Source organism: Aminobacter aganoensis (genome assembly GCF_014206975.1).
Classification (GTDB): Bacteria; Pseudomonadota; Alphaproteobacteria; order Rhizobiales; family Rhizobiaceae; genus Aminobacter; species Aminobacter aganoensis.
The window spans coordinates 335,427-392,201 of the sequence record NZ_JACHOU010000003.1 but is presented as its reverse complement, the minus strand read 5'-3'; the positions used below and the strand labels follow the sequence as shown (position 1 = coordinate 392,201).

At 64.5% G+C, this 56,775-nt stretch carries 53 protein-coding genes (1 of these 53 cut by a window edge); 27 read left to right on the top strand and 26 right to left on the bottom strand.

The genetic code is table 11. The features are described 5' to 3' along the window. Positions 1 to 84: 84 nt before the first annotated feature. Genes GGR00_RS09490 through GGR00_RS09465 form a run of 6 tightly spaced genes read left to right on the top strand, consistent with a single transcriptional unit; the run spans position 85 to position 8,715 of the window. A complete protein-coding gene (locus GGR00_RS09490; RefSeq protein WP_184699314.1) occupies positions 85 to 1,968 on the top strand; it encodes an extracellular solute-binding protein in 1,884 nt (627 codons plus the stop codon). Then, positions 1,965 to 3,836 carry an extracellular solute-binding protein gene (locus tag GGR00_RS09485; protein WP_184699313.1) on the top strand — a complete coding sequence of 624 codons (1,872 nt, stop codon included), beginning with the start codon at positions 1,965 to 1,967 and terminating at the stop codon, positions 3,834 to 3,836. The genes GGR00_RS09490 and GGR00_RS09485 overlap by 4 nt, the downstream gene beginning before the upstream one ends. A 45-nt stretch (positions 3,837 to 3,881) precedes the next feature. Next, positions 3,882 to 4,985 carry a microcin C ABC transporter permease YejB gene (locus GGR00_RS09480; protein ID WP_055980714.1) on the top strand — a complete coding sequence of 368 codons (1,104 nt, stop codon included), beginning with the start codon at positions 3,882 to 3,884 and terminating at the stop codon, positions 4,983 to 4,985. Then, positions 4,985 to 6,127: an ABC transporter permease gene (locus GGR00_RS09475; RefSeq protein WP_184699312.1), complete on the top strand. Its 1,143-nt coding sequence runs from the start codon at positions 4,985 to 4,987 to the stop codon at positions 6,125 to 6,127. Before GGR00_RS09480 ends, GGR00_RS09475 begins: the two co-directional genes overlap by 1 nt. Beyond that, a complete protein-coding gene (locus GGR00_RS09470) occupies positions 6,124 to 7,755 on the top strand; it encodes an ABC transporter ATP-binding protein (protein ID WP_055980720.1) in 1,632 nt (543 codons plus the stop codon). The genes GGR00_RS09475 and GGR00_RS09470 overlap by 4 nt, the downstream gene beginning before the upstream one ends. A gap of 15 nt (positions 7,756 to 7,770) precedes the next feature. Continuing rightward, positions 7,771 to 8,715 carry a 2-hydroxyacid dehydrogenase gene (locus GGR00_RS09465; RefSeq protein ID WP_184699311.1) on the top strand — a complete coding sequence of 315 codons (945 nt, stop codon included), beginning with the start codon at positions 7,771 to 7,773 and terminating at the stop codon, positions 8,713 to 8,715. 13 nt (positions 8,716 to 8,728) lie between these two features. Here the strand turns inward: GGR00_RS09465 and GGR00_RS09460 are convergent, their stop codons facing one another. From GGR00_RS09460 to GGR00_RS09450, 3 genes are all read right to left on the bottom strand, one after another. Then, positions 8,729 to 9,589, bottom strand: coding sequence for a C40 family peptidase (locus tag GGR00_RS09460; RefSeq protein WP_184699310.1), 861 nt, complete (start codon positions 9,587 to 9,589; stop codon positions 8,729 to 8,731). Next, positions 9,586 to 9,936 (bottom strand): MarR family winged helix-turn-helix transcriptional regulator, encoded by a 351-nt coding sequence (locus tag GGR00_RS09455; RefSeq protein ID WP_183264149.1) that lies wholly within the window; start codon positions 9,934 to 9,936, stop codon positions 9,586 to 9,588. Before GGR00_RS09455 ends, GGR00_RS09460 begins: the two co-directional genes overlap by 4 nt. A 223-nt stretch (positions 9,937 to 10,159) precedes the next feature. Beyond that, positions 10,160 to 11,524, bottom strand: a complete 1,365-nt coding sequence (locus tag GGR00_RS09450; RefSeq protein WP_184699309.1) for a leucyl aminopeptidase family protein — start codon at positions 11,522 to 11,524, stop codon at positions 10,160 to 10,162. A 132-nt stretch (positions 11,525 to 11,656) separates the two neighbouring features. Here GGR00_RS09450 and GGR00_RS09445 point away from each other — a divergent pair, with 132 nt between their 5' ends. Then, complete coding sequence (locus GGR00_RS09445) at positions 11,657 to 12,466, top strand: tetratricopeptide repeat protein (RefSeq protein ID WP_184699308.1); 810 nt, start codon at positions 11,657 to 11,659, stop codon at positions 12,464 to 12,466. Positions 12,467 to 12,540: 74 nt separating this feature from the next. Here the strand turns inward: GGR00_RS09445 and GGR00_RS09440 are convergent, their stop codons facing one another. From GGR00_RS09440 to GGR00_RS09400, 9 genes are all read right to left on the bottom strand, one after another. Continuing rightward, positions 12,541 to 13,557, bottom strand: coding sequence for a type II secretion system F family protein (locus tag GGR00_RS09440; protein WP_055980740.1), 1,017 nt, complete (start codon positions 13,555 to 13,557; stop codon positions 12,541 to 12,543). A gap of 7 nt (positions 13,558 to 13,564) precedes the next feature. Beyond that, positions 13,565 to 14,578 carry a type II secretion system F family protein gene (locus GGR00_RS09435; protein ID WP_184699307.1) on the bottom strand — a complete coding sequence of 338 codons (1,014 nt, stop codon included), beginning with the start codon at positions 14,576 to 14,578 and terminating at the stop codon, positions 13,565 to 13,567. Between the two features lie 43 nt (positions 14,579 to 14,621). After that, positions 14,622 to 16,127 carry a TadA family conjugal transfer-associated ATPase gene (locus GGR00_RS09430; protein ID WP_184699306.1) on the bottom strand — a complete coding sequence of 502 codons (1,506 nt, stop codon included), beginning with the start codon at positions 16,125 to 16,127 and terminating at the stop codon, positions 14,622 to 14,624. Positions 16,128 to 16,156: 29 nt separating this feature from the next. Next, complete coding sequence (locus GGR00_RS09425) at positions 16,157 to 17,440, bottom strand: CpaE/TadZ family protein (protein WP_055980748.1); 1,284 nt, start codon at positions 17,438 to 17,440, stop codon at positions 16,157 to 16,159. Positions 17,441 to 17,466: 26 nt separating this feature from the next. Further along, positions 17,467 to 18,198 carry a CpaD family pilus assembly protein gene (locus GGR00_RS09420; RefSeq protein WP_246441325.1) on the bottom strand — a complete coding sequence of 244 codons (732 nt, stop codon included), beginning with the start codon at positions 18,196 to 18,198 and terminating at the stop codon, positions 17,467 to 17,469. Positions 18,199 to 18,212: 14 nt separating this feature from the next. Then, positions 18,213 to 19,727: a type II and III secretion system protein family protein gene (locus GGR00_RS09415; protein ID WP_055980754.1), complete on the bottom strand. Its 1,515-nt coding sequence runs from the start codon at positions 19,725 to 19,727 to the stop codon at positions 18,213 to 18,215. Beyond that, positions 19,724 to 20,539 (bottom strand): Flp pilus assembly protein CpaB, encoded by an 816-nt coding sequence (gene cpaB / locus GGR00_RS09410; protein ID WP_055980757.1) that lies wholly within the window; start codon positions 20,537 to 20,539, stop codon positions 19,724 to 19,726. Before cpaB ends, GGR00_RS09415 begins: the two co-directional genes overlap by 4 nt. 126 nt (positions 20,540 to 20,665) lie before the next feature. After that, positions 20,666 to 21,187, bottom strand: a complete 522-nt coding sequence (locus GGR00_RS09405; protein ID WP_184699304.1) for an A24 family peptidase — start codon at positions 21,185 to 21,187, stop codon at positions 20,666 to 20,668. A gap of 157 nt (positions 21,188 to 21,344) precedes the next feature. Continuing rightward, entirely contained in the window at positions 21,345 to 21,521 is a 177-nt protein-coding gene (locus tag GGR00_RS09400) for a Flp family type IVb pilin (protein ID WP_055980763.1), read from the bottom strand. Positions 21,522 to 21,922: 401 nt separating this feature from the next. Between GGR00_RS09400 and GGR00_RS09395 the strand changes: the two genes are divergently transcribed. From GGR00_RS09395 to GGR00_RS09330, 14 genes are all read left to right on the top strand, one after another. Continuing rightward, positions 21,923 to 22,297: a pilus assembly protein N-terminal domain-containing protein gene (locus tag GGR00_RS09395; protein ID WP_156381361.1), complete on the top strand. Its 375-nt coding sequence runs from the start codon at positions 21,923 to 21,925 to the stop codon at positions 22,295 to 22,297. Positions 22,298 to 22,429: 132 nt separating this feature from the next. Further along, on the top strand, positions 22,430 to 23,002 hold the full coding sequence (locus GGR00_RS09390) for a TadE/TadG family type IV pilus assembly protein (protein ID WP_184699302.1): 573 nt from the start codon (positions 22,430 to 22,432) through the stop codon (positions 23,000 to 23,002). Between the two features lie 113 nt (positions 23,003 to 23,115). Continuing rightward, positions 23,116 to 23,682 (top strand): TadE/TadG family type IV pilus assembly protein, encoded by a 567-nt coding sequence (locus GGR00_RS09385; RefSeq protein WP_244487914.1) that lies wholly within the window; start codon positions 23,116 to 23,118, stop codon positions 23,680 to 23,682. A gap of 116 nt (positions 23,683 to 23,798) precedes the next feature. Continuing rightward, on the top strand, positions 23,799 to 25,037 hold the full coding sequence (locus tag GGR00_RS09380; RefSeq protein ID WP_184699301.1) for a phosphopentomutase: 1,239 nt from the start codon (positions 23,799 to 23,801) through the stop codon (positions 25,035 to 25,037). Next, on the top strand, positions 25,030 to 25,920 hold the full coding sequence (mutM, locus tag GGR00_RS09375; protein ID WP_184699300.1) for a bifunctional DNA-formamidopyrimidine glycosylase/DNA-(apurinic or apyrimidinic site) lyase: 891 nt from the start codon (positions 25,030 to 25,032) through the stop codon (positions 25,918 to 25,920). Before GGR00_RS09380 ends, mutM begins: the two co-directional genes overlap by 8 nt. 48 nt (positions 25,921 to 25,968) lie before the next feature. Continuing rightward, positions 25,969 to 26,742 (top strand): enoyl-CoA hydratase, encoded by a 774-nt coding sequence (locus GGR00_RS09370; RefSeq protein ID WP_184699299.1) that lies wholly within the window; start codon positions 25,969 to 25,971, stop codon positions 26,740 to 26,742. 133 nt (positions 26,743 to 26,875) lie between these two features. Beyond that, on the top strand, positions 26,876 to 27,142 hold the full coding sequence (gene rpsT / locus GGR00_RS09365) for a 30S ribosomal protein S20 (RefSeq protein WP_055980783.1): 267 nt from the start codon (positions 26,876 to 26,878) through the stop codon (positions 27,140 to 27,142). 831 nt (positions 27,143 to 27,973) lie between these two features. Continuing rightward, positions 27,974 to 29,506, top strand: coding sequence for a chromosomal replication initiator protein DnaA (gene dnaA / locus GGR00_RS09360; protein WP_055980786.1), 1,533 nt, complete (start codon positions 27,974 to 27,976; stop codon positions 29,504 to 29,506). A 202-nt stretch (positions 29,507 to 29,708) separates the two neighbouring features. Then, the gene (dnaN, locus tag GGR00_RS09355) at positions 29,709 to 30,827 is read left to right on the top strand and encodes a DNA polymerase III subunit beta (protein WP_184699298.1); all 1,119 of its coding nucleotides are present in this window, start codon (positions 29,709 to 29,711) and stop codon (positions 30,825 to 30,827) included. 76 nt (positions 30,828 to 30,903) lie between these two features. Next, positions 30,904 to 32,016 (top strand): DNA replication/repair protein RecF, encoded by a 1,113-nt coding sequence (recF, locus tag GGR00_RS09350; RefSeq protein ID WP_184699297.1) that lies wholly within the window; start codon positions 30,904 to 30,906, stop codon positions 32,014 to 32,016. 31 nt (positions 32,017 to 32,047) lie between these two features. Beyond that, a complete protein-coding gene (locus GGR00_RS09345; RefSeq protein ID WP_184699296.1) occupies positions 32,048 to 32,806 on the top strand; it encodes a molybdopterin-synthase adenylyltransferase MoeB in 759 nt (252 codons plus the stop codon). A gap of 2 nt (positions 32,807 to 32,808) precedes the next feature. Then, the gene (locus tag GGR00_RS09340; RefSeq protein ID WP_184699295.1) at positions 32,809 to 33,288 is read left to right on the top strand and encodes a GNAT family N-acetyltransferase; all 480 of its coding nucleotides are present in this window, start codon (positions 32,809 to 32,811) and stop codon (positions 33,286 to 33,288) included. After that, entirely contained in the window at positions 33,285 to 34,538 is a 1,254-nt protein-coding gene (locus GGR00_RS09335; RefSeq protein ID WP_184699294.1) for an aconitase X, read from the top strand. Before GGR00_RS09340 ends, GGR00_RS09335 begins: the two co-directional genes overlap by 4 nt. Beyond that, positions 34,535 to 34,951 carry an aconitase X swivel domain-containing protein gene (locus GGR00_RS09330; RefSeq protein WP_184699293.1) on the top strand — a complete coding sequence of 139 codons (417 nt, stop codon included), beginning with the start codon at positions 34,535 to 34,537 and terminating at the stop codon, positions 34,949 to 34,951. The genes GGR00_RS09335 and GGR00_RS09330 overlap by 4 nt, the downstream gene beginning before the upstream one ends. A 208-nt stretch (positions 34,952 to 35,159) precedes the next feature. Here GGR00_RS09330 and GGR00_RS09325 read toward each other — a convergent pair whose 3' ends face one another. After that, on the bottom strand, positions 35,160 to 36,161 hold the full coding sequence (locus GGR00_RS09325; RefSeq protein ID WP_055980803.1) for a 2-hydroxyacid dehydrogenase: 1,002 nt from the start codon (positions 36,159 to 36,161) through the stop codon (positions 35,160 to 35,162). 159 nt (positions 36,162 to 36,320) lie between these two features. Between GGR00_RS09325 and GGR00_RS09320 the strand changes: the two genes are divergently transcribed. After that, positions 36,321 to 36,878, top strand: coding sequence for an SH3 domain-containing protein (locus GGR00_RS09320; protein ID WP_184699292.1), 558 nt, complete (start codon positions 36,321 to 36,323; stop codon positions 36,876 to 36,878). A 111-nt stretch (positions 36,879 to 36,989) separates the two neighbouring features. Here GGR00_RS09320 and irrA read toward each other — a convergent pair whose 3' ends face one another. Further along, complete coding sequence (gene irrA, locus GGR00_RS09315; RefSeq protein WP_055980811.1) at positions 36,990 to 37,415, bottom strand: iron response transcriptional regulator IrrA; 426 nt, start codon at positions 37,413 to 37,415, stop codon at positions 36,990 to 36,992. A 249-nt stretch (positions 37,416 to 37,664) separates the two neighbouring features. Here irrA and fabA point away from each other — a divergent pair, with 249 nt between their 5' ends. From fabA to GGR00_RS09295, 4 genes are all read left to right on the top strand, one after another. Next, positions 37,665 to 38,186 carry a 3-hydroxyacyl-[acyl-carrier-protein] dehydratase FabA gene (fabA, locus tag GGR00_RS09310; protein WP_055980813.1) on the top strand — a complete coding sequence of 174 codons (522 nt, stop codon included), beginning with the start codon at positions 37,665 to 37,667 and terminating at the stop codon, positions 38,184 to 38,186. A gap of 30 nt (positions 38,187 to 38,216) precedes the next feature. Next, positions 38,217 to 39,440 (top strand): beta-ketoacyl-ACP synthase I, encoded by a 1,224-nt coding sequence (gene fabB / locus GGR00_RS09305; protein ID WP_055980816.1) that lies wholly within the window; start codon positions 38,217 to 38,219, stop codon positions 39,438 to 39,440. A 10-nt stretch (positions 39,441 to 39,450) separates the two neighbouring features. Further along, on the top strand, positions 39,451 to 40,263 hold the full coding sequence (gene fabI / locus GGR00_RS09300) for an enoyl-ACP reductase FabI (RefSeq protein ID WP_184699291.1): 813 nt from the start codon (positions 39,451 to 39,453) through the stop codon (positions 40,261 to 40,263). A gap of 192 nt (positions 40,264 to 40,455) precedes the next feature. Continuing rightward, positions 40,456 to 41,994, top strand: a complete 1,539-nt coding sequence (locus GGR00_RS09295; protein WP_184699290.1) for a putative bifunctional diguanylate cyclase/phosphodiesterase — start codon at positions 40,456 to 40,458, stop codon at positions 41,992 to 41,994. 2 nt (positions 41,995 to 41,996) lie between these two features. On the opposite strand, the gene GGR00_RS09290 is transcribed toward GGR00_RS09295, so the two are convergent. The 10 genes from GGR00_RS09290 to rimP form a co-directional block, all read right to left on the bottom strand. Then, entirely contained in the window at positions 41,997 to 43,013 is a 1,017-nt protein-coding gene (locus GGR00_RS09290; protein WP_184699289.1) for a class I SAM-dependent methyltransferase, read from the bottom strand. 87 nt (positions 43,014 to 43,100) lie between these two features. Further along, positions 43,101 to 45,248, bottom strand: a complete 2,148-nt coding sequence (gene pnp / locus GGR00_RS09285) for a polyribonucleotide nucleotidyltransferase (RefSeq protein ID WP_184699288.1) — start codon at positions 45,246 to 45,248, stop codon at positions 43,101 to 43,103. 370 nt (positions 45,249 to 45,618) lie between these two features. Further along, a complete protein-coding gene (gene rpsO / locus GGR00_RS09280; RefSeq protein WP_280137974.1) occupies positions 45,619 to 45,993 on the bottom strand; it encodes a 30S ribosomal protein S15 in 375 nt (124 codons plus the stop codon). A gap of 57 nt (positions 45,994 to 46,050) precedes the next feature. After that, a complete protein-coding gene (gene corA / locus GGR00_RS09275; RefSeq protein WP_055980830.1) occupies positions 46,051 to 47,139 on the bottom strand; it encodes a magnesium/cobalt transporter CorA in 1,089 nt (362 codons plus the stop codon). A gap of 62 nt (positions 47,140 to 47,201) precedes the next feature. Beyond that, positions 47,202 to 48,149 (bottom strand): tRNA pseudouridine(55) synthase TruB, encoded by a 948-nt coding sequence (gene truB / locus GGR00_RS09270; RefSeq protein ID WP_184699287.1) that lies wholly within the window; start codon positions 48,147 to 48,149, stop codon positions 47,202 to 47,204. A gap of 1 nt (position 48,150) precedes the next feature. Next, a complete protein-coding gene (gene rbfA / locus GGR00_RS09265; RefSeq protein WP_184699286.1) occupies positions 48,151 to 48,558 on the bottom strand; it encodes a 30S ribosome-binding factor RbfA in 408 nt (135 codons plus the stop codon). 114 nt (positions 48,559 to 48,672) lie between these two features. Further along, positions 48,673 to 51,291: a translation initiation factor IF-2 gene (gene infB, locus GGR00_RS09260; RefSeq protein ID WP_055980839.1), complete on the bottom strand. Its 2,619-nt coding sequence runs from the start codon at positions 51,289 to 51,291 to the stop codon at positions 48,673 to 48,675. Continuing rightward, positions 51,288 to 51,938, bottom strand: a complete 651-nt coding sequence (locus GGR00_RS09255) for an RNA-binding protein (RefSeq protein ID WP_055981041.1) — start codon at positions 51,936 to 51,938, stop codon at positions 51,288 to 51,290. The genes infB and GGR00_RS09255 overlap by 4 nt, the downstream gene beginning before the upstream one ends. A 32-nt stretch (positions 51,939 to 51,970) precedes the next feature. Beyond that, on the bottom strand, positions 51,971 to 53,563 hold the full coding sequence (gene nusA, locus GGR00_RS09250) for a transcription termination factor NusA (protein ID WP_055980841.1): 1,593 nt from the start codon (positions 53,561 to 53,563) through the stop codon (positions 51,971 to 51,973). A 51-nt stretch (positions 53,564 to 53,614) separates the two neighbouring features. After that, complete coding sequence (gene rimP / locus GGR00_RS09245) at positions 53,615 to 54,247, bottom strand: ribosome maturation factor RimP (RefSeq protein ID WP_055980844.1); 633 nt, start codon at positions 54,245 to 54,247, stop codon at positions 53,615 to 53,617. 273 nt (positions 54,248 to 54,520) lie between these two features. Between rimP and GGR00_RS09240 the strand changes: the two genes are divergently transcribed. Then, positions 54,521 to 54,685, top strand: coding sequence for a hypothetical protein (locus tag GGR00_RS09240; protein ID WP_184117403.1), 165 nt, complete (start codon positions 54,521 to 54,523; stop codon positions 54,683 to 54,685). Positions 54,686 to 54,892: 207 nt separating this feature from the next. Here GGR00_RS09240 and GGR00_RS09235 read toward each other — a convergent pair whose 3' ends face one another. Further along, on the bottom strand, positions 54,893 to 56,449 hold the full coding sequence (locus GGR00_RS09235) for a tripartite tricarboxylate transporter permease (RefSeq protein WP_055980847.1): 1,557 nt from the start codon (positions 56,447 to 56,449) through the stop codon (positions 54,893 to 54,895). A gap of 29 nt (positions 56,450 to 56,478) precedes the next feature. Continuing rightward, on the bottom strand, positions 56,479 to 56,775 hold the 3' portion of the coding sequence (locus GGR00_RS09230; protein ID WP_055980850.1) for a tripartite tricarboxylate transporter TctB family protein. The gene runs 192 nt beyond the window's last position; the window shows 297 of its 489 coding nt (coding positions 193–489); the start codon falls outside the window, past its right edge; it ends in the stop codon at positions 56,479 to 56,481.

The following is a 56,775-nucleotide window of genomic DNA, read 5'->3' as shown; positions in this document are numbered from 1 at the left end:
TCCGGCGACAATCGTCTAACGTGTGGTTTCCATGCACGGCGAAACAACTAGAGTGTCGCGACGCACCGGGCGAAGGGGATTTTGATGACGGCTTGCCTGACCAGGATATTTGCAACCGCCGGCCTCGCCATTGTCGTGGCGTCGGGCATCCTGCTGCCGGCGAGTGCCCAGGAATGGCAAACCAGTTCGTCGCTGACCGGCCCTTCCAAATACGGCCAGGACTTCAAGCGCTACGACTACGTCAATCCCGATGCGCCCAAGGGCGGCACGCTGAATTCGACCGTGGGCGGCACGTTCGACAGCTTCAACCCCTATATAGTGAAAGGCGCTTCGGCCGCGGGCTTCACCAATTTCGGCGGTGGTCTGCTCTATGAAACGCTGATGAAGCAATCGCTCGACGAACCCAGCGTTAGCCACCCCATGATCGCCGATGCCTACAAGTTTGCTGCCGATTACTCTTCCGCGACGTATCGGCTCGACCCGCGCGCCAAGTGGCATGACGGCAAGCCGATCACCACGGACGATGTCATCTGGTCATTCAATGTGCTGAAAGCCAACAGCCCGCAATACGGCCAGTATTATGCCAATGTGAAGGAAGCCGTCGCAGTCTCGGATCGCGAGGTCGAATTCCGCTTCGACCAGAAGGGAAACCGCGAGCTCCCGAAGATCATGGGCGACCTGGTGGTCCTGCCCAAGCACTGGTGGGAAGGCACCGATGCTTCCGGCAAGAAGCGCGACGTGACGCGGCCGACGCTCGAAATCCCGCTCGGCTCCGGCCCCTACAAGGTGGAAAGCTTCAAGCCGGGCACCGAAATCGTCTGGGCGCGCGTGCCGGACCATTGGGCGGCCACCGTCGGCGTCAATGTCGGGCGCAACAATTTCGACAAGCGCCGCTACACCTATTTCCTCGACGACAATGCCGACTGGCAGGCCTTCACCAAGGGCGGGTTCGAGGACGTCAAGCCCGAGAACAGCTCGCGCCGCTGGTCGACGCAGTACAATTTCCCGGCGTTCAAGGCCGGCGACGTCATCAAGCAGGAATTCAAGACCTCGTCTGGCGAACCGTTCCAAGGCTATGCGCTCAACCTGCGCCGTCCGCAGTTCCAGGATCGCCGTGTCAGAGAGGCGCTGACGCTGGCCTACAACTTCGAGTACATGAACCGCACCCTGTTCTTCGGGCTCAACACCCGCACCAACAGCTACTTCCAGGGCCAGGACCTCGCCTCGAGTGGCTTGCCGACCGGCAAGGAGTTGGAGCTGCTGACGCCTTACAAGGACAAGCTGCCGCCCGAACTCTTCACCGAAGAATTCAAGCTGCCGGTCTACGACACGCCCCAGGCCGAGCGGCAGCATCTGCGCCAGGCGGTCGCGCTGTTCGCCGAGGCCGGCTGGCGCGCCAGCGGCGGCAAGCTGATGAACGAAAAGACCGGCGAGCAGTTCAAGATCGAGTTCCTCGGCAAGGACGCCACCGACGAGGTCATCGCGACGCCCTTCATCGACAGCCTGCGCAGGCTCGGCATCGACGCGACGCTGCGCATGGTCGATACCAGCCAGTACATCAACCGGATCAACAATTTCGACTTCGACGCCACGACGACGATGCTCAACCAGTCGTCCTCGCCCGGCAACGAGCAGCGCGACTTCTGGAGCTCCAAGGCAGCGGCCAAGCCCGGCTCGCGCAACATCATGGGCATCAGCGACCCGATCGTCGACGCGCTGGTCGAGCGTGTCATCTTCGCCACCGACCGCGACGACCTTCTGGCCGCGACCCATGCGCTCGACCGTGTCCTATTGTGGAACTACTACGTCGTGCCGCAATACCACCGCGCCGTGCTGTGGCTGGCCTACTGGAACAAGTTCGGCATCCCCGAGAAGCAGCCCGGCTTCATCGGCGCCGACATCGATTCCTGGTGGATCGACAAGGACAAGGAGGCGGCACTCGCCGCCAAGTACAAGGGAGCAAATTGAGACCGCGCCCGACCCGTCGCGACGTCCTGGCGCTAGGTGCGGCTGCAGCCGTCGCACCTCTGCTGCCGGGACGCGTCTTCGCGGCCAGCCCCACCAATGTCGGGCTGCACGGACTGTCGGCCTTCGGCGATCTGAAATACGGGCCCGACTTCACGCATCTCGACTTCGTCAATGCCGACGCGCCCAAGGGCGGCACGTTCAACTTTTCGCCGTCCTACTGGGTCTTCAACCAGAACCCGCAGACCTTCAACACGCTGAACACCTTCGTCAGTCGCGGCGATTCTCCGCCGCGCATGGAACTCTGCTACGATTCGCTGATGACGCGGGCGATCGACGAGCCCGACGCCATCTACGGCCTGCTGGCAAAGTCGGTGACGATTTCCGACGATCGCAACAGCTTCGATTTCGCGCTCCGGCCCGAGGCGCGCTTCAACGACGGCACGCCGTTCACCGCCGAGGACGCGGTCTATGCCTTCAACCTGTTCAAGAAGGACGGCCATCCGAACCTGCTGCTGCCGCTCAGCCATCTCAAGGAAGCGAAGGCGGTCGACGCGCATACGCTGCGCCTGAGCTTCGACGGCAAGCAGTCGGAACTGACCATCCTCGACATCGCGACATACCCGATCCCGGCCAAGGCCTTCTTCGAGGCCAATCCGTTCGACGGCTCTGAGCTCAAGGCACCGCTGGGCTCCGGCCCCTACAAGGTCGGCCGCGTCTCGCCCGGACAGATCATCGAGTTCGAGCGCGTCGCCGACTATTGGGGCCGCGACCTGCCGGTCAATCGCGGCCTCTACAATTTCGACCGCATCCGCATCGAGTTCTACCAGGACCGGCAGGCCGCCTTCGAAGCCTTCAAGAAGGGCGCGATCCTCTACCGGCAGGAATACGTCTCCCGCGTCTGGGCGACCGGCTACGACTTCCCGGCACTGAAGGCCGGCAAGGTGGTCAAACGCGAGTTTCCCAGCGAAAAGCGCCCATCGATGCAAGCGCTGGCGCTCAACCAGCGGCGCGAGCGGTTTCGGGACCCGCGCGTGCGGCGCGCGATCGCGCTGTGCTTCGACTTCGAATGGACCAACCGCAACCTGTTTTACGGCGCCTATGAGCGCTCGCAGTCGACCTTCGAGAAATCGGCCTACAAGGCGGAAGGCCTGCCCTCGCCAGCCGAACTGGCGCTGCTCGAACCGTTCCGCGGCCGTATCCCCGAGGAGGCATTCGGCGAGGCGGTGCTGCAGCCGCCCTCCGACGGTTCGGGCCGCGACCGCAAGCTGCTCGGCCAGGCTTCGAAGCTGCTCGCCGAGGCCGGCTGGGCCCGCAAGGACGGCAACCTGCGCAACGCCAAAGGCGAGCCGCTGACGCTCGAAATCCTCGTCGACGACGATTCCCTGGTCCGCGTCTTCTCACCCTGGGTCGAGAACATGAGGGCGATCGGCATCGCGGCATCGCTGCGCATGGTCGATTCGACCCAGCACCAGGCGCGGCAGACGACATTCGACTATGACGCCATCTCGGCCGCGGCGTCGTTTTCGGCGACGCCCAGCCGCGACGAGATCGACGGGCTGTTCCATTCGCGCTCGGCCAGCCTGCAGGGTTCGACCAACCTGCCCGGCACCGCCGATCCGGCCATCGACGCGCTGATCGACGCCGTGGGTGCGGCCAAGGATCGCGAAGCGCTGACAGTTGCCATGCGCGCACTCGACCGGGTCTTGCGCGCCCGGCAAGACTGGATTCCAAATTGGTTTTCGGCGAATCACCGCGCCGCCTTCTGGGACATGTTCGGCTACAAGGAGCCGAAGCCGGATTTCGGCTTCCCCGTCGAGGCGATGTGGTGGTTCGACAAGGACAAGGCTGCACGTATTGGCAAGACCTGACATCTTTTCGCTTGAAGCTATGCTCCGCCCGGGGAGCCACGCCTGATGGGCGCCTACGTCCTCCGCCGTATCCTTTTGATGATCCCGACGCTGTTCGGCATCATGGCGATCTCGTTCGCGGTCATCCAGTTCGCACCGGGCGGCCCGGTCGAGCAGGTCATCGCCAAGCTGACCGGCCAGGGCGGCGACGCCGGCGACCGCCTTTCGGGCGGCGGAGGCGATGTCGGCGGCAACAATTTCGACCCGGCCGGCGGTGAAGGCTCGTCCAAATACCGCGGCGCGCAAGGCCTCGACCCTGAATTCATCGCCAAGCTGGAGAAGCAGTTCGGCTTCGACAAGCCGCCGCTCGAACGCTTCTTCATGATGCTGTGGAACTACATCCGCTTCGATTTCGGCGACAGCTATTTCCGCGACGTCTCGGTGCTCGATCTCATCCTCGAGAAGATGCCGGTGTCGATCTCGCTCGGCATCTGGATCACGCTCCTGTCCTACCTGATCTCGATTCCGCTCGGAATCCGCAAGGCGGTCAAGGACGGTTCGTCCTTCGACATCTGGACCAGCGGCATCATCATCATCGGCTACGCCATCCCGGCCTTCCTGTTCGCCATCCTGTTGATGGTGCTGTTTGCCGGCGGCTCGTTCTTCGACTGGTTCCCGTTGCGCGGCCTGACGTCGGAGAATTTCGACCAGCTGTCGCTGGGCGGCAAGGTGCTCGACTATCTCTGGCACCTGGCATTGCCGCTGACCGCGCTGGTGCTGTCGGCCTTCGCCACCACGACGCTTTTGACCAAGAACTCGTTCCTCGACGAGATCCGCAAGCAGTATGTCGTCACCGCCCGGGCCAAGGGGCTGTCGCAGCGCCAGGTGCTCTACGGCCACGTCTTCCGCAACGCCATGCTGATAGTCATCGCCGGCTTCCCCGGTGCCTTCATCTCGGCCTTCTTCACCGGGTCGCTGCTGATCGAGAACATCTTCTCGCTCGACGGGCTCGGCCTGCTCGGCTTCCGCTCGGTGCTCGACCGCGACTATCCCGTGGTCTTCGCCAACCTCTACATCTTCTCGCTGATGGGGCTGTTCGTCAGCCTGATCTCCGACCTGACCTACACATGGATCGATCCGCGCATCGACTTCGAGCGGAGGGACGTCTGATGTCGGCGGTCGATACGGTTGCCGCACCGGTCAAGCGGCCATGGCTCTCCCCGATCAACAAGCGACGCTGGCAGAGCTTCAAGGCCAACCGCCGTGGCTACTGGTCGCTGTGGCTGTTCCTCGTCCTGTTCGTGCTGACGCTGTTTTCCGAACTGATCGCCAACGACAGGCCGCTGCTGATCCGCTTCAAGGGCGAATTCTATTCGCCGATCGTCAGCGACTATGGCGAAGAGACGTTCCTCGGCGACGAAGGCTTCCTGCCCGTCACCGACTACCGCATGTCGGTGGTGCAGGAGGCGGTGGCGGCCAATGGCTGGATGATCTGGCCGCCGGTGCGCTATTCCTACCGCACGACCAACAACGAGATTCCCGAGGCCGCACCCGCCAAGCCGTCGTGGATGTATCCCAAGGACGTCCGCTGCCAGCGCTATCCGCAAGGCGTCGACGATCCCAACTGCACCATCGGCAACTGGAACTGGCTCGGCACCGACGACCAGGCCCGCGACGTGCTCGCCCGCGTCATCTACGGCTTCCGCATCTCGGTGCTGTTCGGCCTGATCCTGACCGCCGGCTCGGCGCTGATCGGCGTCTCGGCCGGCGCCATGCAGGGCTATTTCGGCGGCTGGACGGATCTCCTGTTCCAGCGCTTCATCGAAATCTGGTCGGCCATCCCCGTGCTCTACCTGCTCCTGATCGTTGCCGCCATCCTGCCACCCGGCTTCTTCATCCTGCTCGGGCTGATGCTGGTGTTCTCCTGGGTGGCGCTGGTGGGCGTGGTACGGGCCGAGTTCCTGCGCGCCCGCAACTTCGAATATGTCAACGCGGCGCGCGCACTCGGCGTGCCCAATCGCACCATCATATTCCGGCACCTGCTGCCCAACGCCATGGTCGCGACGCTGACCTTCCTGCCGTTCATCCTCAACGGCTCGATCTCGACCCTGACCTCGCTCGACTTCCTCGGCTTCGGCCTGCCGCCCGGTTCGGCCTCGCTCGGCGAGCTGCTCAAGCAGGGCCAGCGCAACCTCAACGCGCCATGGCTCGGCCTCTCCGGCTTTGTCGTGATCTCGCTGATGCTGTCGCTGCTGATCTTCATCGGCGAGGCGACCCGCGACGCCTTCGACCCAAGGAAGACGTTCAAGTGAGCGCCGCCCCTCTCCTTTCCGTCCAGGACCTGTCCGTCGCCTTCAGCCAGGGCGGCATGACGACGACCGCCGTCGACCACATCTCCTTCGACATCGCCAAGGGCGAGACGGTGGCGCTGGTCGGCGAATCGGGCTCGGGCAAGTCGGTATCGGCGCTTTCGGTGCTCAAGCTCCTGCCCTACCCGCCGGCGAGCCACCCCTCGGGACGCATGATGTTCGGCGGCCAGGACCTGCTCGCCCTCGACGAAAACGCCCTGCGCAAGGTCCGCGGCAACAAGATCACCATGATCTTCCAGGAGCCGATGACCTCGCTCAACCCGCTGCACACCATCGAGCGGCAGATCGTCGAGGTGCTGTCGCTGCACCAGGGCATGGGCGACAAGCAGGCGCGCGCCCGGACGCTCGAACTGCTCGAGGAAGTCGGCATCCGCGAACCCGGCAAGCGGCTCGACGCCTATCCGCACCAGCTCTCGGGCGGCCAGCGCCAGCGCGTGATGATCGCCATGGCGCTCGCCAACGAGCCGGAATTGCTGATCGCCGACGAGCCGACGACGGCGCTCGACGTCACCGTGCAGGCGCAGATCCTCGAACTGCTCGCCAAGCTGAAGGCCCGCAAGGGCATGTCGATGCTGTTCATCACCCATGACCTCGGCATCGTGCGTCGCATCGCCGACCGGGTCTGCGTCATGACCAAGGGCCAGATCGTCGAGACCGGGCCGACCAAGGAAATCTTCGCCAACCCGCAGCACAGCTACACGCGCCACCTGCTGGCCGCCGAGCCCAAGGGCAGGCCGCCGGTGGCCGACGCGGCGGCGAAAACGGTGATGTCCGGCTCCGACGTCAAGGTCTGGTTCCCGATCAAGCAGGGCTTCTTCCGCAAGACGGTCGACCATGTGAAGGCGGTTGACGGCATCGACGTTGCCGTCCGCGCCGGCCAGACCGTCGGCGTGGTCGGCGAATCGGGCTCAGGCAAGACGACGCTGGGACTGGCGCTGACGCGCATGATCTCGTCGCAAGGCAAGATCGACTTCGACGGCCGCGAGATCGACAAGTTCAGCTTCAACGCGATGCGGCCGCTCCGGCGCGAGATGCAGATCGTGTTCCAGGATCCGTTCGGCTCGCTCAGCCCGCGCATGTCGATTGCCGACATCATCGAGGAGGGGCTGAAGATCCACGAGCCCGGCCTCAAGGTGGCCGAGCGCGACCGCAAGGTCGTCGACGTGCTGCGCGAGGTCGGCCTCGACCCCGAAACCCGCTTCCGCTATCCGCACGAATTCTCCGGCGGCCAGCGCCAGCGCATCGCCATCGCGCGCGCCATGGTGCTCAAGCCGCGCTTCGTCATGCTCGACGAGCCGACCTCGGCGCTCGACATGAGCGTGCAGGCGCAGGTGGTCGACCTGTTGCGAAGCCTGCAGGCCAAGCACGACCTCGCCTATCTGTTCATCAGCCACGACCTCAAGGTCGTGCGTGCGCTGGCCAACGACGTCATCGTGATGCGCAACGGCAAGGTTGTCGAAGCCGGGCCGTCCGAGCAGATTTTCGAGCGTCCGCAAACGGACTACACTCGGGCGCTGATATCGGCGGCGTTCAAGATCGAGACCGCGCCCACCGGCGTGGTCAGCGAATAGCATCAAGGGCATAGCATGGCGGGCATGGGCAAGGTTCTTCTTTCGATCACCGGATTCAACCCGCAGCGCTGGTATGAATTGCTGTCGGCGGAGCGCGAGGTGGTGCTCGAACCGGAAGGTGCCGCCGACCCGTCGATCGACTATGCCGTGGTGTGGAAACAGAAGCCGGGCCTGCTGGCCAAGCTGCCGAACCTGAAGGCCATCTTCTCGATCGGCGCCGGCGTCGATCACCTGTTTGCCGATCCCAACCTGCCTGCGGCCCCGATCGTCCGCGTCGTGGACGAAAACCTGACCCAGCACATGGTCGAGTATGTGTTGTGGCGGGTGTTCGACCATCACCGCCAGGGCCAGCTCTACCGGGCCCAGCAGACAAAGAAGGCCTGGCACGAGCCGCCGCAGCGGCCCGCCGCCGACATCTCGGTCGGCATCATGGGTCTTGGCAATCTCGGCCGCGCGGCGGCCGAAGCGCTCAAGGCCGCCGGCTTCCGCGTCAATGGCTGGAGCCGCCGGCCGCAGGAAGTCGCAGGCGTGACCACATTCAGCGGCGATGCCGGGCTGGTGCCGTTCCTCAACGCCACCGACATCCTGGTGGTCCTGCTGCCGTTGACCGAAGCGACAAAGGGCATCATCAGCTACGGCCTGCTCAAGGAGTTGCGCCGGCGCAACGGCCTCGGCGGCGCGGTGCTGATCAATGCCGGTCGCGGCAAGCTGCAGCGCGACGCCGACATCCTGCGCGCGCTCGACGACGGCACGCTGAAAGAAGCGAGCCTGGACGTGTTCGAGGTCGAACCGCTGCCCAAGACGAGCCCGATGTGGAACCACCCGAAGGTGTTCGTCACGCCGCATGCGGCCGCGACGTCCGACCCGACGCACCTGGTGCCGCCGATGCTCAGGCAGATGGACGCTTTCGAGCGCGGCGAGCCGCTGGAAAACGTCGTCGACCGTACCGCTGGCTACTAGGAGCCAGAAGCCCTCAAGGCCGGCGGAACCCGGTCGGCCCGCCATAGAGGTAGCCGATACGGTCGATGGCATCGCGCAGGCCTTCGCGCGCGACCGTCATGGTGTGGCCATTGGCGTGGATCATGTTCACCGCATCGGTCATGATCGCGACGTGGCCTTTCCAGAACACGAGATCGCCGCGCCGCAACTGCGAAAAATCCACACCCGCATCGACCGGACTGCCGAGCGAGGCTTCCTGCATGTCCGAATCGCGCAGGACGTCGCGGCCGGCCATGCGCATCGAAAGCTGGACCAGCCCCGAGCAGTCGATGCCGAAGGCGCTGAAGCCGCCCCAGAGATAGGGCGTATCGACCAGCCGTTCCGCCACCGAAACGAAATCGTCGGCCCTGGTTGCCAGCGGCGCGAGGTGCTGGGCGACCAGCGCCTCGCCCGAGGCAAGCAGGGCATATGTCGTGCCACGCGTTTCGGCATGGCCGGTCACCGCAACCCTCGAGCCGAGCGACAATGCGGCGCCGCGCGGAAACTTCATGTCAGGGCCGGGATAGAGGAAGGTGCGTGTCGCCATGACGACATGGGTCGGCGCCGGGCCGCCCGGCGCAAGGTCGCCCGAGGCGACATAGCCGACATAGCCGTCGCGCTCGGCCTGGACCCAGGCAAAGCCGTCGGCCTCCTCGAAGACAATCACGTCGTCGCCGTGAAGCAATTGCGTGTTGAGCCCGGCATCCGGCCGGGGCGCCTTGCGCATGTCGGCGACGGGTGCGGAGACACGCGCCGGACGGCCGGCGACGTAGCGCTCGGCCGCCACTTCGCCCTCAAGGCGGGCGTCGGCAAGGTCGGGACGGAAAGCGTGAAGGCGGCTGTCGCGGGCGGTCAAATCGGAAGCTCCATGGCTTTGGCGATGATAGCATCGCCCAATCTCTCGACATAGAGCGCGCCTTCGACGGTGCGCCTGATCAGCACGTTGCGCTTGTCGCTCGGATCGCGGTGCCGCGACACCAGCTTGAGCGCACCCATGGTGTCGAGCGCGCGGGTGATGACCGGCTTGCTAACGCCGAGGCGGGCCGCCAGCCCGCGAACCGTGTGCGGCGGCGGGTCGAGATAGATGGTGAGCAGGATCGCCATCTGGCGCAGCGTCAGGTCGGGCGCGTCGTCACGCACCTCGGACAAGGCAAACTGCTGCAGCAGTTTCAACGACTGGCTCGGGCGCAATGCGATCGGCATGCCGCCAGCATCCACGCTAATTGTTTCGGTTCCGTTTCAGTCAAATGGGATTTTTGCGGCGGGCGTGAGGCGGGACGCATCTTGGTTAGGTCGCGCCGCCCCTCATCCGCCTGCCGGCACCTTCTCCCCGTGAGGACGGGGAGAAGGCACAAGCGGCACCGTCCATGCCCCCTCTCCCCGTTCTTCACGGGGAGAGGGTAAGGGTTAGAGGCAAACTCCCGCTTTAGCCAAACCGCGCAGAGATGACCTTTTCCAATGCGCGGATCGCCTGGGCTTCGCCGCCGGCCGGGCCGTGCGGACGGTCCGTCGGGTTCCAGGCGAAGATGTCGAAATGCGCCCAGGCGGTGGTCTTTTCGACAAAGCGCTTGAGGAACAGGGCTGCCGTGATCGAGCCGGCGAAACCATCCGAGGTGACGTTGTTCATGTCGGCGATCTTCGAAGACAGTTTTGCGTCGTAAGGCTTCCAGAGCGGCATGCGCCAGATCGGGTCCTCGACCGCGCCGGATGCGGCTGCGAGCTCGGCCGCCAGGGCATCGTCGTCGGTATAGAAGGGTGGCAGGTCCGGACCGAGGGCGACGCGCGCCGCCCCCGTCAGCGTCGCCATGTCGACCAGCATTTCCGGCTGCTCCTCGTCGGCGAGGGCAAGCGCGTCGGCGAGCACCAGCCGGCCCTCGGCGTCGGTGTTGCCGATCTCGACCGTGATGCCCTTGCGGCTCTGCAGCACGTCGCCGGGGCGGAAGGCGTTGGCTGAAATCGAATTCTCCACCGCGGGGATGAGCACGCGCAGCCTGACGTTCAGCCGTGCCGCCATGATCATCGAGGCGAGGCCGAGCACGTTGGCGGCACCGCCCATGTCCTTCTTCATCAGCAGCATGCCCGAGGCAGGCTTGATGTCGAGGCCGCCGGTGTCGAAACAGACGCCCTTGCCGACAAGCGTTACCTTGGGGGCATCGTGCGCGCCCCAGGTCACGTCGATCAGCCGCGGGGCTTCATGCGAGGCGCGGCCGACGGCGTGGATCATCGGGAAATTGTGTTCGAGCAGGTCGTCGCCCATCGTCACGCGGACCTCGGCGCCATGTGCGCCAGCGAGGTTCCGAGCCACTGCCTCGAGCGCTGCGGGGCCCATGTCGTTGGTCGGCGTGTTGACGAGATCGCGGACAAGGAACACCGCGTCGACCAAGCGGATCAGGCGGGCTGCATCCGCGCCCGCAGGCACAGCGAGCCCAAGCTCCCTGCCCGGCTTCTTGCCGTAGCGGGTGAAGCTGTAGCCACCGAGCGCGACAGCAAGGGCCGCCAGTTCGGGATGCGCCGGCGCAGTGGCGAAATGCCATTCGCCTTCGGGCAGGTTGCGGGCAAGAACGCCGTAGCCAAGCCCGTTCTCCTGCTGGCCCGTGCCGAACAGCGCACCGGCCAGCCGGCCATCGGCGCCGGGAATGGCAAGAACCTTGCCGGCCTCGCCGGCGAAGCCGTTGGCACTGGCCCAGGCGACGATTTCGGGGGCGAGACCGGCATTCCCCAGGCCATCCTTGGCAACCAGGTGGATCGGCAGCGCATCGCTGGGCTTGGCGTCGAGCAGTTCGACCGGCATTTCGGCTCCTTCAGTGTCGGAAGGCAGTGCATCAGGGCACTCTTAACCATCCGTTAGGGTTAACAGATTATTTCTCCAAAGCGGGGAAATGGCCGCGAAACGGCCACGCGGACGAATGGAGACCTGCCTCCGATGTTGACCAATCGCTCGATGAACGCAACGGGAAAAAGCCTTGCCAGAGCGGCTTTCATGGCGCTGCTGATGGCCGGCGTCGCCGGTTGCGGCACCAGCAAGATGACCACCGGTTCGATCGGTCGCGGCAAATCGGTCGACACCATGTCGACCGGCGCGATCGCCGGCTCCACCGACCAGATCGGACGCACCTATGCCAGCGATCCGAACAACAAGCCGGTGGCGATGCAGTATGCCTCGGCGCTGCAGATGAAGGGTCAGACGGACCAGTCGCTGGCGGTGATGCGCAAGCTCGCGATCGGCTACCCCAAGGACCGGGACGTGCTCGCCGCTTACGGCAAGGCGCTGGCCGCCTCGGGCGAGTTGCAGCCGGCGCTCGACGCCGTGCGCCGCGCCCAGACCCCGGAATATCCCGACTGGAAGTTGGTCTCGGCCGAAGCCGCGATCCTCGACCAGCTCGGCCAGACACAGGACGCGCGCAGCCTCTATCGCAAGGCGCTCGACCTCAAGCCGAACGAACCGACCGTGCTTTCCAATCTCGGCATGTCCTACGTGCTCGAAGGCGACCTGACGTCGGCCGAGACCTATCTGCGCTCGGCCGCTTCGCAGCAGGGCGCCGACAGCCGCGTGCGCCAGAACCTTGCGCTCGCCGTCGGCCTCCAGGGGCGGTTCGGCGAAGCCGAGCAGATCGCGAAACAGGAGCTTTCGCCCGAGCAGGCGCAGGCCAATGTCACCTATCTCCGCAACATGCTTGCCCAGCAGAACGCCTGGAACCAGATCAAGGCCGAGGACAAGCCGACCACCAACTGACCGCATGGCGCGGACACGAAAAAGGCCGCGTCGTCCGACGCGGCCTTTTTCGTTTTGTCCGGGCTAACCGGAGCCTATTCGCTGCTCGACTGCTGCTTGTCGCCAAAGAGGCCACGTTCGCTGATCTGGATGCCGGCAGGGCCGAGGATGATGGCAAACAGCACCGGCAGGAAGAACAGGATCATCGGCACCGTCAGCTTGGGCGGAAGTGCGGCGGCCTTCTTCTCGGCGGCATTCATGCGCATGTCGCGGCTTTCGGCCGCCAGCACGCGCAGGGCGTGCGCGACAGGGGTGCCGTAGCGCTCTGCCTGGATCAGGGCCTGGGTCACCGACTTGACGGAATCGAGGCCCGTGCGGGCGGCAAGGTTCTCATAAGCCTGGCGACGCTCGGTCAGGTAGGACAGCTCGGCGTTGGTGAGCACGAACTCTTCGGCGAGGTCGACGGATTGCGACCCGATCTCATCGGCGACCTTGCGTAGCGCCGCTTCCACCGACATGCCCGATTCGACGCAGATCAGCATCAGGTCGAGCGCGTCCGGCCATGCCTGCTGGATCGACTGCTTGCGCTTGGTGGCGCGGTTGGAAACATAGAGCACCGGCAGGTAGAAGCCGACATAGGCCGCCACGATGCAGATGAAAATCTTGACGAAGACCGGCTTTTCCGCGGCTCCGCCCATTACGAAGACATAGACGGCAGCCAGCACCAAGCCGACGAAGGGCAGCACCAGGCGAAAGAACAGGAAGCGGGTCAACGGATTCTGGCCGCGGAAGCCGGCAACCTTCAGCTTGTTGAGCGTGCCTTCGTCGACGAGCGCGCGGCGCAGGTCGAGGCGCTCGACGATGTTGCGCATACCGGCATGCTGCTGCTCGCGTAGCGCGCCGCGGCGGCGATCGCTTTCGGCGGCCAGACGGACACGCTGCTTGGCACGCAACTCGTCACGTTCCAGCGCAACAGCCTTCATGCGCGCCTTCAGCGGATTGCCGATCAGCGACGGCATCGCCGTGAAGACCGTGGCGAAGACGGCGATGCCGACCAGCAGGGCGATGAGGAAGGACGGGTCGGTGAGCGACTTGACGACTTGATCGGTCATTTGTGCACTAGACCTCGAAATTCATCATCTTGCGCATGACGAAGATGCCGATCGACATCCAGATGCCGGAGATGCCCAGGATCAGATTGCCGGTGTTCGTGGTGAACAGCGGCATGATGTAGTTCGGGCTCGAGAGGTAGACGAGGAAGGCGACGATGATCGGCAGGGCGCCGATGATGGCCGCCGAGGCCTTGGCTTCCATCGACAGCGCCTGAACCTTGGCTTTCATCTTCTTGCGGTCACGCAGCACGCGCGACAGGTTGCCCAGCGCCTCGGACAGGTTGCCGCCGGCCTGGCTCTGGATCTGGATGACGATGCCGAAGAACCCGGCTTCGGGACACGGCATGGTCTCGGTCATGCGCAGGGCCGCGTCGGGGATGGCGATGCCAAGTTGCTGGGCCTCGACGATGCGGCGGAACTCGCCCCGCACCGGCTCCGGCGATTCCGACGCGATCAGGCGAATGCCGTCGTTGAGCGGCAGGCCCGACTTCACCGCGCGCACGATGATGTCGAGCGCATTGGGAAACTCTTCGAGGAACTGCTTGACCCGGCGGCTGCGCCGGAAGGCGACAAACCAGCGTGGCAGCCCGACCGTGCCGGCGAGAAGCGCACCGGGCAGCAGGATCAGCGGGGCGCCGGCGATGTAGACGAGAAGGGTCGTCACGATGCCGCAAACCACGGAATAGACGTAGAAGCGCTCGATCGTCACCAGCATGCCGGCCTGCTTGATCTGAACCTTCAGCGGCGGCTTCTTGATGTTGCGGTCCTTGGCCTTCTGCTTGTCGTCCAGTTCCTTGAGCGTGTCCTGGACAGACTTCCGGCGCTTGGCGACTTCGGCAGTCCGATCGCGCGAAGCCTTGACCAGCGAGCGGTCCATTTCGGTCTGCCGCACGGTCGAAAGGCGGCGCTCGGTGTTGCTCTCGCTTTCCATGCGCTTGAACAGGAAAGCGTAGGCCACCAGGCCGGCGCTCAGACCGGCAAGGACGACAAAGACCAGCATTGAGGCATCAAGCCCGAACATGGCGCCCTAATTCCTCCCCGCTCGCATCGTTGTCGGCGTCATATCAGTCAGCACTCTTTTCCATGCTCTCGAGAGCATTGGCCAACCGGACATCCTCGCCGAAGTAGCGTGCCCGGTCCCAGAAATGCGGCCGGCCAATGCCTGTAGAAACGTGCTGGCCAAGAAGCCTGCCGTTCTGGTCCTCGCCCTTGATGTTGTAGAGCACCAGGTCCTGGGTGATGATGACGTCGCCTTCCATGCCAATCACCTCGGTGATGTGGGTGATGCGGCGCGAGCCATCGCGCAGGCGGGCGGCCTGGATGATGACGTCGACTGAACCGACGATGATCTCGCGCACCGTCTTCTGCGGCAGCGAATAGCCGCCCATGGCGATCATGGACTCGATACGGTTGAGGCACTCGCGCGGGCTGTTGGAGTGGATGGTGCCCATCGAGCCGTCGTGGCCGGTGTTCATCGCCTGCAACAGGTCGAACACCTCCGGTCCGCGCACTTCGCCGACGATGATCCGCTCAGGACGCATGCGCAGGCAGTTCTTGACGAGGTCGCGCATGGTGACCTCGCCCTCGCCTTCCAGGTTGGCGGGGCGTGTTTCGAGGCGGACCACATGCGGCTGCTGCAGCTGCAGTTCCGCCGAGTCCTCGCAGGTGATGATGCGCTCGTCGCGGTCGATATAATTGGTCAGGCAGTTGAGCAGGGTCGTCTTGCCCGAACCGGTACCGCCCGAGATGACGATGTTGCAGCGGACGCGGCCGATGATCTTCAGCACGTCGGCGCCATGCTGGGAAATGGCGCCGAACTTGACGAGCTGGTCGAGGGTCAGCTTGTCCTTCTTGAATTTTCGAATGGTGAGCGCAGTGCCGTCGATCGACAGCGGCGGCGCGATGACGTTGACGCGGGAGCCGTCGGGCAGGCGCGCATCGCAGATCGGCGAGGATTCATCGACGCGGCGGCCGACCTGGCTGACGATACGCTGGCAGATGTTGAGCAGTTGCTGGTTGTCGCGGAAGCGGATGCCGGTCTGCTCGACCTTGCCGTTGACTTCGATATAGACGTTCCTGGCGCCGTTCACCATGATGTCGGCGATGTCGTCGCGTGCGAGCAAGGGCTCCAGCGGACCGTAGCCGAGAACGTCGTTGCAGATATCCTCGAGCAGCTCTTCCTGCTCGGCGATCGACATCGCGAAGTTCTTGATCGCGATGATGTCGTTGACGATATCGCGAATTTCCTCACGCGCGCTGTCGGGATCGAGCTTGGCCAGCTGCGACAGGTCGATTGTATCGATCAGCGCCGAAAAGACCTGGCTCTTGGTATCGTAGTAGCTTTCGCTGCGTTCGCGCTGCGGCTTGCGCGGTTCGGCGGCGAATGGCGCCGTCGGCTGGACCGTGCGCCGCTGCGCCGCGGCCGGTTCCGCGGGCGCGGCAGCCGGCGCAGGTGGGCGCGGCGCAACCAGCGTGTCACCGGTGTTTGCGACCGGCGCCTGTATCGGTGCGTTCGGGCGGAATCCCGGCGTTGAGCGGTTGCCGTCGTCGCTGCCTCTTCTGCCAAACATGGTCGACTATCGCCTCCGCCGCGCGGGTATCACTTCTTGCGTGCCTTGAGCTTGGCCAGGATTCCACCAAGACCCGACTGCTTCTTGGCCTTGGCTTCCGACCTTCCGGTCAGCACGTGCGCAATCTCGTTCATCGTCTGGACGATCGGGTTCTTGGCATCCATCTCGCCCAGCATGCGGCCATTGTTTGCGGCATTGCCGAACAGCAGCGCGTCGAAGGGAATGACGGACATCGGGGTGATGCCGAGCGGTTCGGCGAAATCGCTTGCGGCGATTTCCGGACGCTTGGGCAGGCCTGCCTGGTTGAGGATCAGCCTCGGCGGCGGATCGTTGGGCCGCAGCCGCTTGAGCATGTCGACCAGGTTCTTGGTGTTGCGCAGATTGGCGAGCTCGGGCGTCGCAGTGATGACCACTTCGTCGGCACGGGCAAGCGTGTTCTTGCTCCATCCGCTCCAGATGTGGGGGACGTCGAGCACCAGCAGCGGCGTGCTGCGCTGGGCCGTGTCGATGATCTGAGAAAATGCCTCGGCGTCGAAATCATAGACGCGCTCGAGCGTCGAGGGCGCGGCCAACAGGGACAGGTGTTCGGCACATTGCGCCAACAGACGGTCCAGATAGACCTCGTCGACGCGCTCGGGCGCAAACACGGCTTCGGCAATACCTTGGGCAGGGTCCTGGTCGAAGTTGATGTTGGCGGTACCGAAAGCCAGGTCGAGGTCGGCAACGACCACTTCCGACTTGAACAGGTTCGACATGCTCCAGGCGACGTTGTGGGCGATGGTCGAGGAGCCGACGCCACCCTTGGCGCCGACGAAGGCAATCGAGCGCCCCATCGGCTCCGCCTCGGGATCGACGAAGATCGAGGAGATCACGCTGACGATGTCGGCGGTCGACACAGGCGCCACGACGTATTCGGAGATGCCCGAGCGGATCAATTCGCGGTAGAGCGCAATGTCATTGTAGTGCCCGATGACCACGACCTTGGAGCTCGGGTCGCAATATTCCGACAGCGCGTGCAGAGATTCGAGGAGGGTCTTCGGTTCGCCGCGCGATTCGAGGATGATCAGGTTGGGCGTCGGCGCGCCGCGATAGACTTCGACGGCAGTCTCGACCCCGCCCATATGGACCTGGAGATGGGCCTTGGCCATGCGCCGGTCGGCGCCGGCCCGTTCGATCGGGCCGGCGACGCTGTCGCTCTCGCAGAAGGCCTGGATGGAGATGCGCGGCACGGGCCGCAGCGCCTGCATCAATGCCATGTCCTGATGCGGCTGCTCCGCGTTCTCAGGCTGGGAATCGTAGGCGAGATTGCTCATTGTCTCGTTCTTCCCATAGCTCGCGATCAATAGTTCACTTCGGAGTTCTTGTTGAACTCCGTGGTAATGCCGCGCTTGCGGTAGAGATCGATCACTTCGCCGCGATTTTCGGCGTCGATCTCCGTCTGCTTGCGCGGTCCAAGCAAGTCGGCGGGGTTGGCAACCTGTGCGGCGAGGTTGTTCTGATAGGAACAGCCGAAATTTGCGTAGTGCTTGTTCTCGGTCGTGTTGAGCACGTCTTCGGGCCAGCGGCCGCAACGGTCGGTCTGCGCCCGCATGGCGGTGTAGGTCACGCGCACCGGCGACGCGGCATCGGCATAGGCCGCCTGGTAGCGGGCGATGTCGATGCGGTTCGACGGAACGCCATTCCTGGTAGCCACGCGCGCCAGAGCCCGTGCCGCCTCGTTCGCCGCGACGTCGTTCGAAGCCCCCGCGGGGACCATGATCGTCAGCGCCGGCTTGGAGCGGCTGTCGTAATCGCTGAGGAAGCCGACGAATGTCGCCTCCTGGCCCTTGGAGATGCCCCGGTCACTGTTGCCGACGGCGATGTCGAGGGTCTGGTTCTTCTCGGCAATGACGATCGGGTGATTGGTGCGGTAGTCATCCGGGATCGAGCCGACGGTGACGCTGTCGCGGTTGGTCGCGCAACCGGCGACAAGGGCGACGGCGGCGGCCGCCAGAAGCGGACGGAAGAGGCGCGACGTTTCCAGCCGGGTCCGGCTGGTCGTGCGCGTGGCGTGGTGTATTGCCTGAGACATGCCCCTATCCCCGCTCATTTGTAGATGAAGCCGACGACGCCGTGATAGCGGCCCATGGGCTTGTCGGTTTTCATTGTGCCGTAGACGCGATTGACGCGGCCGAGGAACATGCCGGCGCCGTCGCTGGCGGCGTTGAAATTGTCGTCTGGCTTGGCGAGTTCGTTGCGCGCCACCGGACGGGCAAGATACGGCGTGACGATGATCACGAGTTCGGACTCGTTGCGGACGAAGTCGCGGCTGCGGAACAGGGTGCCAAGCACCGGGATCTTGGACAGCCCGGGCAATCCGTTGACCGCCTGACGCACGTCGTCGCGGACAAGGCCGGCAATCATCATGGATCCGCCGGAAGGCAGCTCCACCGTCGTGTCGGCCAGGCGCTTGCGGATCGACAGCGCCGTCATGCCGGGCGAATTGAACGTTGCCCCGCGGGATCCGCCTCCCGAGAGCGAGACCGACGCTTCGGTGGTCGGCTCGGAGACCTGGGTCCTGATCTTGAGGCTTATGCGCCCCGGGGACAGCACCACCGGCTGGAATTCGAGGCCGATGCCGTATTCGATCTTTTCGATTTCGTACGTCCGGCCGCCGGAGCTGTTTCCTTCCTGGTTGGTGACCAGGTTGAACTCGCCGCCGACCTTGAACGTCGCCTTCTCGCCCGAGACAGCGGTGAGGGTCGGCTCGGCAAGCGTCTTCATCACGCCGGCCTGCTCCATGGCATTGACATACGCGTCGAGAAGCGAGGTGCCGATGGACACCTGCGAGGCGCCGAGCGGCTTGCCAAGTCCTGGGATGCTGTCGCTGATGGCACCCCAGCTGATGCCGTTGGCATCGCCCGAGCCGATCATGTTGACGCCGAGCTGCTTCATCACCGTGCGGCTGACCTCGGCGACGGTGACCTTGAGCATCACCTGGTCGTCGCCGACGATCTGGAGCAGGTTGACGATCTTGCTCTTCTGTCGCGTCGAGTCGGGATTGTCGATGTCGACGCCGCCATTTTCCGAGCCGCCGCTGGCGGTCTGCGAATATTGCCCGGTCGTCGCCTCACCGCCGGTGACGAAGATGGTCGCCAGATCGACGGCCCGCTTGGCATCGAGCGGCGTGTCGACGGTGCCCGTCAGCACGACGTTGTCGTTGATCAGTTCGACCTTGATCTGCGAATTCGGGATGAAGCGCTTGATGTAGTCCTCAAGTCCCGCAACGTCGCGCTCGATGGCGAGATCGAGGCTGGCGATCTGTTCGCCATTGGGCCCGAAGACGAAGATATTGGTCTGGCCGACCGACTTGCCGAACAGATAGATGCGGCGCGCCGTGCGTGTCACGGCATCGGCGACCGCCGGATTGGCGACCAGGATGTCGTAGGCGTCGGACGGCAGGTCGATGACCACCGACTTGTTAAGACCGAGCTTGACGCGCTGGCTGGAATTTTCCGCGCCGACCCTCGCCTTGGCGGCAAGGACGGGCGATTGCCAGACCACAACGGAGCTCAGCGCCAACGTTGCAGCAGTGACAAGAAGTCTGGCTGAGGACCTCATTTCCTTGCTCCCGATTCGGAAATCTCACCTGACTTGATGAGGCGCACCGTGCCGCGCTTGCCACTGCCCGAGACCAGGTAGTCGGCCTCGGCGAGGTTCCTTTCCTGGGCGTCGGCGACCGAGCGCAGGGCAAGGGTGAGGCGATCCGCCATCTGCTGGGCGACGGTGATGATCTCGGCCTGCTGGGCGGTGAGCTCCAGCGTCGCGGTTTCGCCGACCTTGACCTTCTTGCCTTCCTCATCCTCCTGGATGGTCTGGTCGATGGCCAGCACCCGGATGTTCTTGAGGATGGTCTCGGTGATGAAACCGCTTCCCGACTTCGCGGCATCGCTGCGGCGGGTCATGATCACGTCGACGTAGTCATTCGGCAGAATGAAGCCGCCGGCGGAAGTGTCGGCGGAGATCGCGGTCGCGACGGCACGACTGCCTGCCGGCAGGACCGCCGACATGAAGCTCTGGCCTTCGCCGATCAGCTTCGACTTGCGTAGCGGCTCGCCGCCATACATGGCGAGGCGGGCGACCGAATTCTTGAATTTTTCCAGCGCCTCGGGTTCGGCGCTGCGGGTGATGAAATTGGGATTGACCGCATCGCTCGGCCAAGGCTGCCAGCTGATGTTGCCTTCCACGACGCCGCCCATCGGCACGTCGCCGGTGAGCACCAGCACGTCGGTAAGCGCGAGCTGCGGCTGTTGCGGGCCGGATTCGACGATGACCTCCGGCGGAGGCGGAGCAGACATGTTCTTGGCGACAAAACCAGCGCCGCCCGCGGCGGCGACCGCTACGCCCAGTATCATCAGTCGCGATGCAGCCATTGTCCGAACCTCGCCCCGGCAAACCCATCAAGCCAAGTCGGACTTTGCATAGACAATCGTCAAATTATGGTTAACGCGATCCTTATATACATGATTAACGATCCCTTACGCCCGCAGGCGAGGCGGTCATTGGGCCGCCAGCCGCTCCAGCGCCCAAAGCATCAGGGGCGAACTCGGATAGGTCAGCAGGCCGCCTATCCCCAGCGCAATGCCATAGGGCACGCCGCCAGCATCCTTGGAAAAATTCCTGAGGAACATGTTCTGGCTGGTGATGTGTGCGAGTACGGAGCTGCGGAAGGCCAGGATCGCGAGCGTCAGCATTCCGCCGAACACAGCAGAAACGAGAAGATATTGCATCAGCGGCATGCCGAGACCCATCCAGACGGCGGACGCCGCGATGAGCTTGGCGTCGCCGCCGCCCATGCCGCCAAGCGCGAACATCGCGAAGGTGACGGTGAGCAGCAATGCGCCGGCAGCCAGATGCATGCCGATGTCGACCCAGGCCATCCCAGTCAGCGGCGCAACGACTAGGAAGACACCCAGCAGCAGCAACGGCACGCGGTTGGCGATGGTCATCGACATGGTGTCGGAGACAGCCGAGTAGACCATGCAGAACGGAAAAACGACAAAGATCAGCGCTTCGAGCATCGTCAAACATCCGCATTCACTGTGTTGAACCAGCCTAGCTCGCGGGCATTAAGCCTGGATGAAGACGATTCAAATATTTGTTCCTACCGCCCGACGAGAAAAGGCTGCCCGAAGACAGCCTTTTCGATCGCATTGCCGGCAAGTAATGCAGTAGTCGTTAGTTGCCAGCGTTCGAGATCTCGGTCGAGATGGTCGTGAACTTCGAGTTGAGTGCGCTGCCGACCATGCCGGCGCCGGCAATGATGGCAACTGCGATGAGGGCGGCGATCAGACCGTATTCGATGGCGGTCGCGCCGGATTCGTCCTTCACAAAACGTGCGATGAGATTGGACATTGGAGAGCTCCTTACTCCGTTTGTTACAGCACTTCCGTCAACATTTCTTTGTCGTCGATCGGATGACTGCAACCTAGCGGGGAGCTCTTTCAAACGGCTTAAGAAACAGCCTTACCGAAACCTTTAGCCGGCCATTGGCGCCGCGTGGTTAACCGCAGGCTAAACGACGCGGGTGGTTTGTCGGCGCCTTGAAGCCGTGACCTACAGACGTTTCCAGTCTCCTCGCTTCATCATGGAGAGGAGCATTTCGCGTATCGGTTGCCGGCTGGCAGGCTGCTTAACTGTTGGTTCACCAAAAGCGTTCATCTTCCATTGATCAGTCGATACTGCCAGCGATCGAGGGGCGAGCGATGACGAGGCCGAGAGCTTTCTTTCCGGGAGCATGCGCAATTGCATTGGCGATGGCTGCCGCCCTGCCCGCCCAAGCGGGTTCCGGTATCGAAGTGACGATGAACCAGGCCAAGATCGTGCGGCTCGCCCGCCCGGCCGATACCATCGTGGTCGGCAACTCGTCGATCGCCGACGCCTCGGTCCAGGACGCCTCGACCCTGGTGCTGACCGGCAAGGGTTTTGGCGTCACCAACCTCGTGGTGCTCGATGCCAATGGCACGCCCATCGTCGACGAACAGGTGACAGTCATCCGTCACGACGCCTCTTCCGTCCGGATCTACCGCCGCTCCGAGATACAGACTCTCTCTTGCACACCTTATTGCGAGAGCTCCTACAAGAGCGACGCCGAGCGGATGTCCGAAAGCGAAATGAACGCTTCCCAGTAAGACGCCGGGATCGGCGACCCGGCCAAGGGTTAGCGCTCGGTAAAGATATTCCCTGCTATTTTCCCCGTCATCAAAACGGGACCTCAACGGCTTTGCACTATTGTCCGTCCGAAATGAGAAGGCGGTCGGGACATGAGCGACACGGCTACTGCAGTGCATGACGAGACGAAGGCGCGCCGGCGAGGATCGTTCGCCGGTTTCCTGCGTGACCGCAGCGGCAGCACGGCGATCGAGTTCGTCATGCTGGTAATCCCGTTCTCGCTGCTGGTTTTTGCCATCCTCGAGAGCTGCCTCTCATTCGCCGGCCAGCAAGTGCTGGCGAATGCAGCCGACGACGTCGCCCGCCAGTTGCGCACGGGACAGGTCAGGGCCGCAGAAGTCTCGAAAACCTCGCTGGAGAAGATGATCTGCGACCGGCTCGAGGTCTTCGTCGCCAAGGGTTGCCCCAATCTGATCGTCGACCTGAGGAGCTTTCCGACCTTCGAGAAGGCAGCCGAGGTGAAGCTGAAGTTCGTCAACAAAGAAATCGACACGTCGGGATTTGCCGTCACGCCGGGACCGGCCATGACCAAGAACATGCTGCGCGTCTTCTACAAATGGCCCGTCGTCACCGACTTCATGAAGGCTTCGATGTCGAACCTGGAGGGCGGCTACACGCTGCAGTTTGCATCCGTGGTCTGGCAGAACGAGCCGTTCAACGATTGATCGAAACCGCCGGCCAGGATTGGGCCGGCACGAGTGTGAAAAGACTTGGGATGTCGGCGTGGCCGGGGGCACTATCGATGCTTAAGAAGTTGCGATCATGCGCATATGCCTTGATGTCGGACCGGCGCGGCATCGCTGCGGTCGAATTCGCCTTCGTCGTCCCTCTCCTGCTGTCGCTGTATTTCGTGACAATGGAGGTCTCCCAGGCGATCGAGACGAACAAGAAGGTCAGCCGAGCCGGCTCGATGGTCGCCGATCTCATCACCCAGCAGCAGACGATCAAGGCTGCCGAAGTGGACGCGGTGATGAAGATCGCCGAGTCGATCCTGCAACCCTACAATCGCAGCACCGGAAAGATCTTCATCACGGCAATCCAGGTCACCGACGAGGCGTCGCCCAGGGTGCTGGTCGTGTGGTCGCGCAAATACATCAAGGGCTCGGCGACGCCGGACCTCGCCAAGGACACGGTGACGACAGTGCCTGACGCCCTCAGGACCAAGGGGGCTTTCCTGATCCGGGTCGTCAGCGAACTCGACTACAAGCCGATGATCACCTGGGCCGCCGAAGACAAGCCCGTGCTCGGCCTCGCAGCCGCCATCGATCCCGTCACCATGGACGAAGTCTACTATCTGCGGCCGCGCATGAGCCAGGCGATCCCCTGTGACGACTGCCAGACCTGAATCCTGGAACTGCTGCAGGATTTGCATGCGTCAGTTGCCATCTGCGGGATAATTGCCAACGTCTGCGACTGACCCTATGTCTGTGCGGCAAGCTGGCAACCGAGAGCCCCTCATAGATGGCGCGTGCATTCCTGTTCGTCCTGGATTCCTTCGGCATCGGCGGCGCTGCAGATGCCGCGCAATTCGGCGATGTCGGGTCCGATACCTTCGGCCACATAGCGGCGGCCTGCGCCGGGGGCCGAGGCGACCGCGACGGACTGCGCGCCGGCCCGCTCCATCTGCCGAACATGACGGCCCTCGGGCTTGGCCGCGCTGCAAGGCTGGCAACCGGCCTGGAGTTCGAAACCGGGGCCAGACTGCGTGACGGCGCCTTCCACGGTACGGCGCAGGAAATCTCCAGCGGCAAGGACACGCCGTCCGGCCATTGGGAAATCGCCGGCGTTCCCGTCACCTTCGACTGGGGCTATTTTCCGCAGACAGTTCCCGCCTTCCCGGCGTCGCTGACCGAGGCGATCATCCGCGACGGCAAGGTTTCAGGCATTCTCGGCGACTGCCACGCCTCGGGCATCGAGATCATCGAGCGGTTCGGCGAAGAGCACGTCCTGACCGGCAAGCCGATCTGCTACACCTCGGTCGACTCGGTCCTGCAGATCGCCGCGCATGAAGAGCACTTCGGGCTCGAGCGGCTCTATGACCTGTGCAGGACCGTCCGTCGGCTCGTCGACCCGCTGAACATCGGCCGCGTCATCGCCCGCCCCTTCGTCGGCGAAAGCAAGGACACGTTCGAGCGCACGCCGAACCGCAAGGACTATGCCACGCCGCCGCCCGAGGCGACGCTGCTCGACAGGCTCACCGAGCGCGGCAGCAAGGTCATCGCCATCGGCAAGATCGGCGACATCTTCGCCCATCGCGGCATCTCCGAGGTGCGCAAGGGCGTCGGCAACATGGCGATGCTCGACAAGGCGCTGGGCGCCATGGACGACGCCGGCGACGGCGACCTGGTCTTCGCCAACTTCGTCGACTTCGACACCGAATTCGGCCATCGCCGCGACGTGGCGGGTTACGCCGCGGCGCTCGAGGCCTTCGACAGGCGCATTCCCGAGGCCCTTTCGCGGCTGAAGCCGGGCGACCTGCTGATCCTGACCGCCGACCATGGCAACGACCCGACCTGGCGCGGCACCGACCACACCCGCGAACGCATTCCCGTGATCGGCATCGCGCCCGGCCTTACGGGCGGCGACATCGGGCTGCGGCCGACATTCGCCGACATCGGCGAAACGGTGGCCCAACATCTCGGCCTGCCACGCGCGCGCCACGGCACCTCCTTCCTCGAAACGATTGCCACCCATGCCTGAATTGCCCGAAGTCGAAACCGTCCGGCGTGGATTGCAGCCGGTGCTCGAAGGCGCGCGCATCGAGCGCGTCGAAACGCGCCGGCCGAACCTGCGCTACCCCTTCCCCGACCGCTTCGGCGAGCGCCTTGCCGGTAAGAGGATCACCTCGCTCGGCCGCCGCGCCAAGTACCTGCTCGCCGATGTCGAGGATGCGCCGCTGCTGATCTGCCATCTCGGCATGTCCGGCTCGTTCCGCATCGAAACCGACGAGGACGCGACGGCGCCGGGCCAGTTCCATCACGAGCGATCGAAGTCGGAAGCGCACGATCACGTCGTCTTCCACGTCGCAGACCGAAAAGGCGCCCCGGCACGCGTCGTCTTCAACGATCCCCGGCGTTTCGGCTTCATGCTGTTTGCCGAGCGCAACGGCACCGAGCATCCAATGCTGTCCGGCCTCGGCGTCGAGCCGACCGGAAACACGCTCGACGGCGCGTTGCTGGGCGGCCTGTTCGAAGGCAAGAAGACGCCGCTCAAGGCGGCACTGCTCGACCAGCGCCTGATTGCCGGTCTAGGCAACATCTATGTCTCCGAGGCGCTCTGGCGCGCCGGCCTGTCGCCGCTGCGCGCTGCCGGCACCATCGCCGGCAAGGGCAAGGCGGCGCGCGAACGTGCCGCGCTGCTCGCCACCTCCGTGCGCGAGGTGATTGCCGATGCGATCGCGGCGGGCGGCTCTTCGCTGCGGGACTATGTCCACACCGACGGCTCGCTGGGATACTTCCAGCACTCGTTCTCGGTCTATGACCGCGAGGGGGAACCCTGCCCGCACACCGGCTGTGCCGGCCATGTCGAGCGGATAGTGCAGAGCGGGCGGTCAACCTTCTATTGCCGCCAGTGCCAGCGCTAAGCTAGACCAAGTCTCAATGCTGATGCTGCGAGACAGGGAGAGCGCAAGATGGCCTATGAGACGATCATCGTGGAAACGCGAGGCAAGGTCGGGCTGATCACGCTCAACCGTCCGAAGGCGCTCAATGCGCTGAACACGCAGGTGCTCGGCGAATTGCTCGCCGCCACCGCTGCCTTCGAGGCCGACCATGGCATCGGCGCCATCGTCATCACCGGTTCGGAAAAGGCGTTCGCCGCCGGTGCCGACATCAAGGAGATGCAGGCCAAGACCTATGTCGAGGCCTATCTCGAGGATTTCTTCTCCGGCTGGGAAGCCTTCACCCGCAACCGCAAGCCGATGATCGCGGCCGTCGCGGGCTACGCCCTGGGCGGCGGCTGCGAGCTCGCCATGATGTGCGACTTCATCATCGCCGCCGACAGCGCCAAATTCGGCCAGCCCGAGATCACGCTCGGCGTCATCCCCGGCATGGGCGGCTCGCAGCGACTCACCCGTTTCGTCGGAAAGGCCAAGGCCATGGACATGTGCCTGACCGGCCGGATGATGGATGCGGCCGAAGCCGAGCGCTCGGGTCTGGTGTCGCGCGTGGTGCCGGCAGCCGACCTCATGGAAGAGGCGATGAAGGCAGCGGCCAAGATCGCCGATTTCTCGTTGCCGGCGGTCATGATGTGCAAGGAAGCCGTCAATCGCTCCTATGAGGTGACGCTTTCGGAAGGATTGCGCTTCGAGCGCCGCCTGTTCCATTCGATGTTCTCGCTCGAAGATCAGAAGGAAGGCATGGCGGCCTTTGCAGAGAAGAGAACCGCGAATTTCCGCAACCGCTGACCGGAATCGCGTTGACGTTGGGAGTAAGCTGAACTATAAGCCGCACCAACCGAGGCGCCCCTAGGGACGCCCGAATGATTTTTGCGCTTTGCGGGAAGCTGCTCGCGCCCACCATAGATCAAAGAGAGGCACCATGGCCAATACCTCCTCGGCCAAGAAGGCTACCCGCAAGATTGCCGCCCGTACCGCGGTCAACAAGAATCGCCGCTCGCGCGTTCGGACCTACATCCGCCAGGTCGAAGAGGCGCTGGCCTCGGGCGACAAGGCAAAGGCAGAAGCCGCCTTCAACGCCGCCCAGCCGGAATTGATGCGCGCCGCCAGCAAGGGCGTGGTCCACAAGAACACTGCCTCGCGCAAGGTTTCGCGTCTGGCCCAGCGGCTCAAGGCGCTTTCCGCCTAAGCCCTGCAAGCAATTGGATTTCTGATCAACCCGGCCTCACCAGCCGGGTTTTTCTTTTGTCCGAAAACGGCCGAAAAAGCAGTCCGCAACGACCTCGTGAGCATACCCCTGGGGCACCAAGATCTTTGCCGGCATATGCGGCTATTCTTATAAGTACAACTGCAGCAAGCGGCCTCTGCCGCAGACTCACCCTGGCAGAAATTCTCCTGTAAATTCATAAGCTTGTGCGCGGTCATCCACAGGTTGTTCACGTCGCCCACGGGGCTTGGGGGACAAGTTGGTGTCAAGCGGATTCTTTTATAATTTTTTCCAGCAGGGCCCGGTTTTTTTCGATCCCCGGAAAAGGGTTTGAATCACAAAGGCTTTGGCCGCCCGAGGGGGACAAACGGGCTTTGAATCCGGACGGGCGCTAAGCAGATTCATTAAAAACGCGTTAGACTCGGCCTTGCCCTGTCCACAGCGATTTTTGTAAGGTCTTTTCATCGAAGGGACGGGCACCAAGCCCTCTGCCAAGCCACAAAATCGGCGGCGTTCTCGGCGTGGATGGAATCCGCGATCGGGGGAGGCGTGCTCACTTCGAGATATACTTGGGGCGTGTGGGGATACACGGCATGGTGACTTTGCAATGCACCGGCGATTTCGCCGGGTGGCTACGCATTTGCCTGGTGCTGCTGCCCCCGCAGCACCGGCCTTCCGAAAGCGCCTGACGGCGCCGATGAAGGCAACACGGGGCCTCGCCGGAAACGGCAGCATCCCGAATGAACATACCGGTGGAGATGCGAGCGGCGCATCCCCATACGGCAACGAGGACCGAAGGTTAGGGATTGCGACATGCAAAGCGGCATCGAAAGGGAAGCAAATGCGGGCTTTCTTTTTACCGGCGAACTGATCGAGGGGAACGAAGTGGCAGCAACCAGCGCCGCAGAGAAGAATTTTGACCGGGTCAAGACGCAGCTCCAGGTTCGCCTGGGCAGTGAAGTATTCTCGAGCTGGTTCGGCCGCATGAAGCTTGCGGAAACCTCGAAGGGCGTCGTGCGCCTTTCGGTGCCGACGGCATTCCTGCGTTCCTGGATCAACAGCCACTATCTGGATCTGATTTCCGAGCTGTGGCGGCAGGAAGAACCCGAACTGCTGAAGCTCGAAATCATCATCCGCACGGCCACACGTCAGGTACGTCCCGGGGTGGAGACCGAAGCCACGGCACTGCGCAAGCCGGTGCGCCAGGCTCAGACGGCCCTGGCCACCAGCACGGTGGCAGCCGGACGCACCGAGCGCCCCGCCCCTGCCCGCAACGGCACGGCGGACGCGGAGTTCAAGCAGAGCGTTCTCGGCTCGCCGCTCGATCCGCGCTACACGTTCCAGTCCTTCGTCGAAGGCCCCTCCAATCGCGTGGCGCTGGCAGCGGCGCGCGCGGTGGCGGAATCGAACTCGCGCTTCAACCCGCTGTTCCTTCATGCCACGGTCGGCCTCGGCAAGACGCACCTGCTCCAGGCAATCGCCGCCGAGTCGCTGCGCCAGAACCCGAAGTCGCGCGTCGTCTACCTGACGGCCGAATACTTCATGTGGCGTTTTGCGACCGCGATCCGCGACAACAACGCGCTAACGCTCAAGGAGCAGCTGCGCGACATCGACCTTCTGATCATCGACGACATGCAGTTCCTGCAGGGCAAGTCGATCCAGCACGAGTTCTGCCACCTCATCAACATGCTGCTCGACTCGGCCAAGCAGGTCGTGGTCGCCGCCGACCGTCCGCCGGCGGAGCTGGAATCGCTCGAGCCGCGCGTGCGTTCGCGCCTCAATGGCGGCGTCGCGCTCGAAATGTCGGCGCCTGACTTCGGCATGCGCCTTGGCATGCTCAAGCTGCGCTTTGCCGGCGCCAAGAACGAAGACCCGAACCTCGCCATCGACGAGGAGATCCTCGCCCATGTCGCCCGCACCGTCACCGGCAGCGGCCGCGAGCTGGAAGGCGCGTTCAACCAGCTGATCTTCCGCCAGTCGTTCGAACCGCAGCTGTCGATCGAGAGGATCGACGAGATCCTCGGCCATATCTACCGCTCGGGCGAGCCCAAGCGCGTGCGCATCGAAGACATCCAGCGCATCGTCGCGCGCCACTACAACGTGTCGAAGACGGAGCTCCTGTCGAACCGCCGCACCCGCACCATCGTCAAGCCGCGCCAGATCGCCATGTATCTGTCGAAGGTCATGACGCCGCGCTCGCTGCCCGAGATCGGCCGGCGTTTCGGCGGCCGCGACCACACCACGGTGCTGCACGCCGTGCGCAAGATCGAGGACCTTTCCGGCGGCGACAACACGCTGGCGCAGGAACTCGAACTGCTGCGCAGGCTGATCAACGACCAGGCCTGACGGCCGGATGGCGGCGGCGACCGATCGACGCCCGCCACTTATCCCCAGAACGCCCGCGCAACCGCCCTGGAATGGCTGCGCGGGCTTGCCTTTCCGCACTTTTTACTGTCAGACTCGGCACCATTCCGATCGTGTTGCGGGCTTTCCCGGGCGCATTCGAGCCCGTGAGCCCGCACCTTCAAATAAGCGAGCCTGTTTCGTCATGCGTGTTATCCTGGAACGCTCCAACCTGTTGAAGTCGCTGAACCACGTGCATCGCGTGGTGGAACGGCGAAACACGATCCCGATTCTCTCCAACGTGCTGCTGCAGGCCGATGGCGCGAGCCTCGAGCTCAAGGCAACCGACCTCGACCTCGAGGTTTCGGAAGCTACGCCGGCAAATGTCGAGCAGGGCGGCGCGACCACCGTTCCCGCCCACCTGCTCTACGACATCGTGCGCAAGCTGCCCGACGGCGCCGAAGTGATGTTGAGGACCGACGACGACGGCAACGCCATGTCGGTGGTGTCGGGCCGTTCGAGCTTCCGCCTGCAGTGCCTGCCGCAGTCGGACTTCCCCGAGCTTTCGGCCGGCACCTTCTCGCATATCTTCCGGCTCGACGCCCAGGCGCTCAAGGGCCTGATCGACAAGACGCAGTTTGCCATCTCCACCGAGGAGACGCGCTACTACCTCAACGGCATCTACCTGCACACGCATGAAAGCGGCGGCAAGCTGATGCTGCGCGCGGTCGCCACCGACGGCCACCGCCTGGCCCGCGCCGAGGTCGAGGCCCCGGCCGGCTCGGAAGGCATGCCGGGCATCATCATTCCGCGCAAGACGGTCAGCGAGCTGCAGAAGCTGATCGACACGCCCGACGTGGCGGTGACGACCGAGCTTTCCGACACCAAGATCCGCCTGACCATCGGCGGCGTGATTCTGACCTCGAAGCTGATCGACGGCACCTTCCCCGACTACCAGCGCGTCATTCCGAGCGGCAACGACAAGAAGCTGGTCATCGACCGCCAGAGCTTTGCCGCGGCCGTCGACCGCGTCTCGACGATCTCGTCCGAGCGCGGCCGCGCCGTGAAGCTGTCGATCGCCGACGGGCTGGTGACGCTTGCCGTCAACAACCCCGATTCGGGCAGTGCCACCGAAGAGCTCGCCGCCGACTATTCGGCCGACCCGATCGAAATCGGCTTCAACGCCAAATACCTGCTCGACGTCGCCGCCCAGCTCTCGGGCAGCGAGGCGCGCTTCATGCTGGCCGATGCCGGCTCCCCCACGCTCATCCACGACACAGCCGACGAGAACGCTCTCTACGTGCTGATGCCGATGCGCGTGTAGCGCACCCACGCCCGTGCCAGGCCTGGAACCGGGGGGCGAACGAAAACGCACCCCCTCGACGCATATCCGTAAGCTCATGCTTACGGATTTCCGCAACTACACCTCGCTTGCGCTCGACCTCAGGCCCGGCCCGGTGGTGTTCACAGGCGACAACGGCGCCGGCAAGACCAATCTGCTCGAAGCGATCTCGTTTCTGACGCCGGGACGCGGCTTGCGCCGCGCGCCCTACCCCGACGTGGCGCGCGAAGGCAGTGCCGGCGGCTTTGCCGTGCATGCCGGCATCGAAGGGCCGTTCGGCGACGTCGAGATCGGCACGGGCACCGCACCGGAAGCCGCAGGCGAGGCTGGCCGGCGCGTGCGCATCAACGGCGCCAATGCCAGATCGGCCGACGACATGCTCGAATGGCTGCGCGTGGTCTGGCTGACGCCATCGATGGACGCGCTGTTCACCGGGCCGACCGGCGACCGCAGGCGCTTCCTCGACCGGCTGGTGCTGGCGATCGACCCCGCCCACGGCCAGCGCGCGCTCGACTACGAAAAGGCGATGCGCGGCCGCAACCGGCTGCTGGCCGAAGACCGCCGCGACAACGCCTGGTTCGATGCGATCGAGATCCAGATGGCCGAGACCGGGGCCGCGATCGCCGCCGCCCGCGTCGAGATGGTGCGCCTGCTCACCGCCATGATCGGCCGCATGCCCGAGACCGGCCCCTTCCCGCAGGCGGAGCTGGCACTTTCCGGAACGCTGGAGCAAAGCATCGGCAACATGCCGGCAGTGGAACTGGAGGAGCGCTTCCGCCAGGCTCTCGCCGGCGGCCGCGAGCGCGACCGGGCGGCGGGGCGCACGCTGGAAGGTCCGCACCGCTCCGACCTCGTCGTGCGCCATCGGCCCAAGTCGATGCCGGCCGAACTGTGCTCGACCGGCGAGCAAAAGGCTTTGCTGGTCGGCATCGTCATTTCGCACGCGCGGCTGACCGGCGAAATGGCAGGTGCTGCCCCCATCCTGCTGCTCGACGAGATCGCCGCCCATCTCGACGCCGGACGGCGCGCCGCACTGTTTGAAATCCTCGAGGACCTCAACTGCCAGGCCTTCATGACCGGCACCGAGCCGGCGCTGTTTTCCAGCCTCGCCGGCCGGGCGCAGTTCCTGACAGTCGACCACGGCAGCGTTCGCGCGACGGAAGGCGACTGACAAGCAGAACGCTCGGCGATATGGTTGCGGCATGAACCAGTCCGCCCCGCTTTCGCCCGAAGAACTCGAACGCTACGCCCGCCACATCGTGCTGCCGGAGATCGGCGGCCCGGGCCAGCAGAAGCTGAAGCGCGCCCGTGTGCTGGTGATCGGCGCCGGCGGACTCGGCGCGCCGGTGCTCGAATATCTCGCCGCCGCCGGCGTCGGCACGCTCGGCATCGTCGACGACGACCATGTCTCGCTGTCCAACCTGCAGCGCCAGGTGATCCACGACACACAATCGGTCGGCGCCTCCAAGGCAGAAAGCGCCAAGGCCACGATCCTGCGCATCAACCCGCATGTGACGGTCGAGCTGCACGAGATGCGGCTGACGCCCGACAATGCCGCCGGGCTGATCGCTGGCTACGACATGGTCATCGACGGCTCCGACAATTTCGAGACACGTTATGCCGTCGCCGATGCCGCTGCCGAAGTGAAGCGGCCGCTCGTACACGCTGCGGTCGGGCGATTCGACGGCTCGATCACCGTGCTGAAGCCGTTCGAGACAAATGCCGATGGCCGCAAGAACCCGACCTATCGCGACCTGTTTCCCGAGCCGCCGCCGGCCGGGCTGGTGCCGTCCTGCGCCGAAGCCGGGGTGCTCGGCGCGCTGACCGGCGTGATCGGAACCTTGCAGGCTATGGAGGCGCTCAAGCTGATCACCGGCATCGGCGAGCCGCTGGTCGGCCGTCTGCTGCTCTACGATGCGCTCGGCGCCCGGTTCGACACGGTGCGCTACAAGGCGCCCTGACGATGGCCGAGCTGACCGTCACCCGCCTGCCCGAGGGCTTTTCGGCCTGGGACGAGCTTTTCGAGCTGATCATGCGCTCCTTCGCCTACATGGACGGCGTCATCGACCCGCCGTCCTCGGCGCATCGGCTGACGCCTGCCAGTCTGCGCGACAAGGCCAGGGGCGAAACCTGCTTCATCGCCACGCTGGACGGACGGCTCGCCGGCTGCATCTTCGCCGCCGAGCGCACCGACGCCTTCTATGTCGGCAAGCTGGCCGTCGACGACGGCGCGCGCGGCACGGGCATCGGCCGGGCGCTGATGCAGGCGGCCGAACGCCACGCCATCGCTCAAGGCAAGCCCACGCTCGAACTGCAGACCCGGATCGAGCTCGAGTCCAACCACGCCACCTTCGCCAGGATGGGCTTCGTCGAAGTCGAGCGCACGGCGCATGACGGCTACGACCGGGCGACCTCGATCACCTACCGGAAGCCACTCGCTTGAGCCTCGAACTCACCGCGAACGAGCGGCGGATCGCCGGCGGCGCGGACGGGGCCGCGATGGCGATGCGCATCGTCGCCGAAAGTGCCGCCCTGCTCGGCGCGCCCAGGCTGATCCCGGTCGCCTCGGCGCATATCGACGGTGCGCTCTATCACGGCGATTCGGGCACGCTGTTCGCCGAGAGGCTGGTCGATGGCGGGGCACGGGTGGCGGTGCGCGCGACGCTCAATGTCGGCGCGCTCGACCTCATGGGCTGCTCGCGTGTCAGGCTCGAAGAACCGCAACGTTCGATGGCGCGGCGGATGATGGACGCCTACCGCAAGCTCGGCTGCGAGCAGAGCTGGACCTGCGCGCCCTATCAGGCCGGGCATCGCCCGGCATTCGGCAGCGACGTCGCCTGGGGCGAATCGAATGCCGTGGTGTTCTGCAATTCGGTGCTCGGCGCGCGCACCAACCGCTACGGCGACTTCCTCGACATCGCCTGCGCCATATCCGGCCGGGCGCCCCACTATGGCCTGCACCGGCCCGAGAACAGGCGGGCCACCCTGGTGTTCGACGTTTCCGCCCTGCCCCCGGCCTTCATGGCGTCCGAGATCGCCTGGCCGGTGCTCGGCAGCCTCTATGGCCGCGAGGTCGGCGGCTCCATCGGCGTGGTCTCAGGCGTCGCGCGCGATCCGGGCGAAGACGCGCTCAAGGCATTCGGTGCGGCAGCCGCATCGTCCGGCGCCGTCGGCCTGTTTCATATCGCTGGCGTGACACCCGAGGCGCCCGATGCCGAGACGGCGCTGGGCGGCATCGCGCCCGACGCCACGATCCGCGTCACGCCGGACATGGTGTCCGCGGCGCAGGCGCGCTTGTCGACCGCGCAAGGTGCGGACCGCATCGACGCCGTCGCCATCGGCAGCCCGCACCTGTCGCTTGCCGAGTTCGACGCGCTCGAGCGGCTGATAGCCGACCGCAAGCTGGCCGTACCGATCCACGCCTGCACCGGCCGGCATGTGCTGGCCGCGCTCGACCGCGACGGCAGGCGCAAGGCGCTGGAAGCCCTGGGCGTGATGATCGTCGCTGACACCTGCGTGGTGGTGACGCCGATCCTGCCCGACCGGTCGGGCGGCGTGCTGATGACCAATTCGGGAAAATTCGCCCATTATGCGCCGGGCAACACCGGCTATGCCGTGCTGTATGGCTCGCTCGCCGATTGCGTCGAAAGCGCCGTCGCCGGCAAGCCGCTGTTTGCGGGGACCGGGCGATGAGTTCGGTGCGGGCCGAAATCCTGGTTCCCGGCCAGGCTGGCGAAGGCCGGGCATTGATCCTGTCGGCGCCGATCAGCTTCTGGGGCGGGGTCGATCCGAAATCCGGCCGCATCGCCGACGTGCGCCACCCCGAATGTGGCCAAGGCATTGCCGGCACGGTGCTGTTCCTGCCCGGCACCATCGGCTCGTCTTCGGCGTCGGCGGTGCTGATGGAACTGGTCCACGCCGGCCATGCGCCGGCGGCGCTGGTGCTGCACGAGCCCGACGCCATCCTGCTGCTCGGGCTGATCGTGGCGCGCGAGATGGGCTGGCAGACCCCGGTGGCGGTGAGACTGCCGCGCGATGCTTTCGGCAGCTTTAGAGGCAAGTCGGTGAGGGTTGGCGCGGACGGCGAGGTCAGCTTTTCCGGCTAGCTCGACGCTGCCCGTCACCCTTACCCTCTCCCCGTGAAAAACGGGGAGAGGGGGGGCGTTGGCGTTGCGGCAAGCATCCTTCTCCCCGTTCTTACGGGGAGAAGGTCCGGTAGGGGATGAGGGGCAGCGCGAACCTATAAGGCGAAGCTCAGTCCTGGACAGCAAGCCCCGGCCCGGCGGGCCGGCAGCGCAAGCCTGGGACGGAGGCTCAGGTCCTCAGCGGCAGCACGCGGTCGGGCGGGCGGTGGCCGTCGACATGCGCGCGGATGTTGATGATGACCTTCTCGCCCATGTCGATGCGGCCTTCGATGGTGGCCGAGCCCATGTGCGGCAACAGCACCACCTTGCCCTTGGCGGCGAGCTTGAGCAGCTTGTGGTTGACCGCCGGCTCATGCTCGAAGACGTCGAGGGCCGCGCCGGCCAGCTTGCCGTCCTGCAGCATCTTCACCAGCGCATCCTCGTCGATGATGTCGCCGCGGGCGATGTTGACGAGGTAGGCGTGCGGCTGCATCAGCGCCAGCCTGCGGCCCGACAGCAGATGGAAGGTCGCCGGCGTCGAGGGACAGTTGATCGAGATGATGTCCATGCGGGCGAGCATCTGGTCGAGGCTTTCCCAGTAGGTCGCCTCCAATTCGTCTTCCACCGACTGCAGCACGCGGTGGCGATTGTGGTAGTGGATCGACAGACCAAAGGCCTTGGCGCGGCGAGCAACGGCGGTGCCGATGCGGCCCATGCCGACGATGCCGAGCCGCTTGCCGCCGATGCGGCGGCCAAGCATCCATGTCGGCGACCAGCCGGCCCATTTCTTCTCGCTGGTGAGAACGCTGGCGCCCTCGGTCAGACGGCGCGGCACGGCGAGCATCAGCGCCATGGCCATGTCGGCCGTGTCTTCGGTCAGCACGTTTGGCGTGTTGGTGACGGTGATGCCGCGCTTTGCAGCCGCGGTGACGTCGATCTTGTCGACGCCGTTGCCGAAATTGGCGATCAGCTTGAGGTTCGGCCCGGCCTGCTCGATCAGAGCCGCATCGATGGTGTCGGTGACCGTCGGCACCAGCACGTCGGCCTCCTTGACCGCCGCCACCAGCTCCGGCTGGGTCATCGGCCGGTCGTCGACATTCAGGCGCGCGTCGAACAATTCGCGCATCCGCGTCTCGACCTGGTCGGGCAGCTTGCGCGTAATGACGACGAGAGGCTTTTTTCGACCGGCCATTCTATCCTCGACGAAGATCTCGTTGAGACCTCTTTAACCAAGACCGGCGAAACTGGGAACCGATCACTGAGCGGTAATCTGTGTAACAAGCAGTGCCGCCGAAGACAAAGAAAAAGGGTGCCCGCGCAAAGGGCCCGAATTCAAACAGAGGTTACGGAAGTGTCTGGTTCCGCGTCGCTCCGCCTGGCCGTCAGCGCAGCCCTGATCGGCATTGCTTTCGTTTCACCGAATGCCGCCCTGGTGGGCCCCGCCGTGGCGGCCCAGGACGTCAGGCTCGGGCCGAGCGGACTGCCGCTGCCGCGATTCGTCAGCCTGAAATCCGGCAAGGTCAATTCGCGCATCGGCCCCGGCGTCAACTACCCGGTCGACTGGCTCTATCTCAAGCCGGGCCTGCCGATGGAGATCATCCAGGAATATGACAACTGGCGCCGCGTGCGCGACTCAGAGGGTGCCGAGGGCTGGATCAACCAGTCGCTGCTGTCGGGCCACCGCACGGCGATGACGGCACCATGGCAGCGCGGCAAGCCGGCGCAGCTCAACCTTCTCGCCAAGCCCGAGCAGGGTGCGCGCACCGTGGCCGTCATCGACCCGGGCGTGATCGGCTCGATCAAGCAGTGCAACGGCCAATGGTGCGAAATGAGCTTTGCCGGGACCAGCGGATGGCTCAACCAGTCGCAGGTCTGGGGGGCATACCCCGGCGAAAGCATCGAGAACTGACCGCCAGGCTCCGGTCATGCCGCGCGTTCTCGGAACGCGCGCCAATGCGATGCCCGCGAAGAAACCTGCCGATTATGAAGAAAGGCCCCGAAAACCGGGGCTGCCCGGAGATCAGGCCGGGCGCTTGGGCCGCAGCCTCACCACGATATCGACATTGGCGATCTCCATGCCTTCCGGCGGTTCCGGCAGGTTGGTGACGCAGACCGAATTCGATTCGATGTCGAAGATGCGGTTCTCACCCTCGACATAGAAATGGTGGTGGTCCGAGGTGTTAGTGTCGAAATAGGTCTTCGAGCCTTCGACCGCGAGGATGCGCAGCAGACCGGATTCGGTGAACTGGTGCAGCGCGTTGTAGACAGTCGCCAGTGACACCGGCACGCCGGCGCCGAGCGCCTCCTCGTGCAGCTCTTCCGCAGAAAGATGGCGATCGCCCTTGGCAAACAGCAGTTCGGCCAACGCAATACGCTGCCGCGTGGGCCTCAGGCCCGCATCGCGCACACGCGTTTCCACAGCAATACTGGCCTTGCGGGAATCCACTCGGTTTGCCTCGTCGAAGGTTGCCTTCGCCTCAAAAAAATCCGCCGGGCGCTTCTAGATCCGAATAGAACGCCGGCAAGCTATGCCTGACATATATTCTGTCGTTCAAATGCGATCAATAGCGCGCATTGACCCAGGCGGATGGGCGCGTTAATCGCAAACGCCGGTTTCCGGCTGCAAACAGTCTGTGCTAGTGAGAGCACACAGGAAGGGCGGCACCGCCCGAGAACTTATACGGGGAAGGTGTTCATGGCCGATCAGAAATCCAGCTACGGCTACGAAGAATTGCTGGCATGTGCCCGCGGCGACTTGTTCGGCCCCGGCAATGCCCAGCTTCCGGCCCCGCCGATGCTGATGTTCGATCGCATCACCGAGATCAGCGAAACCGGCGGCGAGTTCGACAAGGGCTTCGTCCGCGCTGAGTTCGACATCAAGCCGGACCTGTGGTTCTTCCCCTGCCACTTCATCGGCAACCCCATCATGCCGGGCTGCCTCGGCCTCGACGCCATGTGGCAGCTGACCGGCTTCTATCTCGGCTGGCTCGGCGAACAGGGCAAGGGCATGGCGCTCTCCACCGGCGAGGTGAAGTTCAAGGGCATGGTCACGCCTTCGGTCAAAAAGGTCGAATACGGCATCGACTTCAAGCGCGTCATGCGCGGCCGCCTGGTGCTCGGCATCGCCGACGGCTGGTTGAAGGCCGACGGCGAACCTATCTACAAGGCTACCGACCTGAAGGTCGGGCTCTCGAAGCAGGAAGCCTCGGCCGTCTGATCGGCCCCATACACTGGACCGGAGATTCTCATGAGACGTGTCGTCGTAACTGGCCTTGGCATCGTATCGTCCATCGGTAACAACGCCTCCGAGGTTCAAGCTTCGCTGCGTGACGCCAAGTCCGGCATCAGCTTTTCGGAGTCCTTTGCCGAGCACGGCTTCAAGTGCCAGGTCTGGGGCGCGCCGAACCTCGACACGACAGAGCTCGTCGACCGTCGCGCCGCCCGTTTCCTGTCGCAGGGCGGCATGTGGAACCATGTCGCCATGAAGCAGGCGATCGCCGACAGCGGCCTCGAAGAGAGCGTCATTTCCGGCAATCCGCGCACCGGCATCATCATGGGTTCGGGCGGTCCTTCGACCCGCACCATCGTCGAAGCCGCCGAAATCACCCAGAAGAACAACAGCCCCAAGCGCATCGGGCCGTTCGCGGTGCCGAAGGCGATGTCGTCGACGGCGTCCGCCACGCTCGCCACCTGGTTCAAGATCCACGGCGTCAACTATTCGATCTCCTCGGCCTGCTCGACCTCGGCGCATTGCATCGGCAACGCCGCCGAGATGATCCAGTGGGGCAAGCAGGACGTCATGTTCGCCGGCGGCCACGAAGACCTCGACTGGACCATGTCGAACCTGTTCGACGCCATGGGCGCCATGTCGTCCAAGTACAACGATCGCGCCCCGGTCGCCTCGCGCGCCTATGACGTCAACCGCGACGGCTTCGTCATCGCCGGCGGCGCGGGCGTGCTGGTGCTTGAAGAGCTCGAGCATGCCAAAGCGCGCGGCGCCAAGATCTATTGCGAACTGGTCGGCTACGGCGCCACCTCCGATGGCTACGACATGGTCGCCCCGTCGGGCGAAGGCGCGATGCGCTGCATGCGCCAGGCGCTGTCGACGGTGAAGGGTTCGGTCGACTACATCAACACCCACGGCACCTCGACGCCGGTGGGCGACAGCAAGGAAATGGGCGCGATCCGCGAAGTCTTCGCCGGCAATTTGCCCAACATCACCTCGACCAAGTCGCTGACCGGCCACTCGTTGGGTGCGGCGGGCGTGCAGGAATCGATCTATTCGATCCTGATGATGCAGGGCGGCTTCATCGGCGAGAGCGCCCATATCGAAGAGCTCGACCCGGAGTTCGAAGGCATGCCGATCGTGCGCAAGCGCATCGACAACGCCAAGATCGACACGGTGCTGTCCAACTCCTTCGGCTTCGGCGGCACCAACGCCACGCTCGTTTTCCAGCGCCTCTCCGCATAGGGACACCGACATGGACGGATTGATGAAGGGCAAGCGCGGGCTCATCATGGGCGTCGCGAACGACCACTCGATTGCCTGGGGCATCGCGCAGAAGCTCGCCGAACACGGTGCCGAGCTTGCCTTCACCTACCAGGGCGAGGCCTTCGGCCGCCGCGTCAAGCCGCTGGCCGAGAAGGTCGGTGCCGACATACTGGTGCCCTGCGATGTCGAGGACAGCGCCTCGGTGGTGGCCGCTTTCGAGACGCTCAGGGAAAAGTGGGGCGGCATCGACTTCCTGGTCCACGCCATCGGCTTTTCCGACAAGAACGAGCTCAAGGGCCTCTACGCCGACACCACGCGCGACAACTTCGTGCGCACCATGGTCATCTCGTGCTTCTCGTTCACCGAGGTCGCCAAGCATGCAGCAGCCCTGATGAACGACGGCGGCTCGATGATCACGCTGACCTACGCAGGGTCGGTGCGCGTCATGCCCAACTACAACGTCATGGGCGTCGCCAAGGCCGGCCTCGAGGCCAGCGTGCGTTATCTCGCCAATGACTACGGCCCGCGCGGCATCCGCATCAACGGCATCTCGGCCGGTCCGGTGCGCACGCTGGCAGGTGCCGGCATCGCCGATGCCCGCCACATGTTCTCCTACCAGCAGCGCAACTCGCCGCTCAGGCGCACAGTGACCCTCGACGAGGTCGGCGGTTCGGCGCTGTACCTGCTCTCCGACCTGTCGTCGGGCGTCACCGGCGAGATCCACTACGTCGATTCGGGCTATCACATCGTCTCGATGCCGACGCTGGACGAACTCAAGCAAATGGATGGCGGGCGCGACTGACGCGCCCGGGAATCGGATTCGATTTCCGCGAAGCGCCATGCGCCAATTCATGCTCCTACAGCGTCTTTCGCGCGTTCCAGCGGACATGCGGCGCTGTAAAATCTCTCCCGACGTTAAAATTGTAGACAATCGCCGCAAGCGATCTTAACGAGCGAATCGGTAGTGATGCCACGCAAGTTAGGAAAGTCACGCATGCCTGCCGTCAGGAATCCCCGTCGAAGCCCGTTGTTTCGGCTCGTCACCATCGCCAGTGCGGGGTTGGGCAGTTTCGTATTCGGCATGTGGGGGCTGAGGTTCGCCCTCGGAGCCAATGTCGGCGGCATGCCCTCGGATGTCGCTGCAACGATCATCGCCGCGCTTTGCGCGCTCGCTGCATCGATCGCGGCAATGTCGTTCTTTGCCGGCATCGACGAATCGGCCGACTATGTCTTCAACGAGACCCATTTCGACAAGCTGACCGGGCTTCTGGCGCGGACGGCGATGGTCGGCAAGATCGCCGAGGCGGCGTCGGCCACGGCGCGAACCGGCAAGCCGGTGTTCCTCATCGACGTCGACATCGACCGCTTCAAGCAGATCAACGACGCCATCGGCTACAGCAATGGCGACGCGCTGATCCGGGCCTTTACCGCGCGCCTGAAGGCCGCACTGCCGCGCGACGTGGTCATCGGCCGCATCGGCGCCGGCGAGTTCGCCATCCTCAGTCCCGACCCGGCCTTGCAGGGCTCTCTCGAAGCCCTCATCGACCGCCTGATCCACGACCTGATGCGGCCCTACCAGCTGCCGTCACACCTCCAGTCGGTCAACGTGTCTGTCGGCGTCGTCGCCATGCCCAAGGACGGCTACGACCCGGTGACGCTGCTGCGCCGCTCCAACCTGGCGCTGCAGAACGCGCGAGCCAGCGGCATCGGCGACTGGGCCGTGTTCCAGCCTGAGATGGGCCGCGTCGCCGATCACCGCCAATGGGTCGAGTCGGAACTGCATGTCGCCTTCGAGCGCGGCGACTTCGACCTGCACTACCAGCCGCAGCTCGACCTGCCGACCGGCCGCGTCGTCGGCTACGAGGCGCTGATCCGCTGGCATCACCCCGAGCGCGGCACGATCCCGCCGGGCGAGTTCATCTCGGTCGCCGAAGAAACCGGCATGATCGCGCCGATCGGCGAATGGGTGCTGCGCAAGGCCTGCACCGATGCCCGCCTGCTGCCGGAAGACTGCTTCGTGGCGGTCAACATCTCGCCGGTCCAGTTCATGACCCGCGACTTCGTCGGCATCGTCGAGAGGATCATCAAGGAAACCGGCATCGCGCCCAAGCGGCTCGAGCTGGAGCTGACCGAATCGGCGATGATGCAGGACCGCGACCGCGCCGCCCAGATCCTGAAGCAACTGACAGCGATGGGCATCTCGGTGGCGGTCGACGATTTCGGAACCGGCTATTCGAACCTCGCCTACCTGATCGACTTCTCGTTCCACAAGCTCAAGATCGACCGCTCCTTCGTCAGCCGCATGGAGACCGACAGCAATTCCGGCGCCGTGGTCTCGACCATCGTCGGCCTGTCCAGGGCGCTCGGCGTGCGCACCATCGCCGAGGGCGTAGAGACGGAAAACCAGGCCACCCTGCTCAGGGCGGCGGGCTGCCAGGTGGTGCAGGGCTATTTCTTCGGCCGTCCGGCGCCGCTGGTGCTCGGCGATGCCGGGCTTGTCGTTCCCGCCGACCGCACGGCCAGTGTACACTGAGGTCAGCGCTTGGCGGCGTAGACCCTGAAGGCGCTGTCGACGGCGATTTCCTGAACCGACGAGAATGTCGCCGCCAGCACTGGCTGGTAGGGCAGATGGCGGTTGGCCACCATGAACAGCCGCCCGCCCGGCTTGAGCGCGGCAGACGCCGCCCGGATCATGCGCTGGCCGATCTCGGGATCGGCATCGCGGTCGAGGTGGAAGGGCGGGTTCATCACCACCATGTCGTAGCGCCGCTCGACCGGCTCCTTGACCAGGTCCTGCCAGTGGAAGGCGGGCGCGACAGGTGCGTCGGGCACGTTGACCCTGGCCGCCTCGAGCGCATCGAAATCGGCCTCGAACAGGTCGAGCGCCGTGAGGCCCGGCGCCCGGGCGGCGACCTCGGCCGCGACATAGCCCCACCCGGCGCAAAAATCGGCGACCTTGCCCTTGATGTCGGAAGGCAGGTTGTCGACCAGCAGGCGCGAACCGGCGTCGACGCGTTCGAACGAGAACATGCCCGGTGCGGTGCGGAAACGCCCCTCGACCAGTTGCCCGGGATTGTCCGCGCGCAATATTGCGGACGCGACCTCGGCCTGCGCCGTGCGGCGGAACCAGAGCGCCGTCCCATGATATTTGGGCAGGTGGTCCTCGATCTCGACCAGCGAGCCCAGCCGCTTGCGCAGGCTGGCGATGCCGTCGTCCTTGCCGCCGGCAATCACGATCAGGCCACCCGCCGCCACGCGCTCGATCGCCTCGGCGACACGCAGTTCGTTGAGGCCGCGGTGCCTGCCGGCAAGCACCAGGGCAACGTCGTAGCCGTCTTCCTCGGCGCTCGCCGCAACATCGTGTCCAGCGGCCGCCAGCGCCAGCACATGCGGCCTGAAGCCCTGAACCAGGGAAAGCTTTGCGTCGAAGCCCTGCGGCTTCCTGAAGCCCGGCTCGGCACCGATGAAGAGCGCACGGGTGCCCTGCCCCGGCATCGCCAGAACCTCGGCCTCGAAGGGGTAGAACAGCGTCTTCAGTGCATCGCGGGCCATGGCCGATTTCCGGTGTTGTCTGGTCTACTCAAACGAAACGGGCGCGACCTTTCGGCCGCGCCCGCTTCATAACAGCTGTCGAGCCTATCAGGCTGCGGTTTCTTCGCCTTCGGCCTTCTTTTCCTTGGCGATTTCCTTGCCGGTGGCCTGGTCGACGACCTTCATCGACAGGCGGACCTTGCCGCGCTCGTCGAAGCCCATCAGCTTGACCCAGACCTTGTCGCCTTCCTTGACCACATCCGAGGTCTTGGCAACGCGGTCGTTGGCAAGCTGCGAGATGTGGACGAGACCGTCGCGCGGGCCGAAGAAGTTGACGAAGGCGCCGAAGTCGGCGGTCTTCACCACGGTGCCTTCGTAGATCTCGCCGACTTCCGGCTCGGCCACGATGGTGTGGATCCACTTCTTGGCCGCCTCGATCTCCTTGGCGTTCGACGAAGCGATCTTGACCGTGCCGTCGTCCTCGATGTTGATCTTGGCGCCGGTCTTTTCGACGATCTCGCGGATGACCTTGCCGCCCGAGCCGATGACTTCACGGATTTTGTCGGTCGGGATGTGCATGACCTCGATGCGCGGAGCGAACTCGCCGAGCTCCGAACGGCCTTCCGACAGAGCCTTGGCCATTTCGCCGAGGATGTGCAGGCGGCCGTCCTTGGCCTGGCCGAGCGCGATGTTCATGATCTCTTCGGTGATGCCGTCGATCTTGATGTCCATCTGCAGGGCGGTGATGCCGTTGGTCGTGCCGGCAACCTTGAAGTCCATGTCGCCGAGGTGATCCTCGTCGCCGAGGATGTCGGAGAGAACGGCGAAGCGCTCGCCTTCCTTGATCAGGCCCATGGCAATGCCGGCGACCGGCTTCTGCAGCGGAACGCCCGCATCCATCAGCGCCAGCGAGGTGCCGCAGACGGTGGCCATCGACGACGAGCCGTTGGACTCGGTGATCTCGGAGACGACGCGCAGCGTGTAGGGGAACTGCTCGGCAGCCGGCAGCATCGGACGCACGGCGCGCCAGGCGAGCTTGCCGTGGCCGATTTCGCGGCGGCCGGGCGAACCCATGCGGCCGGTCTCGCCGACCGAGTAGGGCGGGAAGTTGTAGTGAAGGAGGAACTTTTCCTTGTACATGCCGGTCAGCGCGTCGACATACTGCTCGTCTTCGCCGGTGCCGAGCGTGGCAACGACCAGCGCCTGGGTCTCGCCGCGGGTAAACAGCGACGAACCGTGGGTGCGCGGGAGGACGCCGACTTCGGAAACGATCTGGCGGACCGTCGAGAGGTCGCGGCCGTCGATGCGCGAACCGGTGTCGAGGATGTTCCAGCGCACGATCTTGGCCTGGAGTTCCTTGAACACGGTGGCGACCTTGTCGGCCGACCACTTCGGAGCTTCGTCGCCTTCGGCAGCGAAGGCAGCCTTGACCTTGGACTTGACCGCGTCGACGGCGGCGTAGCGGGCCTGCTTGTCGATGTTCTTGTAGGCGTCGCGCAGTTCGCCTTCGACGATCTTCAGCATCTCGGCTTCGAGATCGGAATTGTCGGGCGAGGTGAAGTCGCGCGGGTCCTTGGCAGCAACTTCGGCCAGCTTGATGATGGCGTCGATGACCGGCTGGAAGCCGCGATGACCGAACATGACGGCGCCGAGCATGACGTCTTCGGCCAGTTCCTTGGCTTCCGACTCGACCATCAGCACGGCGGCATCGGTGCCGGCGACAACGAGGTCGAGCTTCGATTCCTGCATCTCGTCGATGTGCGGGTTGAGCACGTATTCGCCGTTGATGTAGCCGACGCGAGCGCCACCGATCGGGCCCATGAAGGGCACGCCCGAAAGCGTCAGGGCAGCCGAGGTGGCGACGATCGACAGAATGTCCGGATCGTTTTCGAGGTCGTGCTGGACGACGGTGACGACGACCTGGGTGTCGTTCTTGTAGCCGTCGGCGAAGAGCGGACGGATCGGACGGTCGATCAGGCGGGAGACCAGCGTCTCCTTCTCGCTCGGACGGCCTTCACGCTTGAAGTAGCCACCCGGGATTTTGCCGGCTGCGTAGGTCTTTTCCTGGTAATTGACGGTCAGCGGGAAGAAATCGAAGCCCGGTTTCGGCTCCTTGGCCGAAACGACGGTGGCGAGAACGACGGTCTCGCCATAGGTGGCGAGCACGGCGGCGTCAGCCTGACGCGCGATCTTGCCGGTCTCGAGGATGAGCGGACGGCCGGCCCATTCGATTTCGACTTTGTGGTGATTGAACATATTTTGTCCTTCGTAGCGGGAGAGGCAAACACCGCTTTGCGGCGCGCCCATTCCCTGGTGTTAGGCACGGATCCCGGAAAACCACTGGGCTTTCCTGATGGATCATGTGCCTGGCTTCGGTTTGGCCAGCCACGGGCAAGACAACAAGAAGCTCGGTGGTGGATATGGGCCGCGAAGGCGGCCGACCGAACGTCCTGCAATCCTGCCCCATGACCGTCCATGGGCGGTTCGGGCGCTTCCCTTTGGCGCTCCGGAACCTTTTCGACGCGACCGCACCCCTGTGGCAGGATCGGGCCGAGGGACCACCCGGTTGATGGCCCTGAATGCGCGACCGGCGGGCCCCCACAAGGAGAGCCCGCCGGTCAATTCGTCAGCGGCGCAGACCGAGCTTCTCGATCAGCGACTGATAGCGCGAGTCGTCCTTGCGCTTGAGGTAGTCAAGCAGCGAACGACGCTGGGAGACGAGCGCCAGAAGACCACGACGGGAGTGGTTGTCCTTCTTGTGGTCCTTGAAGTGCTCGGTCAGGTTCTTGATGCGCTCGGAGAGGATGGCAACCTGGACTTCCGGAGAACCGGTGTCGCCCTTGACGGTTGCGAATTCGCTCATGAGTTCCGACTTGCGCTCGGCAGTGATCGACATCGTGTTTTTCCTTTCGATCTTGAGGAAACGGGACGCCCACGGCCGGGATGTCGTCCAGCTGGGGCCGATGAACAAAGCGGCAAAAGACGCGATGTTGCGGCGCATATAGTGGAATTTGGCGGCAAATGCCAGCTATTTCGCAAGCCGGCTCCCGGCCGGGGTTCAGAGCCACTTGCGGCGTTTGAAAATCACCACCAGCGCGACGGCCACGAGGGCCATGAAGCCGAGCGCCGCCGGATAGCCATAGGCCGACTTGAGTTCCGGCATATGGTCGAAGTTCATGCCCCAGATGCCGGCAAGGAAGGTCAGCGGGATGAAGATCGCCGACACGATGGTCAGCACGCCGATGATCTCGTTGGTGCGCGCCTGCGACAACGACAATTGCATTTCGATCAGCCCGATCATGGTCTCGCGTTGCGACTCGACGGTTTCGGTGAGCCGGATCGCGTGGTCGAGCGTGTCGTTGAGGTAGACCTTGGTCTCGGCCGAGATGAAGGCCGCATCGGACCGGATGAGGGTCGTCAGGGCATCGCGCAGCGGCCAAAGCGTGCGCTTGAGCAGGTTGGTCGCCCGACGCAGGCCGTGCAGCTCGCCGATATGTTCCTTCGGCCGCGGCTGCGGCTGCGCGTTGAGCAGCTCGTTCTCGATCGCATCGACTTTGTCGCCGGTGGCATCGACGATCGGGAAGTAGCTGTCGACCACGGCATCGATCAGGGCATAGGCGAGATAGTCGGCCTTGCGATGGCGCAGCCGGCTTGGATTCGAGATGCGGATGCGCTGCCTGACAGGCTCGAACGGATCGCCCTCGCGCTCCTGGAAGGTGACGACGAAGTTCTCGCCGAAGAAGAATGAAATCTGCTCGTAGCGTGCGCTCTTGGCATCGTCGATCATCGAGAGCACGAAGAAGGCATGATCGTCGAAGAATTCGGCCTTCGGGCGCTGGCCGGCGTTGACCACATCCTCGAGCGCCAGCGTGTGCAGGCTGAAGATGTTGCCGATTTCCTCGATCAGCGCGATGTCGGCGAGGCCGACGCAGTCTAGCCAGATCAGCGGCCATTGCTCGCAAGCGGCTGCCACGTCGTCGAGGCTGGCGTTGTTGATGAATTCGCACGCGTCGGGCGAAATCAGCGTCAGGTTGAGGGCCGATTGCTTGGCGGACGGATCCGCGATCAACGTTCCGGGCGAGGCCCCCACGGGGGCCCGCCGCGCGTGTCGCGATGGACGTGTTGCTATTGTCTCAGCCTCTGCCATCGCGCTTCGCCTGCGGAATCATCTGGGACGATCCAATCGGAAACGGCGATTGCAAACAAGTGTCAGGCGGTGAAGACGCGCTTGGGCTTGAACATGCCCTGCTCGATGGCACCGATCGCCACCAGCCTGCCGCGCGCGGTGGCACAGGCCTCCTCCGCCTCGACGGGGGCGTCGCGGCCGCGCACGATGACCGGGTTGCCGAGCCTGATCTTGTTGGCGGCCTCGTCGGTCACCGCGACCTGCGGCAGACAGTCGAGGGCGGCGGCAGTGTCGACCACGAACTCATCGATGGCGGTGAAATCCCAGCTGCCCTCCTCGCCATCCGGCTGGCCGGCGGCGCGAGCGGCTTCCAGCTCGGCGATGGTGACGAAGTCCTCGGCGGTGAAGGGATCGACTTCGGTGCGGCGGAGCTCGGAGATATGGCCGAAGCAGCCGAGATCGCGGCCCATGTCGCGGGCGAGCGAGCGGACATAGGTGCCCTTGCCGCATTCGATTTCGAAGACGGTGCGGTCGGTGGAGTTTTCGACGATGTCGAGCCGGCCGATCTCGACCTCGCGCGCCGGGATGTCGACCGTCTCACCCTCGCGGGCGAGATCGTAGGCGCGCTCGCCGGCGATCTTGATCGCCGAAAACTGAGGCGGCGTCTGCATGATGACGCCGGTGTAGTTCGGCATGATGGCGCGGATCTCGTCCTCGGAAGGACGCTTGTCGGAACTCTTGGTCACCGGGCCTTCGAGGTCGTCGGTGGACCGCTCTTCGCCCCAGGAGACGGCAAAGCGGTAGACCTTGGCGCCGTCCATGACATAGGGCACGGTCTTGGTGGCCTCGCCCAGCGCGATCGGCAGCATGCCGGAGGCGAGCGGGTCAAGCGTGCCGGCATGGCCGGCCTTCTCGGCATTGAACAGCCACTTGATCTTGGAGACGGCCTCGGTCGAGCCCATGCCCACGGGTTTGTCCAGCACCAGCCAGCCGGAGACAGGCCGGCCTTTCTTCTTGCCGCGACGCGACATGTCAGTCTTCCTTGTCTTCTTCGCCGTCGAGGTCGCGCGCCACTTCGGGCGAGCGCAGCAGATTGTTGATCTTGGCGAAATTGTCGTAACTGGTGTCCAGCCGGAAGCGGAATTCCGGCATGTATTTCATCTGCTTGAGGGCGAATGAAACGCGGCCACGGATGAACTTGGCGTATTTATTGAGCGCCTCGATGACCGCGTCGGGATCCTTGGCGCCGATCGGCGACACGAAGGCGGTGGCGATCTTGAGGTCGGGCGACATGCGCACCTCGGTGATCGAAATGACAGTCGTCTCGATCACCGGATCGATGATCTCTCCGCGCGGGAGCATTTCGGACAGCGCATGGCGCACCTGCTCGCCGACGCGAAGCTGGCGCTGGGATGGGCCGGAACTCTGAAAACGCGACATGGTCCTGAAAATCCATATGTCGCAGGAGACGGAATGGGACCGCGCGTCCTGCTGCACGAAAACGGACGGCGGCCGAACGGCCACCGTCCAAACGACTGGGCAAATGCCGGAGGCCTAGAGCCTCCGGGTCACCATCTCCACGCGGAAGCACTCGATGACGTCGCCTGCGCGCATGTCTTCGTAGTTCTGGAAGGCCATGCCGCACTCCTGGCCGACCGGCACTTCGGAGACTTCGTCCTTGAAGCGCTTGAGCGTCTTGAGCGTGCCTTCGTGGATGACCACGTTCTCGCGGATCAGGCGGACGCCCGCACCGCGTTCGACCTTGCCTTCGGTGACGCGGCAACCCGCAACCTTGCCGGTCTTCGTGATGTTGAAGACTTCGAGGATCTCGGCATTGCCGATGAAGGTTTCGCGACGCTCCGGCGACAGCAGGCCCGACATCGCATCCTTAACGTCATCCACGAGGCTGTAGATGATGTTGTAGTAGCGGATCTCGATGCCCGACTGTTCAGCGGCGTGACGCGCCTGCGCGTTGGCGCGGACATTGAAGCCGATGATCGCCGCACCCGAGGTTTCGGCAAGCGTGACGTCGCTTTCGGTGATGGCGCCGGCGCCCGAATGGACGATGCGGGCGCGCACCTCGTCGGTGCCGAGCTTGTCGAGAGCCGCGATGATCGCTTCGACCGAACCCTGCACGTCACCCTTGATGATGAGCGGGAACTCCTTGAGGCCGGACGACTGCAGCTGCGACATCATCTGCTCGAGCGAGCCGCGCTGCGTGGCGTGCTTGGCGACAGCCTTGTCGCGCGCCAGGCGCTGGCGGTACTCGGTGATCTCGCGGGCGCGAGCCTCGTTGTTGACCACCGCGAAGCGGTCGCCGGCCAGAGGCGTGCCCTGGAGGCCGAGAATCTCGACCGGCATGGACGGCGGTGCTTCCTCGAGATGCGTGCCGCGGTCGTCCACCAGCGCACGGACGCGGCCCCACTGGTTGCCGGCGACGAGGATGTCGCCCGGCATCAGCGTACCGGTCTGGACCAGCACGGTCGCGACCGGACCACGGCCCTTGTCGAGCTTGGCCTCGATGACGACGCCCTCGGCCGTACGGTCGGGGTTGGCCTTGAGGTCGAGAACTTCGGCCTGCAGCAGGATCGCCTCGAGCAGCTTGTCGAGGTTGGTGCCGTTCTTGGCCGAAACCTCGACGTCGAGCACTTCACCGCCCATTGATTCCACGAACACCTCGTGGCGCAGCAGCTCGGTGCGGACCTTGTTGGCGTCCGCCGAAGGCTTGTCGATCTTGTTGATCGCCACGATGATCGGCACGCCGGCAGCCTTGGCATGGCTGATCGACTCGACCGTCTGCGGCATGACGCTGTCGTCGGCCGCAACCACCAGGATCGCAATGTCGGTCGCCTGCGCACCGCGGGCACGCATCGCCGTGAAGGCGGCGTGGCCGGGGGTGTCGATGAAGGTGATCTTCTGACCGTTCTTCTCGACCTGGTAGGCGCCGATGTGCTGGGTGATGCCGCCGGCTTCGCCCGACTGCACGTTGGCATTGCGGATGGCGTCGAGCAGCGAGGTCTTGCCGTGATCGACGTGGCCCATGATGGTGACGACCGGCGGACGCGAAATCAGCGTTGCGCTGTGGTCGGCGATGTCGAACAGGCCTTCCTCGATGTCGGACTCGGCAACGCGGCGAACCGTGTGGCCGAATTCGCCGGCCACCAGTTCAGCCGTATCGGCGTCGATGACGTCGCCCGGCTTCAGCATCTGGCCCTGCTTCATGAAGAACTTGACGACCTCGACGGCGCGCTCGGACATGCGCTGGGCCAGTTCCTGGATGGTGATCGTCTCAGGAAGAATGACCTCGCGCACGATCTTCTCGCGCGTCTCCTGGTGCATCGCACGCTTGAACTTCTCCTGGCGGCGACGCATCGCCGACAGCGAACGCGAACGCGCATCGCCATCCGCGGAAGACAACGCCGTGTTGAGCGTCAGCTTGCCGCGACGACGGTCGTCCTCGGTCTTGGTCTTGGCCGGGCGCGCGATCTCGGGGGTCGCAATGCGGCGGATCGGCGTTGCCGCGGCGACGCCGGGAACGACGCGGCCCTTCGGCTTGTCCTCGTCGGGCACGTTGGCTTCGAGAGCGGCGGCCGGCGCACGACGGCGCGCCTCGTCCTCGGCGCGACGGCGCGATTCAGCCTCGGTCTTGAGACGGGCTTCTTCCTCGGCCTGGCGGCGCGCGGATTCTTCGCGCTCCTTGCGGCGGCGCTCGTCTTCCTCGGCACGGCGACGTGCGTCTTCGGCAGCGCGCAGGCGATCTTCCTGCTCACGCGCGACGGAGCCCTCGAGCGCGCGGCGGCGTGCATCCATCTCGCTGCGCGACAATTCATTCAGCACCATGCCCGAACGCTCGGGCTGCGGCCGCGGCGTCTCGCGCACGACCGGCGCAGGCGCGGGCGCTGCGGCCACCGGAGCTGGAGCCACCGGAGCCGGGGCAACCGGAGCTGCCGACTGGGGCTTGGGCGCAAATACAGCTGCGGCCGGCGCAGGCTCGTGCTTGTCGCCGGGCATGGAGAACTTACGCTTCTTCGTCTCCACGACGACCTGCTTGGTGCGGCCGTGCGAGAAGTTCTGGCGTACGGTTCCCTGCTCCGAGCCCGGGCGCTTCAGCGTCAAGGTCTTCTTCGGAGTGACGCTCAACGTGTTGTCATCGCCCGATTTGCTATCGCTCATTCCATATCCTCTGCGGCATCATCGTCGTAGGCAATCGCCGCAATCATTGCCAGATCATCCGGGGATCCGCCCCGATATCGGTCAAGCGCAACCATGCGCTTTGCGACCGCCTTGCCCGCGTCTCCCGCGAGGACGGCAGCATGTATCACATTTGTTGCCCCCAATGCCAAACCCAATTCGGCTTCCGAAAAAAGTTTGTAGGCAGGCGTTGCAGGCCCGCCTATATGCACTGTGGCCTTGCGGGCCTGGGTGATCTTGCGGACGCCGTCCTCGGCGCCCTCATAGGCATGGAGTACCAGAAGGGCCTTGCCGGCGCGCACCGAGGAGTCGACCTTGGCGGAACCGAGAGCCACGAGCCCGGCCTTGCGGGCAAGCCCGAGCACGCCGAGCGCCGATTTCGCGAGCAGGCCGTCGACCATGGCGCCCAATTCGGGCGGCACGACGACCGGCTTCTTGAAGGCGCGGGCAAACGCGCCTTTGGCGGCGGCCTTGTCGATATGTAGGCGGTCGGCAGTCACCCAGCAACCACGGCCGGGCAGATTTCTCTTGAGGTCGGGAACGACGGCCGAATCCGGACCGACGACGAACCGGATCAGATCATCCGGTTCGGCGGTCTTGCGCGTGACGATGCAGGTGCGATCGTTCATCTCGTCCAAGGGATTCTCCGGCCCGCCTCACATCACTCACCGGCGACGTCGGCAGGCTCTTCCTCGGACGCAACTTCGTCCTCGGTGATCCAGCCGGCCATGCGACGGGCAGCAACGACCATCTGTTCGGCGTCGGTGCGCGAGACACCGAAGTCGGCAAGCACGCCGGGGAAGAACTTCGTCTCGCCGTCCTTGCGTTCCTTCCAGCCAACGAGATCGTCGGCGGCGTAGCCGGCGAAGTCCTCGATCGTCTTCACGCCGTCGTCGCCCAATGCCACCAGCATCGCGGTGGTGATGCCGGGGATTTCGCGCAGTTCGTCTTGCACGCCGAGCGTCTTGCGCTTCTCGTCGTGCTCGGCCTCGATCTTTTCGAGATATTCGCGGGCGCGGGTCTGGATCTCGGAAGCCGTGTCCTCGTCGAAACCGTCGATCGAGGCGATTTCGTCGGCATCGACATAGGCGACTTCCTCGACGCTGGTGAAGCCTTCGGAGGCGAGCACCTGGCCGACCATCTCGTCGACGTCGAGCGATTCCATGAACAGGGTCGAACGTTCGACGAATTCCTTCTGGCGGCGTTCCGATTCTTCCTGCTCGGTCAGGATGTCGATGTCCCAGCCGGTCAGTTGCGAGGCAAGGCGGACGTTCTGGCCGCGACGGCCGATGGCCAGCGACAGCTGGTCGTCGGGAACCACCACTTCGATGCGCTCTGCGTCCTCGTCGAGAACGACCTTGGCGACTTCGGCCGGCTGCAGGGCGTTGACGATGAACGAAGCTGCCGAGGGCGACCACGGAATGATGTCGATCTTTTCGCCCTGGAGCTCGCCGACGACTGCCTGGACGCGCGAACCGCGCATACCGACGCAGGCGCCGACCGGATCGATCGAGCTGTCACGCGAAATGACGGCGATCTTGGCGCGCGAACCGGGGTCGCGGGCAACCGACTTGATCTCGATGATGCCGTCGTAGATTTCCGGCACTTCCATGGTGAACAGCTTCGCCATGAACTGCGGATGGGTACGCGACAGGAAGATCTGCGGGCCGCGCTGCTCGCGGCGCACGTCGTAGACGTAGGCGCGGACGCGGTCGCCATACTTGTAGTTTTCGCGGGGGATCAGCTCGTCGCGGCGGATGATCGCCTCGCCACGGCCGAGATCGACGATGACGTTGCCATACTCGACGCGCTTGACGGTGCCGTTGACGATCTCGCCGATGCGGTCCTTGTATTCGTCGTACTGGCGGTCGCGCTCGGCTTCACGGACCTTCTGGACGATGACCTGCTTGGCCGACTGGGCGGCGATGCGGCCGAAATCCATCGGCGGCAGCTGTTCGGCGATGAAGTCGCCGAGCTGGGCGTCGGGGTTGCGCTCGCGTGCCGACGACAATGCGATCTGGGTGGCGTAGTCGTCGACCTTTTCGACCACTTCCATCAGGCGCTGCAGCTTCATCTCGCCCGTGTTCGGGTTGATGTCGGCGCGTATATTGGTCTCCTGACCGTAACGCGAGCGCGCGGCCTTCTGGATCGCATCGGCCATCGCAGCGATGACGATCGACTTGTCGATCGACTTTTCGCGGGCGACCGCATCGGCGATCTGCAGCAGTTCGAGCCTGTTGGCGCTTACAACCATTGTCTTTCTCCCCGAGCTTCCAGCCGGACCTGGCCCAGCCGCACGGCTCTATCAATCTTCCGTTTCGGTTTCTTCGTCTTCAGGCCCGTCTTCGGGCTCGCCACGACGCTTCCGTGCTTCCTTGCGCGCCTGATTGTCCTTGCTCAGGGCATCGCGAATGAGATCGTCGGTAAGGATCAGCCGGGCGTCCGAGATCGTCTCGAAAGGCACGCGCACGGTCGGCTCCTCGCCGTAGGCCGCCTGGTCACGCTGGATCAGGATGCCTTCGTCGTCCGCCTCGGCGATCTTGCCGCGGAAGCGCTTGCGGTCGGCAACCACGACCGAGGTTTCCATCTTCACGAGATGGCCAATCCAGGTCGAGAAATCCGACTTGCGCACCAGCGGCCGGTCGATGCCCGGCGACGACACTTCGAGATGATACGCCTTTTCGATCGGATCATCGACATCGAGGGCAGGCGAAACCGCGCGGCTCACCTCTTCGCAATCCTCGACGGTCATCGTTCCGTCGTCGCGCTCGGCCATGATCTGCAGCGTCAGCCCGTTCTGGCCGGACAGCCTGACACGGACGAGGCGGAAGCCGATCGCACGAAGGACGGGCTGAACGATCAGGGCGATGCGGGCGTCGATGCCGGTCTCGCGGATGATGCGGTCATCGCCTGTCTGTTCGACTGCGTTTTCGGTCATTGGTTCTCCAGACGGTCGGCAGGTAACAAAAAAGAGCGGGACCGGGTGGACCCACTCTTCGTCATACCGACCAAGAATTTGAGGCTGATATAGCCGAAGGCGGCGCGGCTTTCAAGTCCTGAGGCCGGCTGCGTCCAGGACCGGTGAATTAGCCGACCAATGCAGCGGATGCATGGCAAGCATGCGCAGATGCCCCTACCGCTTCCCTTTGCGTCACCTATATTTGTTGCGTTGCACAAGAAATGATGATGCAGCGCAAAAGAGGATAGAGAGATGAACACCCGCAAGCCCCTTGGCCGCATTGGCGTACTGGTCCGCACCTTTGGTAGCGCCGTCGCTGCCGCAGCAGCCGTCGAGCGCGGTCATCGCCCCACCAACCAGGATCTGGTGATGCTCGGCATCGATCCGCGCCACTTCGACCGCATCCGCAAATACTGATCAGGCACTCAGGGTAGAGAGCGCACACCGCTGGTCGCGTCATTGGCGTATGCCGAGACGCTGGGCAGTCGGACCGTGCTCCGGAGCGGCAGGTTGTCTTGACCGTCGCTCTGTCCCTGGAGAACCCGCCTCCCCTGCGAGGCACATGAAAAAGCCGAGGCCGGAAATCCGGGCCTCGGCTTTTTTCGTTTCAGAGGCGCTGCGATGTCAGTCTTCGCTTGCGCCGAGCTGGGCCAGCACCTTGCCGCGTCCGCGGGCGCGCAGGTAGAGCGGCAGCAGGACGGCCGTTGCCGCCAGCAGCAGCAGCACGATCGCGATCGGCGAATGCACCAGGATCATCGGGTCGCCCTGGCTGATGGCCAGGGCCCGCCGCAGTTGCTGCTCGGCCATCGGCCCCAGGATCAGGCCCACCACGACCGGCGCGATCGGATAGCCGAAGCGACGCAGGCCGTAGCCGAGCAGGCCGAACGCCAGCAGCATGCCCAACTCGAACGACATCGGCCAGCTGAACAGGCCGAAGACGTTGAGCTGGAACACGGCCGAGTTGGCGCCGATGGTGCCAAGGGTCGCAAACAGCAGGATGCCGGCATAGAGCCATGGCGTCGGGATGGTCAGAAGCTTGATCCACACGCCGATCAGCGGCAGGTTGAGCACCAGCAGCATCAGGTTGGCGACCAGCAGCGAGGCGATAAGGCCCCAGACGAGCTGCGGGTTGGTGGCAAACAGCAGCGGTCCGGGCTGCAGGCCGAACTGCTGGAAGCCGGCCAGCATGATCGCGGCCGTCGCCGTAGTCGGCAGGCCGAGCGTCAGCAACGGAACCAGCGTGCCGGCGGCAGAAGCGTTGTTGGCCGCTTCCGGACCCGCGACACCTTCGATGGCACCCTTGCCGAATTCCTCGGGCTTGGTGGTCAGGTTCTTTTCCACCGAATAAGACAGGAAGGTGCCGATTTCGGCGCCGCCGGCCGGCATCGCACCGATCGGGAAGCCGATCGCGGTGCCGCGCAGCCACGGTTTCCATGACCGGCGCCAGTCCTCGCGGGTCATCCAGACCGAGCCCTTGATCGCCTGGATGGTCGAATCGCCACCCTTGCTGGCAGCGACGCTGAGCGCTTCGCCGACGGCAAACAGCGCCACGGCAAGCGTCGTCACCTCGACGCCGTCGAGCAGGTCGGGGATGCCGAAGGCAAGGCGCGCCTGGCCGGTCTGGAGGTCGATGCCGATGAGGCCGAGCGCCAAGCCGATGAACAGCGCCGTCAGCCCGCGCAGCGTCGAATCGCCGAAGGCTGCCGAGACGGTCATGAAGGCCAGGATCATCAGCGCGAAATATTCGGCCGGGCCGAAGGACAGCGCCATCTTGACGACGGTCGGGGCGATGAAGGCGAGGCCGATGGTGGCGAGCAGGCCGGCAACGAAGGAGCCGATCGCCGCCGTCGCCAGTGCCGGGCCGCCACGCCCGTTGCGCGCCATCTTGTTGCCCTCCAGCGCGGTGACGATGGAGGCGCTTTCGCCCGGCGTGTTGAGCAGGATCGACGTCGTCGAGCCGCCATACATGCCGCCGTAATAGATGCCGGCGAACATGATCAGCGACCCGGCCGGATCGAGCTTGTAGGTGACAGGCAACAGCAGGGCGACGGTGAGCGCCGGGCCGATGCCAGGAAGAACGCCGACAGCGGTGCCGAGCGTGACGCCGATGAGCGCATAGAGCATGTTGATCGGCTCGAGAGCCGTCAGCAGTCCCTGCGCCAGCAGACCGAAGGTATCCATTTAGAGCCGCGCTCCCTTGTAAGTTTCGCTCAGAACACCAGGTGTTCGAGCGGGCCGGCGGGCAGCGAGAGCTGCAATCCCTTGGCGAAGATGACGTAGACGACAAAGGCCAGCACGATGCCAAGCGGGATCGTCTTCCACAGCGGGCCGCGTCCGAAGGCGCGCGCCGTCGCCGCGAAGAGCAGTCCAGTGGCGATCGAGAAGCCTGCCACCTTGAGCAGCAGCATCTGCGCGGCGAGACCGCCGATGATCCACAGGATCGGGCTGATCTCTTGTTTCTCGCGCTCGGGGAAGTCGCCGCGCAAGGCCTCGATGGCCGTCCAGAT

Coding starts and splice junctions, on each gene's coding strand:
- GGR00_RS09330 (WP_184699293.1), top strand. CDS start 34,535: ATGAGTTCGGTGCGGGCCGAAATCCTGGTTCCCGGCCAGGCTGGCGAA.
- GGR00_RS09235 (WP_055980847.1), bottom strand. CDS start 56,449: ATGGATACCTTCGGTCTGCTGGCGCAGGGACTGCTGACGGCTCTCGAG.
- GGR00_RS09405 (WP_184699304.1), bottom strand. CDS start 21,187: ATGCTCGAAGCGCTGATCTTTGTCGTTTTTCCGTTCTGCATGGTCTAC.
- GGR00_RS09340 (WP_184699295.1), top strand. CDS start 32,809: ATGGCCGAGCTGACCGTCACCCGCCTGCCCGAGGGCTTTTCGGCCTGG.
- fabA (WP_055980813.1), top strand. CDS start 37,665: ATGGCCGATCAGAAATCCAGCTACGGCTACGAAGAATTGCTGGCATGT.
- rpsT (WP_055980783.1), top strand. CDS start 26,876: ATGGCCAATACCTCCTCGGCCAAGAAGGCTACCCGCAAGATTGCCGCC.
- GGR00_RS09400 (WP_055980763.1), bottom strand. CDS start 21,521: ATGTCCAATCTCATCGCACGTTTTGTGAAGGACGAATCCGGCGCGACC.
- GGR00_RS09295 (WP_184699290.1), top strand. CDS start 40,456: ATGCCTGCCGTCAGGAATCCCCGTCGAAGCCCGTTGTTTCGGCTCGTC.
- mutM (WP_184699300.1), top strand. CDS start 25,030: ATGCCTGAATTGCCCGAAGTCGAAACCGTCCGGCGTGGATTGCAGCCG.
- dnaA (WP_055980786.1), top strand. CDS start 27,974: ATGCAAAGCGGCATCGAAAGGGAAGCAAATGCGGGCTTTCTTTTTACC.
- truB (WP_184699287.1), bottom strand. CDS start 48,149: ATGTCGCGTCGCGGCAAGAAGAAAGGCCGGCCTGTCTCCGGCTGGCTG.
- GGR00_RS09415 (WP_055980754.1), bottom strand. CDS start 19,727: ATGAGGTCCTCAGCCAGACTTCTTGTCACTGCTGCAACGTTGGCGCTG.
- nusA (WP_055980841.1), bottom strand. CDS start 53,563: ATGGTTGTAAGCGCCAACAGGCTCGAACTGCTGCAGATCGCCGATGCG.
- GGR00_RS09445 (WP_184699308.1), top strand. CDS start 11,657: ATGTTGACCAATCGCTCGATGAACGCAACGGGAAAAAGCCTTGCCAGA.
- GGR00_RS09420 (WP_246441325.1), bottom strand. CDS start 18,198: ATGTCTCAGGCAATACACCACGCCACGCGCACGACCAGCCGGACCCGG.
- GGR00_RS09450 (WP_184699309.1), bottom strand. CDS start 11,524: ATGCCGGTCGAACTGCTCGACGCCAAGCCCAGCGATGCGCTGCCGATC.
- GGR00_RS09290 (WP_184699289.1), bottom strand. CDS start 43,013: ATGGCCCGCGATGCACTGAAGACGCTGTTCTACCCCTTCGAGGCCGAG.
- GGR00_RS09345 (WP_184699296.1), top strand. CDS start 32,048: ATGAACCAGTCCGCCCCGCTTTCGCCCGAAGAACTCGAACGCTACGCC.
- GGR00_RS09475 (WP_184699312.1), top strand. CDS start 4,985: ATGTCGGCGGTCGATACGGTTGCCGCACCGGTCAAGCGGCCATGGCTC.
- GGR00_RS09370 (WP_184699299.1), top strand. CDS start 25,969: ATGGCCTATGAGACGATCATCGTGGAAACGCGAGGCAAGGTCGGGCTG.
- rbfA (WP_184699286.1), bottom strand. CDS start 48,558: ATGTCGCGTTTTCAGAGTTCCGGCCCATCCCAGCGCCAGCTTCGCGTC.
- fabI (WP_184699291.1), top strand. CDS start 39,451: ATGGACGGATTGATGAAGGGCAAGCGCGGGCTCATCATGGGCGTCGCG.
- fabB (WP_055980816.1), top strand. CDS start 38,217: ATGAGACGTGTCGTCGTAACTGGCCTTGGCATCGTATCGTCCATCGGT.
- GGR00_RS09490 (WP_184699314.1), top strand. CDS start 85: ATGACGGCTTGCCTGACCAGGATATTTGCAACCGCCGGCCTCGCCATT.
- cpaB (WP_055980757.1), bottom strand. CDS start 20,539: ATGGCTGCATCGCGACTGATGATACTGGGCGTAGCGGTCGCCGCCGCG.
- dnaN (WP_184699298.1), top strand. CDS start 29,709: ATGCGTGTTATCCTGGAACGCTCCAACCTGTTGAAGTCGCTGAACCAC.
- GGR00_RS09395 (WP_156381361.1), top strand. CDS start 21,923: ATGGCTGCCGCCCTGCCCGCCCAAGCGGGTTCCGGTATCGAAGTGACG.
- GGR00_RS09465 (WP_184699311.1), top strand. CDS start 7,771: ATGGCGGGCATGGGCAAGGTTCTTCTTTCGATCACCGGATTCAACCCG.
- GGR00_RS09430 (WP_184699306.1), bottom strand. CDS start 16,127: ATGTTTGGCAGAAGAGGCAGCGACGACGGCAACCGCTCAACGCCGGGA.
- pnp (WP_184699288.1), bottom strand. CDS start 45,248: ATGTTCAATCACCACAAAGTCGAAATCGAATGGGCCGGCCGTCCGCTC.
- GGR00_RS09425 (WP_055980748.1), bottom strand. CDS start 17,440: ATGAGCAATCTCGCCTACGATTCCCAGCCTGAGAACGCGGAGCAGCCG.
- GGR00_RS09255 (WP_055981041.1), bottom strand. CDS start 51,938: ATGAACGATCGCACCTGCATCGTCACGCGCAAGACCGCCGAACCGGAT.
- rpsO (WP_280137974.1), bottom strand. CDS start 45,993: ATGCGCCGCAACATCGCGTCTTTTGCCGCTTTGTTCATCGGCCCCAGC.
- GGR00_RS09325 (WP_055980803.1), bottom strand. CDS start 36,161: ATGGCCGGTCGAAAAAAGCCTCTCGTCGTCATTACGCGCAAGCTGCCC.
- GGR00_RS09440 (WP_055980740.1), bottom strand. CDS start 13,557: ATGACCGATCAAGTCGTCAAGTCGCTCACCGACCCGTCCTTCCTCATC.
- GGR00_RS09390 (WP_184699302.1), top strand. CDS start 22,430: ATGAGCGACACGGCTACTGCAGTGCATGACGAGACGAAGGCGCGCCGG.
- GGR00_RS09240 (WP_184117403.1), top strand. CDS start 54,521: ATGAACACCCGCAAGCCCCTTGGCCGCATTGGCGTACTGGTCCGCACC.
- infB (WP_055980839.1), bottom strand. CDS start 51,291: ATGAGCGATAGCAAATCGGGCGATGACAACACGTTGAGCGTCACTCCG.
- rimP (WP_055980844.1), bottom strand. CDS start 54,247: ATGACCGAAAACGCAGTCGAACAGACAGGCGATGACCGCATCATCCGC.
- GGR00_RS09385 (WP_244487914.1), top strand. CDS start 23,116: ATGTCGGACCGGCGCGGCATCGCTGCGGTCGAATTCGCCTTCGTCGTC.
- GGR00_RS09380 (WP_184699301.1), top strand. CDS start 23,799: ATGGCGCGTGCATTCCTGTTCGTCCTGGATTCCTTCGGCATCGGCGGC.
- recF (WP_184699297.1), top strand. CDS start 30,904: ATGCTTACGGATTTCCGCAACTACACCTCGCTTGCGCTCGACCTCAGG.
- GGR00_RS09435 (WP_184699307.1), bottom strand. CDS start 14,578: ATGTTCGGGCTTGATGCCTCAATGCTGGTCTTTGTCGTCCTTGCCGGT.
- GGR00_RS09455 (WP_183264149.1), bottom strand. CDS start 9,936: ATGCCGATCGCATTGCGCCCGAGCCAGTCGTTGAAACTGCTGCAGCAG.
- GGR00_RS09480 (WP_055980714.1), top strand. CDS start 3,882: ATGGGCGCCTACGTCCTCCGCCGTATCCTTTTGATGATCCCGACGCTG.
- corA (WP_055980830.1), bottom strand. CDS start 47,139: ATGGCAGAGGCTGAGACAATAGCAACACGTCCATCGCGACACGCGCGG.